Raw genomic sequence first — 50,532 nt, 5'->3', positions numbered from 1 at the left:
GGAGAAGGCGGAGGCCAAGGCGGAGCAGGAGCGCGAGAAGGCCGAGGCCAAGGCCGAGCAGGCCGCCGCCAAGGAAGAGGCGGAGAAGGAGAAGGCGGAGGCCAAGGCGGAGCAGGAGCGCGAGAAGGCCGAGGCCAAGGCCGAGCAGGCCGCCGCCAAGGAAGAGGCGGAGAAGGAGAAGGCCGACGCCAAGGCCGAACAGGCCGCCGCCAAGGAAGAAGCCGAGAAGGAGAAGGCCGGCGCCAAGCAGGCGGCCGCCGAGCAGCAGGCGTTGGTCCTCGCGCAGAACCAGAAGGCGCAGGACGAGGCGAAGAAGGAACGGGAACGGGCCGCGGCCCAGAACGAGGCCGACCGCGCCGAGGCGAAGGCCGAGCAGGAGGCCGCGAAGGCGGAGGCCGCCGCCGAGAAGGAAGCCGCGAAGCAGGAGCAGGCTCAGGAGAGGGCTGCGGCGGAGCGCGAGCAGGAGGCGGCCAAGGCGGAGGCCGAGAAGGAGAAGGCCGCGGCGAAGGCCGAGCAGGAGGCCGCGAAGGCGGAGGCCACCGCCGAGAAAGAGGCCGCGAAGCAGGAGCAGGCTCAGGAGAGGGCTGCGGCGGAGCGCGAGCAGGAGGCGGCCAAGGCGGAGGCCGAGAAGGAGAAGGCCGCGGCGAAGGCCGAGCAGGAGGCCGCGAAGGCGGAGGCCACCGCCGAGAAAGAGGCCGCGAAGCAGGAGCAGGCTCAGGAGAAGGCCGAGGCGAAGCAGGCGCAGGAGGCCGCGAGGGCGGAGGCCGCCGCCGAGAAGGAAGCCGCGAAGCAGGAGCAGACCGACGCGCGGTCCAGGGCGGAGGCCCAGCAGGAGGAGGCCCGCCGCGAGGCCCTGCAGGAGCAGCAGCAGGCCCGGCTGGACGCCCAGAACGCCAAGGCCGACGCGCAGGCCGACTACGAGCAGCAGAAGGCCGAGGCGCGCGCCGAGCGCGACGCGGCTCTCCAGGACGCCGACCGCCGGGAGACGGCGGCGAGACAGGAGTACGACCGGGAGAAGGCCGAGGTTCAGGAGCAGCGGGACCAGGCACGGCAGGACGCCGAGGAGGAACGGGCCGAGGCGCGCCAGGAGTACGAGCGGGAGATCGCCTCCGGGACCGACAAGGACGACGCCCGCGAGGAGTACGACCGGCGCATCGCGGAGATCGACGCCGCCGAGCGGGAGGCCGTCGAACGGGCCGACGCCGCCGAGGCCGAGGCCAGGAACGAGTACGACGAGGCGAAGGCCGACGCCCGGGCGGAACGGGAGGAGGCACGCACCGAGGCCGAGCAGGCGCGCAAGGACGCCAAGTCCGAGTACGACCGGCGCATGCGCGACATCCAGGCCGAGTACGACAGGATCGGCGCCGATCAGAAGGACGTCGACGAACTGATCCGGCAGCGCATCGCCGACCTTCCCGAGCCCCCCGACCTCTCCGCCCACAACCCGGGCGGCTCCGCGGGGCCGGCGACCTCCGCCTACTCCTCCGTGTTCCACGACAACCTCTACAACCAGGACGACCTCGCCTCGGCGCTCGGCCGTCCGCAGGGCGGCGGCGCCCTGGCGGGCGCCTCCGCCGACGGCTCCGGCACGGGATCCGGATCGCCGGGGATGTACCCGCCGATGGCGCGTGGCGCGGGCGGCGAGGCCGGCGGCAACTCCGGCGAACGCACCCGAACCGTCATCGAGCCCACGGTCGGCCGCTCCGGCCGGACGGCCGCCGCGCGGACGGTCGACGACGAGGAGCACCGTGTCGTCCCCCGGTCCACGCAGACCACCGGCAGCAGCCCCTTCATGCCCCCGATGGGTCCCATGGGCGGGGCGGGGGAGGGCAGGCCGCAGACGGAGAGCGGGGACAGGGAACGGACCACGTGGCTGGCGGAGGACGAGGACGTCTGGGGCACCGACGAGGGCGGCGCGCCGCAGGCCCTGGGACGTTGAGAGGAAGGGAACCGGGATGAGTCGGCCCATGGAGGACCGTGTGGCCCAGGCGATGGCCCACCTGAAGGCGGCGGAGCAGGCCGCGGCCTCGGCACGCGCCGAGCTGGACGCGGCGTCGGTCACCGCGCGTTCGGCGGACCGGTCGGTGCGGGTGTCCGTCGGAGCGAAGGGGGAACTGACCGCTCTGGAGTTCCTCGACGGCAAGTACCGGACCATGGCCGCCGCCCAGCTCTCCGCGGCGGTGCTGGAGGCCGCGAACGAGGCGCGGGCCGAGATGGCCCGCCGGGTCGTCGCCACGCTCGACCCGCTCACCCGGATGACCGCGCGCGGGGCCGCCCCGGAACGGATGGGTGTCGACTGGGAGTCGCTCTTCGGATCGCTGCTCAGCGAGACCTCCGTGACCCGGGGGCCCACCGCGATGAGCAGGCTCCGCGACGAGATCGTCGAGGACGACGAGGAACCCGCGACCCCGCGCAGGACGGGCCGCGGCACGGACGGCGGACGACGCGGACGACAGGAGGGCGCGTAGCCGTGGCCGGCAACTACTCCGCCGACATCCAGGCGATCCTCCAGGGCTCCCGGCACCTCGCCGACGCGGTGCGGTACGGCGACGAGATGCTGCCCCGGTTCGAGACCGGGAACGCCGCGTACGCGGGCTGGTGGGGCGAGGAGGGCGGCGACGACGAGTTCGCCGACGCGGTCGGCGAACAGGTCCGCAAGGAGCAGCAGCAGGTGGCGGACACGGTCCTGGCCATCACCAGCGGTTTCATGGCGCTGGTCGACGCGGTCGCCGCGGAGGCCGACCACGTGCAGCGGCCGCAGACCCAGGCCGTCGACGACATCGAGGCGCAGGGCTCGGAGAGCGAGAACAGGCGCTGAATGGCCATCATGTTCCCGCCCGGTCTGCGGGAGTTCATCGAGGTCTGGGTGGGCGCGAACGTCGCCACCGGCAACGAGGACCTGGGCTTCGACAGCCGTAACCCCTACAAGCGGCTGGCCGACGACGTCAGGGACCTGTCCGACGCGATGAAGGGGGCGATCTCCACCGCCGGGAACTCGCTCCCGCCGCGGATCGCCGGCGAGTTCGTCGCCGCGATGAAGCTCTTCGTCGACGACAACGGCCACAACCACCTGCAGAAGTTCTCCGACGAACTCCGTGACCTGGGCGCCCGGCAGGTGGACCGCTCCATCAAGCTGTCCGAGGCGAAGTACCAGATCCTCCTCGAGTTCATCCTGATGAACATCGAACTGGCCCTGATCGCCGCGCTGGCCGTCTTCACCGGCGGTACGTCGCTCACCGAGATCGCCATCCAGAAGGCGCGCACCGCGCTCACCATCCTGTTGCTCCTCCAGCGACTGGGGCACGCCGTCCCCACACCGTTGTCGGTGCTGCTGGAGGCGATCCAGGAGGCGTTCGTCTCCTTCGCCTCGCAGCTGATCTCCATGACCGCGCCGGACGACCCGGAGCGCAGGCGCGACAGGTTCGACTGGAAGGACATCGGCCAGTCGGCGGTCGCCGGTGCGTTCGCGGGGCTCTTCGGGGGCATCTTCGGCGAGGTCGGCGGAAAGTTCATCAACAAGTACTTCAAGAACAACAACTTCTGGAAGGAAACGTCCGAGCTTCCGTTCGCCTTCGTCAACGAGGGCCAGGCGGAAACCTTCGCGGAAGCCTTCACCGGCCTCGTCTTCCTGGGCACGTTCACGCTCAACCCCGGCACGTTCCTGAGCGCCGGCCTCAGCGGCCTCGTCTTCGAAGCGGCCTCGACCGGGGCGGAGTTCGGCGGGAAGTTCGCTTACGAGAAGTTCTTCCGGAACCTCGACTTCGGTCCCGACGGCGTCAACGACCCGCCGGGCAGCGGAAACCGGTACGGAAACGGACACCGGAACGGGAACGGAAGCACCGGCCGGTACGAGTACGAGAACCGGTACGACACCACGTACGACGGCGGAAAGACGTACCGGGACATCCGCGACGGCACGTACGACGGCACCTACGACGGCCCGTACGCGGACAGCGGCACGTACCGGAACCCCTACGACGACACGTACGACGACTCCGCCTCCTCCAGCGGTGACGCCGCGTCGGTCTTCAGCGACACCAGCGACGTCTCGTCCGTCTCCTCCCTCCCGGACCACGACACGGTGTACGGCGCGGGCGCCGGCGTGCGGGGGCTCCCGGGGCCGACGGGCGCGGCCGGGCCGTCGTACTCCGACTCCACCTCCTCCCCGAACGCGTACACGAACACGAACACGTCCAGGAACGCCTACCGGGACTCCTTCGTGGACGCCCCGGACACCGACAGCGTCTTCTCCGCCCTCAACCCGTCGCCGGCCGTCGCCCCCGGGACCGGCCGGTCCGCCGACACGGGCGACGGCCTGCCGGTGAACAGGCCCGCCACCGTCGGCTCCTCCGTCCCGGGGCTGCCGTCGACCCGGACGGGCGGCGGCGACCTCGCGCCGGACGGGACCGAACGGCAGCGGTCGACGGACGACGACACGACCCGGTCCACCCCCGACGAGCGGCAGCAGGGACGGCAGGATCCACCGGCGCCCCTCGCGACGAACACCGCACCCGTTCCGTCGACCACCACGTCCCCGGGCCACGCCTCGCCGAACGCCACCCCGCAGGCACGGCCCCAGGGCAACCCGTCCGGCGACCCGGCGGTCATCGCCGAGCCGTCGGGCCCGTCGGGCCCGTCGGACCCGGAGACGGTCGCCCCGGACGGCGTCCGTGACCCCGCGTCCGAGGAGTCCGAGCAGTCCCGCCCGTCCTCCGCGGTGCCGAAGGCCGAGACGGCCCGGACCCCGTCCGACACCCCGTCCCCCTACCGGCCCGTCCGCACCGAGTCCGAGGAACTGCCGGCCGCCAACGGCTCCACGGCGGAGCCGGCCCCGGCGGCCGTCTCCCACGAGGTACCGCACACACAGCCCCTCCCCGTCGACGAGACACCGCTCAGCTCCCGGGCACCGGCCGAGATCCCGGCCGGGCAGTCCTTCGATCCCGGTTCCCCCGACTCGATCGACATGATCATGGACTGGGAGAACGACCGGGACGACTCCGGGCTCGAACCCGATTCCGAGCCGGACCTCCAACCTGACCCGGCCACCGAGGCGCTGTACGACCGGCTGCTGACGGACGTGTTCGGCCCCACGATCGGGACGCACCCCCTTCACCCCGCCCTCCGCGACGCCCTGACGCACCTCGACCAGCTCCGGCAGGCCGATCCCGCGCTGCGCGACGGCCCGCTCGACCTGGACGGCCTGACCCGCCGGGTGCTGCTCCTGGACACCGCCGACCCGGTGACCGACGCGCAGCGCAGCGAGCTGTTCCGGGTGGCGCTGGACCCGGCGGTGGAGTCCGCGGGCAGCCTGGCCGCCCTGTCCGCCTTCCACCTGGAGCTCCGCGGCGCACTGTCCTCCACCCAGGCGCTGACCACCGCCGACGGCGGCGTCCTGGGCCGCAACTGGACCAGCGCCACGATCCCCGACCTCGACCTCACCGAGGTGGGGAAGGTGGCCCGCGCCCCCGACGGCACCCTGGGCCGCGGCGACGTGGAACCCGCGCCCTGGCACCGGCCCGGAGAGCCGAAGCCGTACGTGGTGATGGCGGAGGGCGACCACGAACGGATCGTCGTGCGCGGCTACGACGGCGCCCCGCGCCAGGTGCCCCTCGACGTGTTCGCCGAACTCCTGGCCCGCGACCCCCGGCTCGCCGGCCTGCCTCCGGGCACCCCCGTGGTGCTGCTCGTCCCCGACGCCGGTGCCCGCGGCCTGGACCTCCCGCGCCGGACGGCGGACCGGGTGGGCAGGGACGTGTGGTCGGCCAACGGCACCGTGAAGGTGTCCCCGCAGCGGGACCCGTCGCAGCCGTACGTCGTCTCCCTGCTGTTCGGGGACGGGCGGCCGCGCGCCGACTGGATCCGCAGCACCCCCGGCCAGGTGCTCGACCCGGCGGAGCAGGAGGGCGCCCCGGACTGGGAGCGCGAGGTGCGGTCGCACAGCGTCGTCACCGACGGGGGCGCCACCATCGGCAGAGGTGTCTTCGAGGACTCCGAGGCCCCGCGCCGGATCACGGCGCTGAAGCTCGCGACGGAGTCGTCGGAGCTGTGGCACTACGACCCGGCCACCGGGGAGTCGGCCAAGGACGACGATCCCGTCCCGTTCGCCGGCAAGCCGGTGTACGTCTTCGGCGCCCACGCCCGGCCCGGCGCGACCCGGGTACCGACCACGACGGACCCGGCCCACCACTCCCGGCAGCGGGAGACCGGCGGGATGCTCAAGCGGCGTCCGAGCCTGGCGCGGCTCCCCGAGGACCACGCCGTGCTGATGGAGGCGTGCTCCAGCGCGAAGCCGCCGGGCGTGGTCCGCACCCGCCGGGGCGTCGACGACACGTTCGTCCCCGACCCGCTGACGGCCGTCAGCGAGAGCCAGCACGTCGCCAACGAGACCGGCCGCACCACGTACGGCGGCACCCACATGGTCAGCTTCGCGACGCTGCCGGACGGGACGTTCGTCCACCGCCTCTACACGGACTCGCGGGGACGGCGCGGCACGTGGGTGGAGCACCGGCCGGAACCCGCCGGCGCCCTGCTGGACGACCGCGCCCGCGCGGCGGGCCTGCACACCGACCCCACGCGGCCGGTCACGGACGCCACCCGCGAGCGGACGCTGCGACTGGTGCGCGCGCTGCGGCTGGCCTTCGGCGCGGCGGTCGAGGACGACAGCCGGTACGGCGATCTCCTCGCCGGGATCGGCGCGCTGGAGACCATGCGGGCGGCCGACCCGGCGCTGGGTGACCTCGGCCCGTTCAGCATGGACCTGTTCGAGCGCGCGGCCCACGCCCGCCCGCCGGGCGGCACCGGCCCCGACGCCTACCGGAACCTGCTCACCGACGCCGCCGACGCCGTACGCCGCGGGCCGGACACCCTGCTGTCCGACTTCGTCACCCTGCCCCACGTCACCGCCGCCGCACAGCGCCTGGGCGGCCTGACGGACCGGGAGCTGGACACCGAGGCCGCCCGCGTCCTGCGACTGGACGACGGTCCGGCGGCCGTCGGGGAGCCCGAGCGGGCCCGGCTGTTCTGGGCGACGGTCAAGGCCCTGGAGTGGGAGAGCCGGACCCCCGACCCGGACGCCCTCACCGGCAGGGTCCTGCACCTGGAACAGCCGGACCCGTCCCGGCGCCCCGACCTGCTCCACCTGGTCGCCCGGGCGGCGGCCGTCGGCGTCGACATCGACAACCTGACCGAACTGGGCGCGTTCCACCTGGAGACGCTCGGCGCCCTCGCGTCCGCCACCCAGCTCCGCGACGCGGGCGGCGCACCGGTCGGCCGCCATTGGGCGCAGGCTCCGCCGAACGCGACCATGGCGACCGACCGTGTCGTCGTCGCCGCTCCGAAGCCGGGCGGCGGCTACCGGCCCGTCGGCCAGGAGCGACCGCCGTGGAACGTGCAGGGCGGCCCCTCGGCCTACACGGTGTGGGCCGGAGGAGGCGGGGACCACCTGCTCATGCACCTTCCCGGAGGCTTCCGCGGCCGGGTGCCGTACGAGGAGGTCGCCGAGCTGCTGGCACGGGATCCGGTACTGAACACCCGCCCGACGGACGGCACGGACATCGTCCTGGCTGTCTCGAAGGCGGCCCCGCCCACCGGACCGGGCACCGCCCCGGACACCGACCCGCGCGCCGTCGTCAGCGCCGGCACCGGCCGCGCCGTATGGGCCTCGCAGGGCAGTGTGGGCCTGGCCGCCACCGGGCCGTCCCGGCCGTACGTTCCCACCTTGCTCCCCGGCGCACCGGGCCGCCCGGCCGCCGCCGACTGGGCGGCCGTCCGGCCCGGCGACCTCACCACGCCGGGCACCGGCGACACCGGAGCGGACGACGTCGTCTTCGCGGACCGCCACGGGACCGATTCCCCGCCCGCCGCCCTCGCCGGCCTTCTCGATCCCGGACCGGTCGGGGGTCTCGACACGCCGTTGCCGAGCCTGGACGGCCTGCTGGACGGCTTCGACACCTCGCTGTCGGACCACCAGGAAGACGGCGTGGACGGGGACCGGGCGGCGGAACCGACCCCGGAGGAGATCCGGCACCGGGAACTGCTGGCGGACATCTACGGCCCCGACATCATGTCGAGCCCCCTGTACCCGGACATCCGCGACGGCCTCGCACGCCTCGACCGGCTCCGCCGGACCGACCCCCTGCTGGACTTCGGCCCGCTCGACCTGGACGCCGTGGCCCGCCGGGTGCTGCTCCTGGACCCCGCCGGTCCGGTGAGCGACGTGCAGCGCGCCCGGCTGCTGGAGCTGGCCTCGGCACAGGAGGCACGGACGGCGGGCGGTCTGGCAGCCCTCGCCGCGCTCCACCTCCGGCGCCAGGGCGTGCTGTCGCCCACCCACGCCCTGACCACCGGCCCCGACGGACGCCCCCGCGGCCGCGACTGGACCCGGGGCAAGGACGGGCTCGACGACCTGGACCTCACCCGTACGGGAAGGACCGGGCCCCGGGCCGACGGCAGCCTGTCACGCGACGAGGTGGGACCCGCGCCCTGGCACCGGCCCGGCGGCCCGGACCCCTACGTCGTGCGGGCGGACGGCGACCGTGACCAGGTCGTCGTACGCGGCCACGACGGCGTCCCGCGCGAGGTGCCCCTCGACGTGTTCGCCGAACTCCTCGCTCTGGACGCCGAGCTGAGCGGACTCCCGGCGGACGTGCCGGTGCTGCTGCTCGTCTCCGACGCCGGCGGGGGCGGCCTGGAGCTGCCGCGACGGGCGGCGGACCGGACCGGCAGGGACGTCTGGGCGGCCAACGGGGTCGTGGACGTCGCCGAAGGCCCGGACGGAAGCGCCTCCCACCCGTACGTCGTGCCCCTGCGAAGTGCCCGGGGCAGCGACCGCACCGACTGGATCCGCAACTCTCCCGGCCTGCTGCCCGACCCCGCGGAGTCCGCCCGCGCCCCCTTCTGGGAACAGGACCTGCAGTCCCACACCATCGTCACCGATCAGGGGCCGATCGGCAGGGCCGTGTTCGAGGACGGCGACCGCGCACGGCTGCTGCCGGGGATCCGGCACTCGGCGACGGCGACCGAGCTCTACCACGTCAACCGGCAGGACGGGACCTGGGTCAAGGACGACGAGCCGGTCCCGTTCGCCGGCGAGCCGGTGTACGTCTTCGCCGGGCACGGCTCGCCCGGCGAGACGGCGCTGCCGACCCGGTCGAACCCCCGCCACCGGAAGCGGGAGCGGGCGACGGGCGGCATGCTCAGGCGCCGTCCGAGCGTGGCGCGGCTCCCCAAGGACCACGCCATCGTGATGCAGGAGTGCTTCGCCGCGACACCGCCGGGCATCACCCGCAGGCGCAAGCTGGTCACGGACACGTTCGTCTCCGACCCGCTGGCCGACGTCAGCCAGAGCCAGCACGTGGCCAACGAGACCGGCCGCACCGTCTACGGCGCCACCCAGGAAGTCGGCTTCAAGTTCGAGGCCGACGGCGGGGTCTCCCACTACATGATCACGGATTCGCGGGGACGGCGCGGGAAGTGGGTGGAGCACCGGCCGGAACCCGACGACGCCGCGCTCGACGACCGCGCCCGCGCCGCGGGCCTGCACACCGACCCGGTGGGGCCGGCGTCGGAGGAGGTCCGCGAGCGGACGCTGCGGCTGGTGCGCGCACTGCGGCAGACGTTCGGGGTGGCGATCGAGGACGACAGCCGCTACGGCGAACTCCTCGCGGGCATCGGCGCGCTGGAGTCCCTGCGCGCCGCCGATCCGGTGCTGCGCGACGCCGTGCCGTTCGGCCTGGACCTGTTCGAGCGCGCGGCCCGCGAGATCCGCACGACGGAACACGGCGACCCGGACGGCGACCTGGGGCCCGACGCCTACGAGGATCTGCTGGCCAGGGCCGCCGACGCCGTGCGCCGGGACCCCGGCGCCGTGCTCACCGACCTGGTGACCCTGCCGCACGTGATCACCGTGGCCGAAGGGCTGGACGGCCTCACGGACGAGGAAGTGAACGAAGAGGCGGCCCGATTCCTGGGGTCGGACCCGGACCAGGTGGTCATCGGGGCGCCCGAGCGGGCCCGGTTCTTCTGGGCGACCGTGAGGACCCTGGAGTGGGAGAGCAGGACCCCCGACCCGGCCGCCCTCACCGGCAGGGTGCTGCACCTGGGCCGGCCCGACCCGGACCGGCTGCCCGACCTCCTGGACCTGGTGGCGCGCGCGGCGGCCGTCGGCATCGACGTGGACGACCCGGTCGCACTGGGCGCGTTCCACCTGGAGACCCTGGGCGCCCTCGCGCCGGACACCCTGCTGCTCGACGGCTCGGGCGCCCCGGCCGGCCGGAGCTGGGTGCCGGGCCCACCGGGTGCGGCGGTGGACGTCAGGTCCGCCCTCGTCATGGCGGCGACACCGGACGGCGGCCACCGCCCGCTGCGCCGGGCCAGGATGCCGTGGACCACCGACCCCGCCAAACCCGCCCCGTTCCTGGTGCGGGGCGAGGCCGGGCCGGACCACCTCACCATGGAGCTGCCCGGCGGATTCCGGGCCGCGGTCCCCTACGAGGAGATCGCCGAACTGCTCGCGGTGGACCCGGTGCTGAACGACTTCCCGCGCACGGCCGACATCGTCCTCGCCTCCATGACCCCGACGGACCCGCGGCCCAACGACCGGCGAGCCCTCGTCGGCGCCGGGACCGCCCGCGCCGTGTGGACCTCACCGGGACCCGTGGGCCTGCTCGCCCAGAGCGACCCGTCGCTGCCGCACGTCCTCTCCCTGCTGCCCACGGCGGACGGCCGGCGTCAGCAGGCCGGCGACTGGTCGGCCGTGCGGCCGGCCCCCGCGTCCCCTGCGGACACCCGCCTGTCGCCCACCACGGCCACGACCGGGAAGGAAACCGTCACTCCTCCCGGCCCGCCTCCGCCCCGGGAACCGGACCCGGCGACGGCCCTCGTCACGCCGGCCACCGAGCCGGACCCGCCGTCTCCCCACGCCCCGCGCCTCGACCCCGCCATGGCGCCCCCGCCGAGGCGCCGCACCCCGGCCCGGTTCCAGGACGGCCGGCGGATGCCCGCGTACGTCGACGACCTCCAGTCGCTGCTGCCGTCCACCCTGACCGCCGCCGAGGTCGAACAACTCCTCGCCAATCCGGGCACGTTCGGTCAGAGCACGGTCGTCCTGCGCGGCTCCGAGCAGGCCCTGGACGCGATCGACCGCGAACTGGGGCGCAGGCCGGACGCCCGGCCCGCGGACGGCGCACAGCTGCTGGACGACGTCCGGCGGACACTCCGGGACAAGCCGAAGACGCTGGCGGACGGCGAGGGACGCCCCTTCCCGTACGTCAACGCGGACGGGAAGGGGCGCGTCCTGTGGGTCAGAGCGCGTCACCACGGCAACTGGGCCCCGTTCGACGACGGCATCGGCGACTCGACGAAGATCGACAGCATGCACCGGGCCGCCGCGACCTTCGGGCTGACCAAGAACATGCAGGCCAACTCCCAGTACGGCCTCGGCGGGCCGATCGGCCCGGCGGGCACCGCGGCGTTCGGCGGCTTCGGCCGTCTCGCCCTGCGGTTCGGCTTCATCAACAAGGTCGCCTACACGCTGACCGACCAGCGCATGAACCAGATGGAGACCCGGACGCTGGACAAGTCGCGGGCGTTCCTGGACGACATCCACTACGAGTTCCGCGTCACCGACCCCGCCGGACGGGTCGTCACGGGCATCGCCCCCGAGCCCGGCACCGCCCCCGACCCCGGGACCGACCCGGCCGTGCCCGCCCGGTTCTCCTTCGGCGTCCGCAAGGGCCTCCTGGTCCGCCTGCCCGACAGCGTGACGAAGATCCCGAAGCCGGGCCGGATCCCCCGGTCGATCACCCTGGACCGCAACTCCCAGTACCGCTTCGTCCGTATCGAGGGGTTCGGCCCCGTCGCGGCGATCCGCGACTGGGCGGCCCGGCAGATCGGAGTCCTCCCCGGCAGCTCCGCCTACACCGAGCTGGACGTCTTCTTCTCCGGCGACAGCTTCCAGCGGCACGGCGGCACGATGGCGCGCGGCCGCATCACCACCCCGCCGCTGTTCGCCGACGACAGGAAGAAGTCACCGCTGGGCGTCTTCGTCGTGGAGGAGATGATCCCGCAGACGGCGATCCTCGTCGGCGAGACCGACCAGGCCGAGATGCGGGACATCAACACCTCGACGGTCCGCAGCGAACGGAGCCGGGCCGACGGCAGGAGCCTGCTGCTGCAGGCCGTCGCCGGACCCGCCTTCAACTTCCTCGACCCCGGCACGGCCCCCTTCGACCTGCGGCTCCAGTTCGGGCCGACCGCCCAGTACTCGTACGCGAAGACCTGGTCGGTCGGACTCGGCGCGGCCGGCACCCTCAAGTCGGCCGGACAGGTGAAGGGCCCAAGGACCGCGCTCTACCTGGTCGTGAAGTCGGTGCGGGTGCGGCGGGCCGGTGACAACGCGCCGCCGACGCGCTTCCTCACCTGGAGCCTGGACCGGATGACCAGCTCCGAGGCGCGGCGGCTGGCCGGATGGGACGACGGGACCACACTCGCCCTGCGCAACGGCGCCGCACCACCGTTCGTGCCGCCCTACCTGACCGTGGACCGCCCGCGCACCCTGGGCATGCACCGGGTGAAGGAGTTCACCTTCGACGACGGCCTGCGCACCCGGGTCACCCCGGACGCGGCGGACGGCGTCGGCCGCACCCTGCTGGACGCGTTCGCCGACGGCGTGGTCGACGCCGTCTCGAACCTGAACCAGGACCTGGTGGTGCCCCTCGACCAGCTGCTGCCGCCGAACCTGCCGAAGGGCTGGCGCACCCGCTTCAACGACCTGCTGGGGCGCAGACCCGACCAGGTGCTCAGGGCGGCCGGGAGCCTGCCCATGCCGCCCCGGTGGACCGATCCCGTCAAGTACCGGATCGCGCTCCAGAACACCCTGCAGATCCTCGGTGTGCTGTCCCAGCAGAGCGTCACCGCGAACCTGGAGGCGCTCACCACGGTCGGCCTGCCGGTCAGGCTCAGGGACCCCGACTCCGTCGGGACGACCTACTACACCCTCCTCGTGCAGGGGACGCTGACCGGGCGCCGCTACGAGGGCAAGGACGTCGACGAGGGAATGCGCTTCAGCGCCCAGGGCGTCGACCGGATCGACGGCCAGACGAGCGCGAAACGAGGCGTGGACCTGGGCTTCGAGGGCACGCTCTCGGGCCGCGACAACGACCGCGACGAGGCGGGCCTGCCCCGGAACACGCTCGGGCTGACCCTGGGCGCACGCCAGGGCCGGCAGTGGGAGTCGGAGACCGGCTTCGGCTCGACGGTCACCAACGAGCCGATGTCGGTGACCAACCAGCCCACCCACCTGTACCGCTACGACCTCGCCCTCACCGCGAACCTGAGCGGCCACTGGCGGCCACGCGGCCTGATCCGCGGTCTCGGCCTCGGACTGCCGGGACTGCTGGTGCTGGACGAACCGGTCAACGTGCTCCTCGGCCGGACACCGCGGGGCCACCTGCGGGGCGGCGGCCCGATGACCGGACAGGTGCTCATCGGCGTCCCCGTACAGCACACGCCCGACGCGGACCCGCACGCGGACGGGGCGCTCAACCCGTACCTGTCCGATGAGCCCGCGCCCACGTCCATGACCACCGGGCGGGCCCTCGCCCTGGCGAAGGGCGACCTCGTCCTGCCCGCCGGCACCGGTGCGCAGCAGCTCGCCGGACGGCTCGCCGACCGCGGGACACCGCAGTTCAAGGAGTTCCGGCAGCACCCGTTCGTCATCGTGAACGTGGTGCTGTCGCCCACGCTGGCCGCGGAGGTGGACCGGGTCCTGCGGACGGCGTCGGGCAGCGCCTGGCAGCTGGTGAAGGAGGGCGCCCCCACCCGGGACGCCATCGTCCGCACCTTCACCCCCCAGCAGCTGACGTCGAGTTTCGACCAGAGTTCGGGGCCGCTGGGCCTGGTGGGCAGTGGCCTGCTGGGCAAGGGGCCGTACGGCGAGCTGTGGGGAACCTTCCGGTACACCACGACGGTCGGGAACCTGCGCGCCCTCACCCCGTCGATGTCCATGGACACCGAGATGACGCTCGGCGGCACCCGCCAGGCGGCCGGCAAGACCAGCAACAGCACCGGCTTCGTCTTCGGCGGCCAGCTGGTCTACTCCGTCGCCCGGAATCCGGGGAACGGCCTCATGGGCGCGTACGGAATCGTCGCCAACCCCGTGTCGAGGACCGGCACGTACAGTCTCAGCGTCGTACGCACCGTCGTCGCGGACATGAACCGCAAGGGCTTCACCCACCAGGTGCTCGTGGCCGGCGACGTGCAGCACTGGTTCGCGCTGTTCACCAGCCGGCTGGGCACCGGCCGCATCGGAACGGCCGCGGCGGGCAGCGCCCTCGTGCCGCGTTCCCTCGCCGGAGCCGCGGGGACCGCACTGACCAGCCCGGGCGGTCTGCTGGGGCATCTGCCGGAGAAGAGCGCCCACCGGATGGGGCTGATCGACGACGGGCTGGGCGACGTCCCCCGCTACACGAGTCAGGTCTGGACGCCGCAGCCCTGGATGCGCGGCGCCGCCTTCGGCACGTACGCGGTGAACGCGCTGGACCCCACGGACGTGCTGCTCGCGTTCGACAAGCGGATCGGGAAGCTGGGACTCGACGACGAGAGCCGGGAGCGGATCCGGCAGCTGGTGACGGGCCGCGCCACCCGGGCGCTCAAGGGGGAGATGACGACCACCGGTCCGTCGACCCTGGTCAAGGCCGGCGGCTGGGGCTGGGACAGCATCCGGATCGGCAGCCGGCGGGTGCGGGCACGCGTCGAACTGATCCCCGGGACGCCCGTGTTCGACGGACTCGACCACAGCGCCGAACTGGAGGAGAACCGGCGGGCGATCGAGACCGCCCAGCAGAACTCCGAGTTCTCGGCCGGCGCGGACCTGGGCTTCCTGACCAGCCAGATGGTGTACACCGGCAACTCCCAGGTCCCGGCCGCCGGACCCACGTACACCGAGGGCGGCTCCAGCCGGAAGACGGTCGCGTCGAGCCACACGGTCACCACCGTCACCATCTACCGGGCGGCGTCCACCGAACCGCACGCGGAGGTCGTCACCCCGTACCGGATGCGCATCACCCTGGAGGCCGACGACACCCCCAACACCGGCGCGCCGGCCGACCCGGACCTGGAGGAGGCGGAGTTCACGGCCCTCGACCGCTTCCGGGGCCGGCTGAGCATCGTCGAGGAGGGCGACGTCGGCGAGCTGCGCGAACACGTGCCGCTCAGCCTGATGGAGCCGGCGCCGTCATCGACGGGGACGGACGGGACCGGCACCGCAGGGGCCGGCCGGCGGCTGCCCGCGCCCGACCCGGCGGCCGACCCCGCCCTCGCCGGTCCGCCCCGCCCGGTGCCGCTCTCCGAGGTGGGGGAGAAACTGACGGTCCGGGACGGGGACGGTGTCACGCGCCGGTTCACCTTCCCCGAGAACGGCATGCACCCGCGCGGGATCATCGGCATCGAGAACATCCGCATGGCCGGCGACCTCCTCCTCACGAAGGCGTACGACGTAGGCTTCTCCCTCCGGGCCCTGGAGGCCGAGGACGGTCCCGACGACGACGCCCTCACCGACCTCCTGCGCAGAACCAGGGAGACCGGGCTGACCCGTCTGGGCACCGGCTCGGCGCAGGCACTGGAGGACGGCACCAGCTCCACGGCGGTCACGGCGTTCTTCCCGCGCACCACCGAACCGGACGGCTACCAGGTGGCGGGGCTGACCGAGAAGTCCCTCGTGGGCACCGACACCGGACAGCTGTCACTGCGCTCGGCCCCCGACTTCAGCCGCGCGCTGCTGCTGACGGTCGCCGACGGCAAGAAACTGGAGGTGCTCAGACGGTACGGGGACAACGCCGGCACGTCGTCGTCCGTCGAGCACAGCCAGTCCTCGAGCCTCGGCGGCGGCTTCCTGTACGACTCTCCCGACGACGCGGGCCTCAACCAGATCGGCGCCTTCGGCCCCGGCCCCAACGACCTCGACGGCGACGGCATGCCGGTCGGGGACGACCACCTCACCTCGCGCAACCTCAAGCCCAAGACGGGCCGCTCCTTCCTGTTCGCCGTCCCGGCCACCTGGATCGGCGTCGGCGACGTGCACCGCGGCATCGTGGACTCCAGGCTCGCGAACCGCATCCGGGGCGGCACCTTCGCCAAGGCCAGATCGGGCCCGCAGGCGATGGAGTCCGAGGCGTACGTCGTCACCTGGATCCGGGAGGACGTCGCCCGCGAACTGCGGATCGTCACCGACACGAACTTCCCCGAGCGCGTCTCGAAGGCGTGGGACGCGGTCGAGAAGGCGAGCAAGGCGTGGGTCGACGCGGACAAGGCCTACTGGAAGAAGCGGCGCGCCTCCGGCGGACTGCACGCGGACCTCGACGCCGCACAGGCCTCCCTCGACAAGGCCGCCGGGATCGCCCGCGCGGCGTCCCGCCCGGTCGACCTCGCCCGGACGGGCGTCGAGGACGCGGACAGGGCCCTGACACAGGCCGAGGCCGACGCACGCCGGGACCACGGCGTCGCGGACGCGAACGTGGCCGCCGCGCGGGCCGAGGCCGACGCGTTCGCCGCCGACGAGTACGCCCAGCCCGAGCACGACGGCTGGGCGGAGTTCCTGCGGGACGAGCAGGACGCCGCTCTGGCCCGCCTGGCCGACGCGCAGGAGGCCGCCCGGAAACTGCGGAAGGCGGCCGACCTGCGGCTGGAGACCGCGCGCACCGAGAAGGCGTCGGCCGACGGGCGGCTCGACGCGGCCCTGCTGTCCGCGAAAGCGCCCGGCCGGGCTCTCGACGAGGCCACCGCCCGCCGGGACACGGCACGCGACGCCTTCGACACCCGGCGCGCCGAACTGGACGCGCTCAAGGACACGGCGGAGAAGGCCGCCGCGGAGTACCACCGGGTGCGGGCCGGGACGGACCAGCTCACCCGCTGGCACCGGCTCGCGGCCACCGAGGAGGGCCGGAAGGAACTGGACGGCCTCGCCGAGCCGCCCGCGGTGACCTACCAGGCCCCGCCCAGGAAACCCGTGGCCAAGCCCCCGGCCCCGCCCCGCTACACCAGGACCGGCGAGGCACCGGACACCGTCCTCACATCACCCACGGGCGAGACGTACACGCTCCACGACGTGCCGGAGGACGGCGACGCCTTCTTCCGCGCGCTCGCCGAGGGCCTCGAACGCGCCGCTCCGGGGCTGCTGGCCGCGCAGGGCATCGACCTCACCGACCTGCGGGCGATGTCCGAGATGCGTCGCAGGACGGCCTCCTGGCTCACCGACCACGCCGACGAGGACCTGCTGGCCGTTGTCGCCCCCGACCACACCGACACCTTCAGCGCGCAGGAGATCGCCGCGGCGGGCCTGGACCTCGGAACGGACACCCCCGCACGCCGTGAGTTCGACGGCCTCGGCGGTCTGATCCCGCACGTCGCCGAGCTGTCCCCCGAGGTACGGGCCGAACTGGCGATCACCCAGCTCCTCCGCCGGGGCGACGCCCCGTCCGAGGCCGGCTGGAACCACGCGGCGGCGGACCTGCTCCCCCTGCTCGCCGCACGCACCTTCGGCGTGCGCGTCACGGTGGTCGGGAGCGACGGCGGCTTCCAGGACTTCGCTCCCGAGGACCCGAGGGGCACCGGCAGCCTTCGGGCACTCGTCGGCGCCTCCCCCCACTCCGGCGCACACGTGGTCCTGAGCCTCGACAACCGCCACTACCAACTGGCCCTGCCGACCAAGCCGGACCCGAAGCCGGACCCGAAGCCGGACCCGAAGCTCCCGGCTCCGGAGCCGGAGCCGGACCCGAAGCCGAAATCAGAGCCGAAGCCGGACCCGGAGCCGAAACCGGACCCGTCTCAGAAGGACGGCAAGAAGGGCTCCGAGTCGGAGAGCGACAGCGGTCGGGCGAGAGGCCGTCGGGTGCCGGTGCCCGGTACGGGGGAGTGCCTCCTGTACTCCTTCATGGCCGGCGACCCCGTGCACATCCGCAGCCGTACGGGCGGCCTCGCCGCCACCGACCGCGCCGCGTACGACCTGCTCGGGGACCCCGACGCCGTACGCGCCGAACTGCGTCACCAGACCGAGGTCCGCGCCAGGACCGGCAAGGCCCCGACCGGTCCCTCACAGGCCGCGCTCCGGGCCATGCGGTCCTACCTGGAGGACTACGTGGTCCGCAGCGCGGGGCGGCTGCACCCGCAGATCGTCGGCCAGTTCCGGCAGACGGTCGCCGACGCGTTCACCGCACGCGTCCAGGGGATGGACCGGGCCGGGATGCTCGCCCTCCTCGCCCACCACGGCGTACGGCACGCCCCCGCCCCCGAGGCCCTCGACCCCGCCGAACTGCTGAGCCGGTACGTCGACGCCCGCCTGGCGTCCCGGCCCGCCGGCCCGGGCGTCTCCCCGCGGGACGCCCGGGCCGTCGTGGAGGCGGAGGCCGAGGACCTGAGCCCGCGTCGGATGTTCGAGCACCTCGAGCGGCACGGCCTGCTGCCGACGCCCGACGACCTCGACGACCACGCACTGCGCCGTCTGCTCGGCACCGCCTACACCCAGAGCACCGCGCCGCTGGACGACACGGAACTGCCCACGCTGCTGGACGCCGTCGTCAACTGGGAGCGGCGCTGGGGGACTCCGGCGGGAGAAGTCTTCCTTCCTCTTCTCGCGCACGCGTTCGGCCTGCGGGTCGACGTGGTGCGGTCGCTCCCGTCGGGTGCCCGGAGGGTCGGCAGCGCCGGGCCCGACGACGCCACGCGGCAGACGGAGGTCTACTACAACGGCAGCGACCACTACGACGGCAGCGACGCCGGAGCCCGCGACCGGTTCGGCGCCCCGGTCCTCCCGAAGCGGATCAAGGACGAGGAGCGCGACCGGGACGGCGACGTGCGGCTCAACCCCCTGTGGGTGCCGCTGGACGAGGTCGACCCGGACCTGCTGATCACCGGCAACCGGGACGCCGTATGGCTGTACACGGTCACCGATGACGGGCGGGTGATCCTGGGCACGGAGGACCTGAGCGGGATCGTCACGCCGGAGCAGTTCGACGCGCTGCTGGCGGGGATGCGGGAGAAGGACCCCGACCTGACGGCGGAGTCGCTGCGCGCGACGCTGGACGGCCTGGGGCACACCGGCATCGCCGCCGGTTTCGACGACGGCGGCGGCCGGACGGCGGATCCGACGGCGGTCCGGGCGGCCGGCCGGACGCTGCCGGGCCGCAGCCGGGTGTCCGGCGAGTTCCGCTGGAACGAGAAGCTGCGGTCCTGGGTGGTCAACGACAAGTCGGGCCGCTACATGAGCGAGACGGTCCGCCCGGGTCTGGACGCCGCGGAAGCCGCCGACTGGCTGACCAACGTGGCGGCCCTGTTCAGCGACCGGCTGGGCGTCGTCGTCCGCACCGACCAGGTGAAGACCGCCGCGGCCGTGCCCGCGCCTCCGCCCGCGCCGGAGTCCGCCCCCGGGCCGCCGAGGACGCGGACGGCGGCACTGGGCCCCGACGAGCACGACCCGGCCCGCCCGACATCCCGGCCGGCACCCGACACCGAAGACGACGCGTTCGACGCGTTCGACGCGTTCGACGCGATCGACGCGATCGACGTGGACGAGGTGATCGACGACGACGTCGAGAACAGCGACGACGACGTCGAGAACGACGGCGTCGAGCACGCGGCGGTGTCGGACGACGCCGGGTCAGCCCCGGTGCCTCCGCCGTCCCGGTCCCGGGTCGCCTTCGAGCACCGCCACCGGGAGGTCACCGACCCGGTCCAGCGCCGCCGACTGGCCGATCTGGCCGAGCAGGTCGTGCTGTCCGGCCTGCGGGACCTCAGGGCCGGTCTCCGGCTTCCCGGGATCACCGTCACCGGTTACAGCAACGGCCCGCGCTTCGCGCTGTCCGGCGGCGCGGTCGAGCACGCCGAGACGGTCGGCCGGCAGCGGGCGCAAGCCGTGCGGGACCTCCTCCTCGACGAGATCCGGCGTCAACTGGAGCGCAACGAGCGGGCCGTGCGCGACGTCGCGGAGGTGCGCGGCCGCGCGGTCCGGGCCGAGGACTTCCCGATCACCACGCAGAGCGGCGGCCGGGACATCGGCGCCGTCGGCCCGATCGACGGCGCCACCGGGCGGACGGCACGGCGGCAGGCGGTCATCACGGTCGATCGTTCCCCCCTGTCGGGAGCCGTGGCCCGGCTGGCGGAACTGAGCCCGGAGGATTTCGGCCGGGTGGACTACTTCACCGGCCCGGACCGGCTCGCCAGGAAACTCCTGCACCTCGACGACAACCCCGGGGACGACCCCGATTCGGACGACGACAGCGACTCGGACGACGACAGCGACAGCGGCTCGGACGTGAGCTCGAACGGCGAGTCCGCGCACCCCGCCCCCGCACCGGTGCGCTTCGACGTCGACGACCTGTCGAACCGCGTACGCCGCCTGTACGAACTGGTGGACGACGCGATGGCGGCCGGCCGGGCGACCAGCCCGGCGTCGCTGACCGCGTACCACCTCGGCAAGCAGGGCCTGCTGTCCGACGCCACCCGCCTGACCGCCCCGGACGGCACCCCGCTCGGCCGCAACTGGACGGGCCGGCCCGCCCGGGAGGTGGACGTCTCCTCGTACGACGTGGTGGACGGCGACGACCGCGCCCCCCGCCCGTCGCCGTGGGCGCGCCGGCCCGGCGCCCCTCTCCCGTACGTGATCGGGACGAGGAACGGCGACCACACCAAGGTCGGGCTGAGTCTGCCGGACGGCGGCAAGCGGTGGCGGCTGTCGTCGGAGGAGCTCGCCGAACTGCTGGCGCAGGACGCGGAACTGGCGGGCCGTGAGGACGCAGCCGAGGTGGTGCTCGTCTCGCCGAACGCCGGCGCCATGGGGCTGGACCTGCCGCGCAGGGCCGCGGCCCGGGCCCGCAGGACGCTGTGGTCGCACAGCGGCGAGATCGCCCTGAAGCCGCACCCCGACACCGGCCGGCACCGCGTCGAGGTGACCGACGACCGGGTCGTCGGCGACGGGTCGCCGGACGAGCTGCCGGGTGAGCCGATGGGCGAGTGGATCGTCAGCGACCCCGACGACCTGGGACCGGACGGGGGAGTGCCGGAACCCGCGGAAGGCGTCCTGCGCACGATCGACGGCAGGACCCTCCGGGACGCGGACGTCAGGTCGGTCACCCTCACCGACGAGGGCCGGCCCGTCGGCCGTGCGGTGGTCGACGGCTCGGACCTGTCCCGGCGCGAGCCGTGGCTCCAGGAACTGACCCGGTCGACGCAGTGGTCCGTCTACGACCCGGTCACCGGTGAACCGGTCGGGAGCCCCCGGCCGGTGCCGTGGAAGGGACGCAAGCCCTACTTCTTCCTGGTCCACGGCCTGCCGGGGCAGACCCTCATGGTCGAGAACATGCTCCAGAACAATGTTCCGGTCCGGGGCGCGGAAACCGGCGGCTACCTCCGGCGGCGCCGCAGCGTGACCCGGCTGGACCGGGCCACCCCTCTCGTGTTCCTGTCGTGCTGGGGGAGCGGACCGGAGGGACACACCGCCGCCGCCCTCAGGCGCAGCCGCCCCTTCGTCCCCGATCCGCTCGCCGTCTCGTCGGCGGCCCAGGACGTCTCCAACGTGACGCGACGCGACGTCTACGCCCCGGACCGGGAGCACTGGAGCCGCTACGCGAACGGGAAGCTGTACGACCACGGCATCCCCACGACCCCGGCGAACGACCCCGTGGACATGGTGAAGCTGCGCCCCGAACCGACCCCGGACGAACTCGACGCCCTCGCCGCGCGGGCCGGTCTGGAGACCTCCCCGGACTTCACCCCGGCCATGGCCCGGGACACGACGCTGCGCCTGGTCCGTGCCCTCCGGGCGACGTTCGGCGTCGACGTGGAGGACGACAAGGACGTCCCGCCCGGCACGTACCACCGGCTGCTGCGCGGCATCGGCGCCCTGGAGGTCATGCGCCGCCGGGACGAGGACCTGCGGGAGCACGGCGAGCTGACGCTCGGCCTGCTCGACCGGGTCACCCGCGCGCACCACGGCCTGACGACCGCCCCCGGCACCCGGCCCGCACCGCCGGACCCCGCCGACGTACGGACGATGCTCGAAGCCGCGTCGGCGCGGCTGTCCACCGACCCCCGTTCCGCACTGCCCGATTTCGCCACCCTGCCCTCGGTCGACCGGGCCCGCGAACTGATCGGCCGGCACGACCCGGACCGGTGGACCCGCCAGGTGCTGGGACTGCGCGCGTCGGCGCACGTCACCGCGGCCGACCGGCAGAACGCGCTGTGGGCCACGGTCGAGGCCGTGGAGAGCGTGGAGAACCGTCCCGACCCCGACGCCCTGGCGGTGAAGGTGCTCCACCTGGGCGCCGGCACGGATCCGCGGGACGAGGCCGTGCGGGTGGACCTCCTGCGGACGGCGGCCACGGCGGCGGCCCTCGGCCGCGACGCCCACGACCCCACCGCGCTCGCCGCGTACGACCTCGAACGCAACGGCGCGCTGGACGACCGCACCCTCATCACCTCCGTGAACGGCGTCGGCGTCGGCCGCAGTTGGACGGGTAAGCCCACCCCGAGCCGCATGTGGGCGGACCGCTACGTGATCTCGCCCGACGGTGGCCTGGGCAACAGCCGCGGGGCCCTGGCGCCCTGGCACAGGAAGGGTGCCGGGAAGAGCGCCCATCCCGGCGCGTACGTACTGGACATGAGCGGCACCACGCCGGGACGGGCCGACATGCCCTGGCCGGACGGCACCACCCGCCCGGTGCCCTACGACGAGATCGCCGAACTGCTCTCCCACGACCCCGTTCTGGCGCAGCTGGACCGCGACGTCACGGTCGTCCCCGTCGGGACGGGCGAAGGGGACACCGGCCTGGCCGAGGCGATCGCCGCCCGGACGGGAGCCGCCCGGACCGTGTGGCTGCCGACGCGGCCCCTGCGGCTCCTCGACCGGCGGCCGGCGGTGCACGAGAGCCTTCTCGTGCTGACCTCGGCCCAGGACGACACCGCAGCGCACTGGTCGCGGACCGAACCGCCCGCGTTGACGGACCGACCCTCTGAGGCCGCCCCCGATGTCATCACGGCCGACGACGGCACCCCGCCCCAGGCGCCGCCCTCGGAGGAGGCCCGACGCCGGTGGATCGCCGGCCGGGTGAGCACGGACGATCTGCCCGGCGACCCGCCGGGGTTCACCGGCGCCGAGACCGTCACCCTGGCCGAACTGAGGGACGCGGGCGTCGGGATCACCCCTGGAATGGACGTCGAGGCACAACTCGGCGGTGGCGTGCGGGGCAGCGCACTGGCACCGCTCGACCAGGTGCGGCTGCTGCTGGCCCGCCCCGGCCCGTGGCCCGACGGCCTCGACGCCGTCGCGGCCACCGTGTCGCGCCGCCTCTGGCGCTCGGCCTTCACGGACTTCGAGAACACGACCCCGGGGCCGGACGCCGCCCGCGCCTGGGACACGGCCCTCGGGCTGCTCCTGCCGGGCGAACGGGACTCCGTGCTCGCGGACCGGCGGTACGCGGGGGAGGCCTTCCGCGCCGCGGTGCACCGGCTCGCCGTCCTCCTGGCGACGGAGGGAACGGACCCCCGGACGGCCGAGCTCCTCGCCGCACGGCTCCGGACGGGTCTCGGACCGCCGCCCCTCACGACGGACGGTCCGGACGCACGGCAGGCGGAACAGGAGGACGTATGACAGTCGACGAGCCGAACGACCGGAGCGGGACGACGGTGACGCCCACACCCCCCGAGGACGTCGTCGAGGCCGCACGGCTCGCGCCGGAGCACTGGATCAGCATGGTCGACCCCGGCTGGGACGGCGAGGGCGCGCCGCCCGACCGGGTCGTGGTCGGCCGCTGGCGCACGGGAGCGACCGGCGAGATCGAGGAGTGGGAGGACAACGAGGCGTACCGGCCCTCCCCGGAAGCGCTCGGCTGGCCCGAGGCCACCGACGACGTCGACGAAGCCCTCCGGCTCGCGGTCACCGGCTACGGACCGGCCGAGGCCGTCCCCCGTGCCCTGGCCGCCGCGGAGGTGGCGGTGCTGACCCTGCCGGACGGGACACCGGTGACCGCAGCCGTGGCGGACGGCGGGCTCGTCGTCCCGGTCTTCACCGCCCCGCCCCACCTCGACGCCGTGGGCGGCTTCGCCTTCGAACACGTCACCGTCGCGGACCTCCTGGACCGGCTGCCGCCCGGCCACGCGCTCTACGTCAACCCGGCCGGCCCGGCGGGCACCGTGCTGGAGGCCGACCTCCTCAGGGCCCACCTCCCCGGCACCCGCCGATGACACCGGCCGGAGCCCGGCACGGGCCGTCACCGGTACCGGACCGGTGGCGGCCAGGTACCGGCCCGGCACCGGTCCGGTACCGGTGACGGCCAGGGCGCCGAAGCGGGATCGCCCGCACCGTCCGGCCGCCTTCCCCGCCTCCGCCCGAAACACCTCCCGGGCCCGGTTCGCGCAGGTGGTCGTGGCTGCGCTCACCGGGCCCGGGAGCCGTGAGTGTCCGGGACGCGCGGCCGGCGCCCCGGCGGGGTCAGCGGTTGTTGTGCAGGACGAGGTTGAGCTTCGCCCAGTCCTTGCCGCCGTTCTCCCCGTTGCGGAGCGTGATCTCGCCGACCGTCGAGGTCTGTCCCGCGGGGACGTAGCGGTTGAAGTTGTACTCCGCGTCGAGGTCGGTGTTGGTGTCGTTCGTGCCCTCGTAGAACCGCAGGGTCACGTAGATCATCACTCCGCCGGTGGCGTCGGTCTCCGCGGACACGTGCTTCTCCACACGGATCTCGCCCCCGCACGTGGTCTCCCACCAGGCCGACGGCGTGCGGACCTCGTTCACCCAGCCCTCGGAGGCGACGTTGCCGCTGCAGTACGTGCCGGCGGAGAAAATGCCCTCGTCGTCACGGATCGTGTAGGTGCCGGTCAGCGCGATGTTCCGCCACACCGAGGCCGTGACCGCGCCGCCCGCCGCAGGCGGGGCCGCGACGGCGGCCGGAGCTCCCGCCACCGTCAGGCCGGCCACAGCCGTGGCCGCGGCCAGCATTCCGGCGGCCTTCTTTCGTACGGACATCTCTTCCCCCTCGTTGTCGTCACCGAATGCGCCGAAGGCGGCTCACCGCCGTCGGCCAGGTAAAGAGTGGCGCAGCCGGCCGGCACATCCCATCCCAGACAAGTGGGGGGTCCCCCGTCGCGGGCACCCCGCCTCGACGGCCCCGACCACACCTGGGGGAGGAGACGCCCGGCCGTGCCGGGGGGCGGCCCCTCGTTCGCCGGACCCCACGCATCCGCGGGCGACGCGTGCTCCGGTCCGCTTCCCGCGCAGCCGTCCGCGCGGGCCGACGCGGACGGCTGCCTTCCCCGAGTGCCGCGCATGCCGCGGGTGTTCCGCGTGCGGGCGCCGGGGCACGCGGCGCGGGGCCCTCGGTGTCACCCGTGCCGGTGATCGTCCGCGAGGCTGCCCCGGCACGGCGCGGTGCACGGCCACTCTGGGGACCATGCGCCACCCACTCGCTTCCGCCGCCGTCCTGACCGCCGCCCTGTGCGTCGGAGGCTGCGTCCCCGTCCCCGCCGCCGGCCCGCCTCCGTCCGCTCCCTCGCCGGTGGCGGCCGCCACCAGGACGCCTTCGCCCTCGCCGTACCCCCGCCGGTCCCTCACCGCCGCACCGTCGCCCGTGCCGACCGCGAGCCAGCCGCCGGCCCGCACCGCGCTCGTCACCACCGCCTCGACACGCGAGCCCCGGGACGGCGACCGCGACGTCGTGGTGCGGAAAGAACGGCGCTCCGCGGAGAACCCCGGCCCGGAGCGACGGCCGCGGCCCCGTCCACCGCAGCCACCGCGGACGCCTGCCGCCGCCGCTCCCGCGCCCGTCCGTCCCCGGGCGCGGCCGACGACCCTCGCGGCACCGCGTCCGCGGACCGCCCCACGCCTGCCACGCACCGCGCAGCCGCCGGCCGGCCACGACGACCTGGCCGCCCTGTGCGCGCTGTCGCACCACTCGCCCGTGTCACCGTCCGTGAGGGAGCTGTGCGACACCTACTTCCGCTGAGGGGAAGGTGAAGCCCCGAAGACGTCGACGGCACCCTCTGCTCGGTGGTGGGCGACGAGATCGCCATGGGCCGGCGCTTCGAGGGCACCGGTCCGGGAGCCCGCCCACTCCACGGATGACCGCCGGCACCTGAACCGTGCGAGGGCCCTGTCGTTGTGCCGGCGGTTCGGCGCGGGGCGGGCCCGGCGGCGGGAGGTGCCCCCGCCTCGTGCGCTCAGTCGATGCAGAACTCGTTGCCCTCGATGTCCAGCATCGGGATGCACGCGTCATTGCCGTCGTACAGCGTCTGCACGTGTACCGCGCCGAGCGGGACCAGTCGTGCGCGTTCGGCCTCGAGTGCGGCGAGGCGTTCTTCCCCCACGAGTCCGGTGCCGACCCGTACGTCGAGATGCAGCCGGTTCTTGACGGCCTTCCCCTCGGGGACGCGCTGGAAGTACAGCCGCGGGCCCACACCTGAGGGATCGACGCAGGCGAACCACGAATCCCGCTGCTCGGGCGGCTGCGAACGCGTGAAGTCGTCCCACGTGGCGAACCCCTCCGGGGGCGGAGGCACGACGTACCCCAACACCTCGCACCAGAAACGAGCGAGACGTTCGGGTTCCGCGCAGTCGAAGGTGACCTGGAATTCCTTGATCGCCGGCATCGGGGCACCGTAGCAGGGAGACCTCCCGCTCGTCCCCGGTGGAGGAGCCGCGTCAGCACGGCGCGACACCTCCCGCGACGACCGTCGTGCCCCCGACGGGCGTGCGGGCCGGGCACCACGACGTGTCCGGACACGGGTCGGCCGGTGCGAGGGCCGCGCCTCCGTTCCGGCGGGGTCCGCGCACGGACGCCGGCGTGACGCCGGCCCGATGCCCCGCGGACGGCGCGGTCCGGATGCCCGGTGGGGCGCCCGGACCGCGCACGTGGCGTCAGGAGCCGGACGCGCCGGTCATCTCCGCCAGAACGGTGCGCCAGTCCTCGCCCGGCCGCTCGCGCAGGGACGGAGCCAGCCGGTCGGCCCGGTACCTCCAGTGGTGGTCGAGGTCGGGATGCACGTCGTCCGTCTCCCCGACCGACGGGGCGGCACCGCCCCCGGCTCCGGCACCGCCGGGGTGCAGCAGCTCGGTCAGCCGTGCCGTGAGGTCGCGCCAGGACACATGACCGCCGACGGCGTTCGCCGTCCCGGCCACGGGCGCGTCGAGGCACGACGTTACGGCCCGCGCCAGGGCGGCCGCGTGCACCCAGGGCGCTCCGTACCAGGCGTGGCCGTGGGCACCCGGCCTCGGCAGACCGACCGGCCGCCCCTCCTTCACCGCCTGGTAGAGCACCCCGGTGGCGCCCCAGCGCAACTGGTCGCGCAGCCGCTCGTGCGGGCCCCACACCAGGGGGGAGCGCACGGCGCTCGCACCGCCCCGGCCCCCGGCGCCGGCCGCGTCCAGCAGGATCCGTTCGCAGTCCAGCTTGGCCCGGCCGTACGGGCTCAGCGGCTGCCGTGACGGTGACTCCTCCGCCACCAGGTCCTCGGCGGGACGCCCGTAGGCGTCGACACTGCTGACGAAGACGAACGGACCGCGCCGCCAGGCCTCCACCATCGCCCGCACGGCCGCCACGTCCACCTCGGGGCGGACGAAGGTGCACGCCGCGTGGATCACCGCGTCGGCGCTCGCGACCGCCGCGCGCAGACCGTCCAGGTCGGTGAGGTCGCCCTCGACGACGTCCACGCCCTCCCCGTCGACCAGGTGCGCCGATTCGGGCCGGGCCAGGGCGAGCACGGGCCGTCCCCGCGCCGCCAGTTCCCGCAGGACGAAGGCGCCGACGCCCCCGGTCGCGCCGGTGACCAGGACCGTTCCCTCGCGCGCGCCCCGGGGACGCGCCCGGCGGGCGGGCGCGGCCACGACGGCGGTCCGTTCCGCGGCCCGCTCCTCCAGCAGGGCGGTCAGCGCCCGGGGCGTGCGGGCCTGAAGGACGTCCAAGCCCGTCAAGGGGAGTCTCAGCGAGCCCCGCAGCCGCTCGGCGAGCCGGACCGCGACCAGCGAGTGGCCGCCGAGGTCGAAGAAGTCGTCGTCGGGACCCGGCTCCGGGCGGTCCAGCAGTGCCGCGAACGCCTCCGTCACGGTCCGTCCGAACGGCCCCGCCGGGGCGGGCGCGGACGGCAGTCCCGGCAGCCGCGACGTGTCGGCCGCGCCCCCGGCCGTACGCGGCACGGAGTCCAGCAACGTCACGGCGACGGGCACCGACTCCGGGGCGAGCGACGCCCGCAGGACCGACCGCAGGTCGGCGCGCGAGGGACCCCGGACACCGCGCAGCACGGCGTACGCCAGCAGCGGCCCGCCCTCGGGTTCGAGGACGACGGCCTCCGCCACCTGCGGGTGCGCGAGCAGCAGCGTCTCCGCCGGATGCCGGCGCCCGGCGGACGCGTGGCCGTTCCCGGCCGGCCGGCCCGCGCCGTGCGCCGGCACCGGGGCCGCCGGCCGGGACCGGTCACCGGCGTGGGCCTGGACGGGCAGCCGGGACAACCGCAGCCCGGGGTCGGCGGCGACCGCGGTGAGCAGCGCGGCGAAACCGTCGGCCAGCGCGGCGGCCGCCGCCTCGTCCAGCGCGGCGCGGCCGTACTGGACGACGGCGGCGGGAGCGTCCGTGTCGACCAGGGCGAACGACAGGTCGAACTTGGCCTCGCCGACGCCGACCTCCACGTACGCGCCCTCGGTGCCGGGCAGCCGCAGCGCCGCGGGCTCCGCCGTGACGTCGGTGGTCACCCGCACCAACGCGGTCCCGTCGGCGGCACGGGCGGCGGCGCCGAGGCGCTCGACGACGAGGTCGAACGGCACGTCGTGGTGGCGCTGGGCCTCCAGCAGCGCGTCCCGCACCCGCTCCACCAAGGCGGTGAAGGACGGGTCACCTGATGTGTCGACGCGCACCGCGAGGGTGTTGACGCACAGGCCCACCAGATCGCGCATGTCCGCGCCCCTGCGGTGCGTGCTCGCGACACCGATGACCAGGTCGTCCTCGCCGGTGAAGCGGCGCAGGGTCGCGAAGGCGGCGGCGAGGGCCGCGGTGAACAGGGTGGTCCGGTGCGACGCGCCGAGCGCCCGCAGGTCCTGCGGCACCCGGCGTCCGAGCGGCACGGTACGGACGTCGGCGGGCCGGGTGCCGACGTCGGCGGGGAGGCGCGCGGGGCGGGGCAGTGCGGGCGGCGCGGCTCCGTCGAGGAGGCGGGCCCAGTGCCGCAGACCTTCCTCGAACCGGTCCGCCGCCGCGTGTTCACGACGCGCGAAGTCCGCGTACCGGAGCGGCCGCGCGGCCGGCCGCGCACGCGCGGCGTCCGTGGGACGACCGGTGGCGGCCGCGTAGAGCTCGGCCACCTCCCGGACGACGACGTCCAGGGAGGCGCCGTCGACCGAGATGTGGTGGAACGTCAGCAGGACCGTGTGGTCCTGCGTGCCGTGCCGCAGCACCAGGACCCGCGGCAGGGGCCCGGCGGACAGGTCGAACGGCCGACGGGCCTCCTCGACCAGCAGGCCGTGGGCGTGTTCCGGGGCCGCCCCCACGACACGCACGTCGAGCGCCCGCGGCGCCGGGAGCACCTCCTGGAAGGGTTCGCCGTCCCGCTGCCCGTACCGCGTGCGCAGGATCGCGTGGCGTTCCACGAGGGCGGTCAGCGCGGTCCGCAGCGCGTCGAGGTCCAGCGGGCCGTGCAGCCGGGTGGCGAAGGGCACGCTGTAGGAGGCCCCGCCGTGGCCGAGCCGGTCCATGAGCCACATCCGGCGCTGGGCGTGGGACAGCGGCGCGGGCCCCGGGTCGGTGTCCTCGGCGACGCCGGCGGCCACCGGGGTCCCGCCGGGGCGGCCCGCGGCACGTTCGCGCGCCCGGCGCAGCAGTTCCTCCTGGAGGGCAGCGGCCGTGGCCCTCGGGACGTCAGTGGTCATCGCGGTGCTCCTCGGTGCCGGGGCGCAGATCGTCGTGGGCGGCGAGCAGGGCCTGCTCGACCAGGGCGGCCTGGGCGGCCACCGTGGGGGCGGCGAAGAAGTCGGCGAGCGCCATGTCGACACCGAGTTCCTCACGCAGGTCGTCGGTGACGGCCAGGGCGAGCAGCGAGTGACCGCCCTGGCCGAGGAAGTCGGCGTCGGGCCGGGTGATCTCGCGGCCCAGGGCACGGCCCCACACCTCGGCGACCGCCTGCTCCAGCGGTGTCAGCGGCGCGGCCGGGACGACCGCTCCCGCATCCGTACCGAGGTCGGCGAGGGCGCGGCGGTCGACCTTCCCGGAGGTGGTCAGCGGAAGGCTGCCGACGACCGTCACCTCGTCGGGGACGAGGTGGGCGGGCAGGACCGCGGCGAGGCGGTCGCGCAGCGCGCCGGGCCGGGGCACGGGACCCGGCGCCGCCACGACGAACGCGACGAGACGGGCGTCGTCCGGACCGGGCCGGCGCACGGCGACGGCCGCGTCGTCCACGTCGGGCTGCAGACGCAGGGCGTGTTCGACCTCCCCCGGTTCGATGCGGAAGCCGCGCACCTTCACCTGGTCGTCGGTGCGCCCGTGGAAGTCCAGGACGCCGTCCGGGCGGACGGAGACGAGGTCGCCGGTGCGGTACAGGCGCCCCAGCTCCGGGTGGTCGACGAAGCGTTCGGCGGTCAGGTCGGGACGCCCGGCGTAACCGTGCGCCAGCCGGCTGCCGCCGATCCACAGCTCCCCCCGCGCGCCGTCCGCGACGGGCCCGCCGCCGTCGTCCAGGACGTGCACGGTCGCGCCCGCGACGGGCCGGCCGATCGGCACCGGGCCGTCGCAGTCCGCGCCGGTGACCCGGTGCGCCGTGGCGAACGTGGTGGTCTCCGTGGGCCCGTACCCGTTGACCAGCTCCAGCCACGGGAACGCCCCCAGCACCTGTCCGGCGTGCTGCGCGGACAGCGCCTCCCCGCCCACCACCACCGTGCGCAGCACCGAGAACAGCCGGGAACGCCGGGCCGCGAGCTGGTGGAAGAGCGCCGTCGTGAAGAACGCGACGGTCACGCCGTGACGCTCCACGTGCCGGGCCAGATCCTCGAACGAGGGCCGGTCGACGGCGCACACCACGACGGCGGCGCCGTTGGCGAGGGCCCCCCACACCTCGAACGTCGACGCGTCGAAGGTCATGGGGGAGTGGAAGAGCACCCGGTCCCGGGGGGTGAGGGTGAGGTAGGCGGGCTCGGACAGCAGCTCGGCCACGGCCCGGTGCGGAACCGAGACGCCCTTGGGACGCCCGGTCGAGCCGGAGGTGAACATGATGAACGCGTCGGCGTCGGCCGGGAGTTCGGCCGCCGGCGGGAAGGAGGCGGACAGCGGCGCCTCCTCCGGCAGCGTCAGGACCGGCCCGGTGGGGGCCGCCGCTTCGAGGAGCTTGCCGTCGCCGACGGTCAGGGTGACTCCCGCGTCGGCGGCCATCGCCTCGGAGCGGGGGCGCGGGTGGGCCGGGTCGAGCGGCACGCAGGTGGCGCCGGCCCACCACAGGGCGAGCTGCGCGACGACGGTGCGCGCCGAGCGCGGCGTCAGCAGCGCCACGCGGTCGCCCGGCCGGACGCCGTGCGCCCGCAGGTGGCCGGCGAGGGACCGGGCCGAGGAGACGAGCCCGGCGTAGGTGAGGGTGGTGTCGCCGTCGGTCACCGCGAGGGCGTCCGGCATCCGCTCGGCGTGCCGGGCCACCAGGGCGGGCAGCCCGCGGGAGAGGGCGGGCCGGGAGCCGCCGGAGACGGTCCGCGCGTGTCGGGCGGGCATGGGTCCTTCCTCGGCGGTGGTGTCGGTGCGTTCGGTGGAGGCGGTCATCTCAGGCTCCCGCCCCTCGCGCTGCCGTGCGGCGGTCGACGAGATCGGCGACGGCGCGCAGGTCCGGCTGGCGCAGGAACTCCGGCGCGCGCAGGCGCACGCCGCTCTCCCGCTCGATGACGGTGAGCAGCCGGGCGGCGACGATCGACGTGCCGCCGATCATCGTGAAGTTGTCGGTCAGCGCCGTCGCGGGCCTGGCGAGGAGATCGCGTACGGCGTCCAGGACGATCCGCTCGCCCGGCGTGGCGCCGTCCGGCATGTCGCTGCTGCCGCCGGAGTCCGGTGCGGCCGCCCCGCGCGTGAGCCCGGCCCGGTCGACCTTGCCGTTGGCGTCCAGCGGGAAAGCGTCGACGATCCGCACCGCCGAGGGCACGGCCTGTTCGGGGAGCCACGCCCGTACCGCCGCCAGCAGCGCCTGCTCGGAGGCGGAGGCGCCGGGCGCGAGGCGGACGTACGCCACCAGACGGGCGGAGCCGTCGGGGCCGCGGGGCGCGGTGACCACGGCGCCGAGCACGGCCGGGTCCTTCTCCAGCGCCGCCTCGACCTCGGCCGGTTCGATCCGCACGCCGCTGACCTTCACCTGGTCGTCGAGACGGCCGAGGAACTCCAGCATCCCGTCCCGCCGCATCCGCACCCGGTCGCCGGTGCGGTAGAGCCGGTCCACTCCCGGGAGATCCACACCGGGTGCCGGGGCGGCGAAGCGACGCGCGGTCAGCTCGGAGTCCACGTACCCGAGCGCCAGACCGCTGCCGCCGACGCGGAGTTCGCCCTCCTCGCCCCGGACCACGGGGCGGCCGTCGGGGCCGGTGACGACGACCGTCACGCCCGGCACGGGGGCACCGATCGGAGGCGCCCCGGGGCCCTCCGCCTCGGCGTCCGCGGCACGCATGGCGTACGTGGTGGTGACGACGGTGGCTTCCGCGGGACCGTAGGCGTTGTGGACGGTCGCGGTCACGTCGGCGCCCGGACGGCGACGCATGCGGTCGCCGCCGACGACGAGATGACGCAGGACCAGGTCCTGCGGCCAGGGCCGCTCCAGCAGCGGCTCCACCAGGGGCGTGGCGGCCACCGCCACGGACACGGCGGCCTCGCGCCACCAGGAGGTGAGCGCCCCGGTGTCCCAGCGGACGTCGTCGGGCGCGGGAACGAGCGCCGCGCCCGACGTCAGTCCCGCCCACAGTTCCAGCAGGTGCGGGTCGAACGCGACGCCGATGAGCAGGGACTGCCGGTCCCCGGGGGCGAGACCGGTCTCGGCGCGGTACCAGTCGAGCAGTGCGCCGAGGGCCGGCTCGGCGACGGCGACCGCCTTGGGGCGGCCGGTGGAACCGGACGTCAGCACCGCGTAGAACGCCCCGCGGGGTGCGCGGAGCGTGCCCGGGCGGGGCGGGACGAACGCCGCCACCACCGTGCCGGCCGCGTTGACCCCGTCGTCCGGCAGGGCCAGAGCGATGTGCTCGGCCGCCCGGTGCCGGGCGGGCAGCACGGCGGGGTCACCGATCAGGCAGGCGACGTCCAGGTCGTCGGTGACGGCCTCGACGCGCCGCTCGCCGGGGCGCGGCCCCAGCGGCAGGTACACCGCGCCGAGCCGGGCCACCGCCACGGCCGTCACGACGAGTGCGGCGGAGCGGTCCAGGCAGACACCGACGAGGTCACCCGCCCCGACCCGGTCGCGCAGCACGGCCACCGCCTCGTCGGCGGCTTCGCCGACCTGCCGGTACGTCCAGGTGCGGTCGCCGTCGACCACGGCGGGGGAGTCCGGGGTGCGGCGCACCCAGTGCTCGAACCGGGCCGGCACCCCGGTCGGGGTGTCCTCGCGGGGTGCGGCGCCGCGCGCGACGCTGAGCGTGCCGTCGTCCGGGACGCTCGGGGCGGGGATGTCGGAGGGCGCGTTCGGAGGGACCGCCGCGGGGATCGCGGGCCGGGTTCCGGGGGAGGTGGTCGGGTGGGTCATCACGACTCCGTCGGGGTGGCGGTGACAGCCGAAGGGGTGGCTGTGACGGCGGAAGGGGTGGCGGTGAGCGCGCCGGCCTGGTCGGCCAGCACCGGATGGCGGAAGAACAGCCGCATCGGCGGACGGTGCCCGAGGCGGGGCTCCAGCCAGGCCGCCAGTTGCGCGGCGCGCAGTGAGTGGCCTCCGGCCCGGAAGAAGTCGGTGCGCCCGTCGAAGTTCCCGTGGCCCAGGACCGTGCGCCAGCCGTCGGCGAGCAGCGCGGTCATCGGGTCGGCCGAAACCGCCTCGCGGCGGCTCCCGCCGTCCCGCGCGGCCTCGTCCGCGGGACGCGTGGCACCGTCCGGACGGGGCGCGCCCGCCGTCCGTGCCGCCCCGTCCGGACCCGCGTCGCCGGCCGTGCCGAGCTCCGCGGCCCGCCGGGCGAGCGCCGTACGGTCCGGCTTGCCGCCCGCCAGGGTGGGCAACGTGTCCAGGCGCACCCACCGCCCCGGTACCAGGGCGGCCGGCAGCCGCTGCCCGAGCCGCGCGCGCAGCGCCCCCTCGTCCCACGCGCCGCCCTCGCCGGGGCACTCGGCGAAGCCGACCAGCCGGGGTCCGTCGGCGGTCCCGCCGTCCAGCACGACGGCGCAGGAGCGGCCGCCCAGCGCGGCCGAGGCGGCCGCCTCGATCTCCTCCAGTTCGATCCGGTACCCGCGCAGCTTGATCTGGTTGTCCCGGCGGCCGAGGAAGTACAGCTCCCCGTCCAGGCCCCGGTAGCCCAGGTCACCGGTCAGGTAGACCCGTTCACCGCCGAGCGCGCCGGGACGCGCGAACCGGGCGGCCGTGGCCTCCGGATTGCCCACGTACCCCTCGGCGAGCCCGGCTCCGGCGATCGCCAGCTCGCCCACCGCGCCCTCCGGCAGGGGGCGGAGGCACTCGTCCAGGACGTGGACGCGTTCGCCGGGCAGCTCGGTCCCGAGCGGGATCTCCGCCCCGTCGGCCAGGGCCTTCGGCGCGATGCGGTGGACGGTGGTGGTGACGGCCGCCTCGGTGACGCCGTAGGCGTTGAGCACCGTCGCGTCGGTGTCCGTCAGGAAAGCGCGCAGCGCGTCGGACGGAAGGCGTTCGCCGCCGAGCACGAGCAGGCGCGGGGTCCAGCGGCTGTCGCGCAGTGCGGGGCGCAACTCCTCCCGTACGGCGAGGAAGTAGCTGGTGGGCAGGTTGGCCACGGTGACGCGCGCGTCGGCCAGCAGCCCGGCCAGCTCGGCGCCGGTCGGGACCTCCTGCTCGGGGACGACGAGGCACGCCCCCGCGTACAGGGAGGGCAGTATCTCCTCCAGGGCCACGTCGAACGTCGGCTGGGCGAACAGCAGGACGCGGTCGTCGTCCCGCAGCCCGAACCGTTCGGCCGCCCCGGTCAGGTGGTTCTCGAGCGCCGCGCGCCCGACGGCGACGGCCTTGGGGACGCCGGTCGATCCGGAGGTGTGGATGATGTACGCGGCACCCGGCACCACCGGCGCCGCGTGCGCCTTCGGCATCTCCGGCGCGTCCACCGCGGCGGTCGGCAGACCGCCGGGCACCGCGACGGACCGGCCGACCGGGGTGAGCACGAGGGCCGGGGCCAGACGGCTCAGCAGCAGCTCCAGCCGAGCGGGCGGGTCCGACGGCGACAGCGGGCAGTGGACGGCCCCCGTACGCAGGCAGGCGAGCAGCACCACGACCGCGTCGGCGCCGCGCGGCAGGACGGACGCCACCGGCTGACCGGCCCGCACCCCGGCGGCCCGCAGGCGCTCCGCGAGGGCGGTGACCCGGGCGTCGAGGTCGCCGTAGGTCAGGTGGTGGGCGCCGATGCGCAGCGCGGGAGCGGCCGCGTCGCGGGCGGCGCCGGGACCGAGCGGGTCCGCACCGGGGGCCGGGACTGCGGCACCCGTGGCCGCCGCCGGCCCGGCGGGGGCCACGGCGGGGGCCCGTTCGCCGGTGGCTCCGGGCGGTGCCAGGTCCGCCAGGACCGTGCCCGGGGCGTCGAGGTAGGCCCGCAGCAGGTCCAGGAAGCGGCCGGCGAGCAGTTCGACCACGTCCTCGCCGAACATGTCGGCGTCGTGGTCCCAGACCAGGGTCATGCCGGCGGCGCCGTGCCGGGGACCGACCCCGCGCCGGTCGTCCGGCAGCAGCACCACGTCCAGGTCGAACCTGGTGGTGCCCGTGTTGAAGCCCTCGAACAGCGTGATGTCCAGACCGGGCACGTCGATCTCGGGCAGCTCGGCGTCGTGGGCGCTGAACATCACGTCGAACAGCGGGTTGTCCGCGCCCGAGGTGCGCAGGCCGAGCGCACGGGTCAGCTCCTGGACCGGCACGTCCTGGTGCGGCAGCGCGCGGATGACGACGTCGGTCACCTCGTCCATCGTCTCCTCGGCCGGGGCGGCCGGTTCCAGCCGCAGCGGCAGGGGGATGGTGTTGACGAACATGCCGACGGTCTCCTCGTGCCCGCGGGGCCGGTTGCCCACCGCGGTGCCGACGACCAGGTGCGAGCGGCCGCTGTGGCGCCGCAGCAGTTCGGCGAAGAGACCGAGCAGGGTGGAGAACGGGGTCAGGCCGCGCCGCCGCGCGTGGTCGCGGAGGCGTTCCGCCAGGTCCGCGCCGATCGACTGCCGCAGCTGACCGCCGTGGTGGCGACGCCGGGCGCCGGGACGGGAGAGGCCCGGCAGCGGCAGGTCGTAGGAGAGACCGCGCAGTTCGGCGGTCCAGAAGTCCAGCCCGGCGCGGAGCGCCCCGCTCTCCCGGCCGCGCGTCTGTGCCTCGACGTGGTCGGCGTAGGAGGGCGCGGGCGGCAGGACGACCGGCTCACCGAGGACGTGACCCCGGTAGACGGTGAACACGTCGCCGAGCAGGATCGCGAACGAGTGGCCGTCGTGGATCAGGTGGTGCTCGACGTGGACGAGCCGGTGGTGCTCGTCGCCGAGCCGTACCAGCGTCCAGCGCAGCAGCGGTGCCTCGTACGTGTCGAGCGGGGTCTCCGCCTCGGTCCGCAGCAGCTCCCGGAACGCGGCCTCCGGGTCGGCGGCCGTGCTCAGGTCGACCGTCCGCAGCCGGGGCGCGCACGCCTCGGCGACCCGCTGGCCGGGTAGCGAGCCGGTGACGGCGACCAGTTCCAGGCGCAGGCCCGCGTGCCGGTCGAGCGCGGCGGCGAGGCCGCGGCGGAGGGCGTCGGTGTGGAGCGGACCCCACAGGTCGAGCGCCGCGGTGAAGTTGTAGGCGCGACTGCCCGGCTGCACCTGTTCGTGCAGCCAGACGATCTCCTGCGAGGAGGAGAGCGGAAGCATGGGCGATCCCTGGGGTCGTCGGGTCGGAGGAGGGGCGGCCGGGCACGGTCGTGTCCGGCCCGGGGTGCGGGAACCGGCCGCGGATCGCGCGGACGGGCCCGTGGCGGGCGGTGCGGAACGGGTACGGAAGGGCGGCGCACGGGGTGGGGGAGCGGTGGTCAGCCGAGGGCCGGCGCCGGACCCCCCGCACGGAGCGCTTCGCCGAGCGCGTCGGTGAGTGCCGCGGTGAGTGCCTCGAAGGCACCGTGGGCGGCGCGGTCGGCGGTCGCGGCACGGTCCCACACCATGCGCAGGTGCAGTTCGCGCCCCTGGGTGACGGAGACGGCGAACGGTGCGCGTACGGGTCTGCCGTCGACGTGGACCTCCCGGCCCTCCACTCCGGCCAGGCGCAGGGAGGGCCGTCGTGCGGTGTCGTCGACGGTCAGCAGCCCGTCGAGACGGCCGTACCAGGCGGAACCGGCCTCCCGGGCCGCGTGCACGACCGCGTCGAAGGGCACGTCGGCCCGGTCCAGGTCCTCCCACCAGGCGTCCGCCACGCCCTCGGCACCGGACGGGTCGCTCCCCGTCCCCGCCGGGAAGACGACCGTGTTGAGGAAGCAGCCGAGCACGTCCTGCGCGCCGGGCGGACGGCCGCCCCACGGATAGCCGAGCGGCACCGTGCGACCGGGGCCGTACAGGACGCGCACGGCGGAACGGCAGGCGTTCAGCAACTCGGGGAAGGACACCCCCGTGGCGGGCGAGGGCAGCAGCGCCGAAGCCGAACCGCTCGGCGACGCCCCGGTCGCCGGGAGGCCGGGCGGTGCGGCGGGGGCCCGGTCGCGGACAGCCCGCAGCCGCTCGCCCCAGTACGCCAGGGCCTCGGGCGACTCCGCGCGCTCCTCGGCGTCCAGCTGGAGCAGCACGGCCTCGCGGTAGGCGGCCAGTTCGGTGGCCACCTCCCCGGGCGCCGGCATCCGCGCCTGCCGCCCCTCGGCGTAGGCGGCGCCGAGTTCCCCGACGATCCGGGCCAGTGTCCTGCCGTCGCACGCCGTGTGGTCGAGGACGACCGCGAGCACCTCCGACGGCTCGTCGCCGTACGGGGAGGACGCGTGGTCCCGGTCACCGCCGGTCGTGTCGTCGGTGAGGAACATGCGCAGGGGCGGACCGTCGGGCGTCCACGAGCCCAGCGCCCGGCGCAGAGCCGTGCCGGCGTCCTCACCGGACGCCCGGGGCACGCGTACGACCGGAACCTCCGGCTCCGTCATGCGCAGCACGGGGGTGCCGCGCACCACGGCGGAGCGGCCGCGGAGCACGGGGTGCAGGGAGGCGAGGCGTTTCGCCGCGCCGGCCAGGCGTACCGGGTCCACCGTGCCGCGCGGGAAGGCGAAGAACATCGGGACGAGGTCCGGCCGCCCGGTGGGATCCAGCGCACGCACCAGTGCGAAGCGACGCTGGGCTCCGGTGACGGGTAACAGGTCAGGGGCTCCGACTTCTGTGGTGAGCCCTCGATGGCGGGCCAGGTACTGGCCCGTGATGCTGAGCACGTGATCCTCTCCGTCGTCTCTGTCGTCGTCCACGGCGGGCCGGGTCAGCCGAGTGGTGCCGCCCTGTCCTGCGCATCGGTCCCGGTCCCGGTGTCCGGGGCGTCGGTCGGGCCGGTGTCCGGGGCGGCGGGACGCGTGGCCTCGGCCCCGGTGGGCAGGTCCCGCATCCGGCGCAGCGGGGAGAGCAGCAGCGGCAGCGGGACGGTGAGGAAACCGACCGCGCAGCACAGCAGGGCGGTACGGGCACCGAAGCCGTCGGCGAGCGCCCCGCCGGCCAGCGCCCCGAGCGGCAGCGTGCCCCACATCAGGAAGCGCAGGGTGGCGTTCATCCGGCCCAGCAGGTGCGGTGGGCACAGGACCTGACGGAAGCTCACCTGGGCGACGTTGTAGACCACGGCGCCGAAGAAGACGACGCCCGAACCGAGCGCGAACAGCGCGGCGCCCCCCACCCGCTCCGACAGCGGCCACAGCAGTGCGAACGGCCCGGTGACCAGTGAGGAGAGCCAGATGATCCGGGCTTGCCCCAGCCGGGCCGCCAGCGCGCCCGCGGCCAGCGCGCCCGCCAGTCCGCCGACGGCCGCGACGGACAGGACGAGACCGACCGTCCCGGGTCCGAGGCCCAGGACGCGGACCAGGAACACCGTCTGGGTGGCCATCAGCAGTGCGGTGAAGAAGTTCCCGAGCCCGGTGGAGGCGCCGATCACCCGCAGCAACGGCCGGCCCAGCACGAAGCGCAGCCCTTCGGCGACGTCCGCGCGCAGCGACGCGCCGGGAGCCGCTTCGGGACGGGGTTCCGGCCTTTTGATCCGCCACAGGCAGAGTGCGGAGAGGGCGTAGCCGACGGCGTTGACGGCGACGGCCAGGTGGGCGCCGAGGAGCTGGGTCAGGCCGCCGCCGAGGCCTGGTCCCGTCACCTGCGCGGACGACCGTACGGTCTCCAGGGCCCCGTTGCCCTTGACCAGCTGGTCCCGTGGCAGGAGGTGGGGCAGGAAACTCTGGTGGGCGACGTCGAAGAAGACGGTGGCGACGCCGGTGATCAGGGCGACGGCGTACAGCTGGGCCATCGTCAGGACGCCGGCCGCGCCCGCTGCCGGGACGCTCGCCATGGCCGCGGCCCGGACGACGTCCGCCCGGATCATCAACGGGACCTTGCGCATGCGGTCGACCCAGGCTCCGGCCGGTAACCCGATCAGCAGGAACGCGGCGGTCTCGGCGGCCGTGAGCAGCCCGACCTGGAAGGCGGACGCGTCGAGTTCGAGCACGGCCACGAGCGGCAGGGCCACCAGGGTGACCTGGGCGCCCAACTGCGCGGCCGCCGCCCCGGCGAGCAACAGCCTGAAGTCGCGCATGCGCAGAGGGGCGCCGACCGCGGCGCGGGATGTGACGGACATGTGAACGACCTTCACTGAACGGTCGATCAGGAGTCAAAGGCGGACAGGCGCTTTTGGTCATTTCCTTTGGTGTTCCGGCGCCATATCGGCAAAATTTTCAGCAGATCGCGGTGTCCGTCGGATGAACCACCGACAGTGCCTCCGGTTCGCAAGCGATGGGCGGTCCGGTCCGGCGGGCGGCGGCACCGGTCGGCGCGCACCGGGAGGGCCCGAGCGGCCCCTCTGTCCAAAAAGGATCACCTGCCTGGATCCGGCGATCGGAACTGATCATTCCGACTGCTATGGCGTCGAAGCGGCACGCGCTGCGCGTCGTCGGCCGCGCACGACAGGCTGCCGTTCCCGGGCGGCGGGTCGGCGGCGCCCGTCCCGCGGCACGGGTGCTCCGGCCCCCGCGGCGGTCCGGGCGGGCGGTCCGTCCGCCGGAGCCGGTCGGCGGGAGACGGTTCGAGAGCGGGACACCGTCCCCCGCCGGAGCGGCACGGTGCGAACGCCGGCCGGGCCCCGAACCCCGGATGGGCACCGGACCCGTGCACGACGTCGGCCAGGACGGCCGCGCCGGCCTCACCTTCGCCGGCACGACGGCCGCACCGGGCCCGAAACGACGAAAGAGGCCGCTCCGAGCAGGCTTCACGGGCGACCGGGCAGGCGTCGGGCGCTCAGACCGCCCGGCTGTCACGGATCGGTCGGCGCAGGCGGATCACCCGACGCGCTGGGTCGTCTCCTCGGCCCGGGCGGGCACCTCGGGCAGCGGGACGGTGCAGGAGGCGCAGCGTCGGGCCTGGGCGGGGACGGGGCTGAGGCATTCGGGGCAGTCCCGCTTGGGGGCCTGGACGTCGTGGTGCGGGGCGAGGCGCTCGTGCAGTTTGTTGATCGGGAGCACGACCAGGAAGTACAGGGCGCCGGCAAGGAGGAGGAAGCTGATCGCCGCGTTGATGAAGGTGCCGTAGGGGAACTCGGTGGCGCCGAGGGTGAAGGTCTTGCGGCTCATGTTCCCGGTGACGCCGGTGGCCAGCCCGACGAGCGGTGTCAGGAAGGCGCCGACGAAGCCGTTGACCACGGCGGTGAACGCCGCCCCGATGACGATGCCCACGGCCAGGTCGACCACGTTGCCTCGCAGGATGAAGCTGCGGAAGCCCTTCACCTTCTCACCTCTCAAAAGCTTTTGACATCGATGGGCTGCACCGAGGCGCGGCCGGGCGGCACCGAGGCGCGGCCGGCCCGCACCTTGCCCGGATGCCCTGTCCGACTTCACCCATGCCTGGTGCCCGGGGAACCCGCGGGCGGGCGTGGAGCGGCACGGATACGGCGGGCGTCGCACTGCGCCGGCAGCCGTTCCGCGGGGCGTCCGACACGGGCCGGGCAAGGTCCGCGGGCGCACCACCGCGGCGATTCCGGCTCACCGTTCCCTACAACAACGGCACACCGCCCGGCGACGGCACGCAGATGTCCTGGTGGCCGTGCGAAACCCGGTGGTCCTCCGGAAGCCGGCTGTGGAACGTCGTCCCGGTGGACCAGTCGGGCGGGGTGCGCGCCTACTACTTCGTCAACCAGTGGACCGGGAAGTGCCTCACCCTGGACCCCGCGACGACCGGCGCCAAGGCCGGCAAGGTCACCCAGGCCGCCTGCCCGACCCGCTGACGGCCCCTGGGCCCGCTCCGCGGACGGTGCGGTCGGACCGTCGCGCACCGCGGGACACGGCTCCGCCGGTACGGGCCGCCCGGCCCGTACCGGCGGAGCCGGTGAAAGCACCGGGGACGGGCGGCGCGATGCCGGCGCGCTCGGTGGCGGGGCCGGTGGGGCAGGCCGACGCGGCTGACGATGTCCGACGCGACCCGGACGACTGGCCGGTGCCGGCGGCCGGCATCGTGCGGGAAGCGGTGGTCCGTGCCGGGAGCGGGGCTGTCCGCCCGCTCAGCGCAGCAATGCGTCGAGGAAGGGGCTGGACAGGACGTGGTGGGGGTCGAGCCGGTCGAGGATCGCGACCGCGTCGTCCCAGCCCGGGCCGCCCCCGGCGCGCTGGCTGGCGGGGACGGCGCGGGTGAGGACGTCCGGGTCGGACCACGCGGCGGTGTCGCTGTAGGCCCAGCCCTTGGACCACTCCACCCGGACCGTCGCCCGGTCCCCGTCCAGGCTCAGGAGGAACTGCTCGATGTCGCGGTAGAAGCGGTGCAGAGCGGGTGTGGTGGGCAGGGAGAGGACGTCGATCCACACGGCGGTGTCGACCTCCGGCCGGTCGGGACGCGGACGCAGGGCCGAGAGCAGCGGGGGGCGTGCGCCGGGGACGCCGCACACGGACGGGTCCTCCAGCCCGGTCACCCGGATCTCCACCTGACCGTTAACAGGGTAGTCGCCGCGTGCCGCGTACTGTGCGAGCAGGGTGCGGTAGAAGTCGGCGAACCGGCTGACCACCCACTGCAGGTCGGTGCGGCGGGTGAGGACGGCGTAGCCGTTGGCGGTCTCGCGCAGCGTGGTGGGCCGCACGTACTGCAGCAGGTTGCGGGAGGCGCCCCACAGGTCCGAGCGCAGACCGCCTGCCAGCAGATGGGTGAGCACGTCGCCGGTCAGGACGTCCCGCACGAGAGTTCCCGAGAGCAGCACGTCGGTGATGTCGCCCGTCAGCGCGACCTTGGCCAGCAGGTACTGGACCTGCCCGAAGAGCGGCGCGCTGGCCCACGCGCCGGAGACCAGGTCCCCGGCCAGCCGGGCCACCGGCTCGGGGAGGGAGTCGGAGAAGGGGTAGTTGTACGGCCCGTCGACCTCGCGGGCGGTGAGCGGCCGGTTCGGGGCGATGCTCCAGGTCTTCAGCCAGGGGCGGTCGGTGAAGGCGAACCAGATCGCCTCCACCCGGCCGGTGCGGTCCACGAAGTCGGACAGGGTCCGCGTGCCCGCCGGTGCGCCGGGGGCGGCGAACAGTTCGGTGGCGGGGATGTCCAGAAAGGACCGGCAACGCAGGTTGTGGTCGCTGCCCACCCGTAGAACGGCCTCGGTGACCAGCGAGCGGCCGAGGTGGGTGAGGAGCGCGTCGCAGTCCGGCTCCGCCCGGCCGAAGGTCCGCAGGACGTAGCGGCCGGCGCCGTCGTCCCAGACGACCGCGGTCAGCTCGGTGACCAGGTTGCTCAGCGAGCCGTAGCCGTGACCGGACGACGGGCTCTCGCCGACCGCGGGGATGGCCGTGCCGTGCGCGCCGATGGCGAGCGCGCCGCCGACCGAGAGGTCGCCGGGTGCCGGCGCGGAGGTGACCCCGTATCCACCGGCGCCGGCGAACGCGAGCAGTGTCTCCAACAGGGCACCGGTCTGGACCCGGATCCGGGCCGACCCGTCGGCGGCCCGTCGCTCCAGCGACATCGCGGTGAGGTGTGCGCCGGTGTCCAGCAGGACGACCCGGGCCGCGGCGGGTGTGCCGTCGGCCACCGTGAGGGGGGCCCAGCCGTGCCGCTGTCCCTGCGCGCGAGCCGTCCAGCCGGCGGCACGGGCCCAGTTGACGACGTCGAGGACCTCCTGGGGACTGCGCGGTGCGCACGTCCACAGCTGGTCGGTACGAATCTCACCGGCCCAGTTCTCGTAGACGCGCTGGGAGACGTCGAGCCCGGCGGGGAAGTCCGGTGGCGGCGAGGCCGCGTAGGCGCTGTTCGGCCGGACCAGTCCGCGCAACAGCCAGACCCCGCCGCCCGCGGCGGCCGACGACGCGAGCAGCCTGCGCCGCGACAGCCCGCCGCCCTGTTCCGAAGGATCATCCGTCATCTCCGCAGCCCTCCCTCTGACCCGCCCCGCTCCGGTCCTGCCGGGCCGATGGAGAACGCACGTTACCCAGCAACGAGCGCGCCGCGGTCATATGTTCGGTTGATTCACGTGAACGAGTGAATGTCCCGCGAACAGGCCCCTTCGAGGACTCCCCTCACCGAGAAGTGCTCCAGGGATGCTCCGTGTCCTGAGCCGGCGATCGTCGCCCTCCGCCGGTGCGGAGGGCATGGCTGAAGCCGGCCGCCGGGCCGCACCGTCCGCCCACCGGTTCCCGTGGGCGTGGACGCGGAACGGCGTTCGCGCAGCGGCTACCGCTGCGCCCACCGCTCCTTGGTGATTTCGTACCGGACGCCCCCGTGCTCGGAACCCTCCACCCTCTCCATGTCGGGGGGAGTGGGGAGGGTGTCCACGAACGTCATCCCGAGCTTCTCCATGATGTTGCGCGAACCGTGGTTCACGACCATCGTCTCGGCCCAGACCACGCGTATGCCGAGCCCGGTGAACGCCTTGTCCAGCAAGGCCCGCGAGCCTTCGGTGGCGTAGCCCTTCCCCCAGGCCGCCTGCCGTAGCCGGTAGCCGAGTTCGACCTCGTCCAGCGGGCCCTGCAGCTCGGGACGCAGGCAGAACCAGCCGATGAACGCGCCGCCGTCCTTCTCGTGCGCGGCGAACAGACCCAGATCACCGCGCCACCTGTCGTAGCCGGCGATGATGTTCGGCAGCTGGCGCTCGCGGACGATCTCCGGGGCGGTCGGATCGCCCCCGGTCAGATAGCGCATCACCGCCGGGTCGCTGTCCAGCTCGATCAACAGGTCCGCGTCGTCGGCGGTGAAGCGGCGCAGGGTCAGCCGCTCGGTCTCCAGGTAGGTGTCCACGGGGCGGATCATGTCCACAGCGGGCCGGGCGGTTCAACTGCTTTACGCGGACACCGTTTTGCGCGGGTGCCGTCGGCGAACCCCGAGACGCCGCCGGGGCGTCCGCGCGGAGGCCGGCACCGCGGCGAGGCCACGCCGCCTCGACCACTCGATCGCCCTGCCGGTCGCCGCGGTGCACGCCGACGGCTCCCACCCTGCGGAACAGGGGGGAGCCGTTCGAGCGTCATGCAGGCCCGTGGGTCCTCAACGGGGCGCCGTGTGTCCTCAGCGGGTCACGCGTGTCGGTGCGCGTGCCGGTTACCGGTGACGAGACGGTAGAGGGCGAGCAGGATGACGGAACCGATGATCGCGGCGATCCAGGTGGAGAGGTCGAAGAACCCGTCGATGGAGTCGACTCCGAAGATCACCTTGCCGAGCCAGCCGCCGAGCAGACCGCCGACGATGCCGATGAGCATGGTGACGATGATGCCGCCGGGGTCCTTGCCCGGCATCAGGGCCTTGGCGATGGCGCCGGCGAGCAGGCCGATGATGATCCACGCGATGATGCCCATGGTGCGTCTCCGCTTCCTCATGTAAAGGCTGTGTCAGTACATCGACTGCACCGATCGCGCCCGAACAAACGTCCCTTTCGAAAACACGGGGAGTCGGACGCTGTTCGTGCGGGTCGTGCCGGCGGACACCGAGGCGCTCGGGCAGCGCGTGCTCCTCGTGGCGTCGTACGGACGTGATGCGGATGTCGTACGGACGCGGGGCGGATGTCGTACGGACCTGATGCGGGCATGGACCTCCGATGCCGGGGCAGGCGCGATGGCATGCAGGCGAACCAGGCGTATGCCACGGCCCATGGCCGGACCGGACGGACGACCGGGGCCCCGCGGCGCCGGGCCGGGGCGAGGCACCGGCGCTCCGGCCGGCGATGGGGCAGGTGGCACCGCAGGCTGCTGGCCTACCGCAGCGTCGAGCTGCTGGTGTCACCCGCCCCCGAGACGGTGGATGAGCAGTGCCTGCTGCTGGTGCACATCCGCAAGGTGATCGGGCGGGTGACCTACCGGTCGTGCGACGAGTGCGCCCAGGGCGTCATCACCCACATGACCCTCGACGAATCCTTCCGTGACAGCGGACTGGACACCAGGGCACTGTTGCACCTGAAATCCCAGTACCCGGACGTCACCTGGGGCACCACGCTCGACAAGCGGGTCACGCGCGGTCTGCTGCGCCGGATGCGCATCCCCGAAACGGCTGCCGCGGGCACCTGCCCCCACGTCCGGCCTGCCCCCGCCCTCCGGGCCGGAAGGGGGCCCGCGACCTCCCCGCACCCCGGCCCGAACCCGTCACCGCAGGCCGGGCGGGACGCTGCCGGGGAAGTTCCGCCTCCCCCGTGATCTCCCGCAGCCCTCACCCCGCCGGAGCGGCCGAGGCCTGCCTCGACCTTGCCGGCGACGGACGGCGGCCGCGCCGCACATCCACCGCACCGTCCTCCACCAGCGGTTCGCCCGGGCCGAGGAGCTCACCGGCCCGGACGTCGAAAACAGCGCCGGCCGGCTCACCCTGCGTCCCGGGACCGAGCGGGCCCGCCCCGCCGGCCCTCGGGGCATCGCCTCCGCGCCTTGACGGACGCGGCGGCCCCGTCCGCCCGACTCCGTTCCCCGCCGATGCCACCGGTGGCCCTCGGTCCCCGCATACTTCGACACACGTGCCCGCGGCGGGTGCGCGGTTCGAGACGTGAGGACGACGATCACCATGGCAGGGAGCATCAGCGACGCGGTCGTCGTCGGAGCCGGCGTGATCGGCTGCTCGATCGCGCACGCGCTGGCCGGCACGGGCCTGCGGGTACAGGTCGTCGACCGCGGTCCGGCGCCCGGCCACGGCTCCACCAGCGCCTCGTCGGCGATCGTGCGCTTCAACTACTCCACCTGGGCCGGCGTGGCCACCGCGTGGGAGGCACGCCACCTCTGGCAGGCGTGGGAACAGCATCTCGGCGGCACCGACGACGCGGGGCTCGCCCGGCTCGTCGTCACGGGCGGCCTCGTCCTGGACACTCCCGACCAGGACCAGCAGAAGGTTTCCGCCCTCTTCGACCGGGCGGGCGTCCCCTACGAGATGTGGGACGCGCCCACCGTCCGCTCCCGTCTCCCGCAGCTCGACCCGGGCCGTCACCACCCTCCGAAGCCGATTCGCGACGAGGCCTTCTGGGCGGACGCCGAGGGCGAACTGGCGGGGTGCTGGACCCCCGACGCGGGATTCGTCGACGATCCGCAACTGGCGGCGCGGAATCTGATGACGGCCGCGGTCCGCGAGGGCGCCGTCTTCCACTTCCGCTCCCAGGTCGTGGCGTTCCCCCGCACCGGTGACCGGGTGAGCGGTGTGGAGCTGGCCGACGGCCGCCGTATCGCCGCCCCCGTCGTGGTCAACGCGGCAGGCCCGCACTCGGGCGTCGTGAACGAACTGGCGGGCGTGGGCCACGACTTCGGCGTGCGCACCCGGCCTCTGCGTCAGGAGGTGCACGAAGTGCGGGCTCCCGAGGGCTACCACGTGCCGGACGCGGCGGGCCCGCTCGTCGCGGACATGGACCTGGGCACGTACTTCCGGGGCACGCCCAGTGGTGGTCTGATCGTCGGCGGCACCGAACCGGCCTGCGACCCCCTGCACTGGCTCGCGGAACCCGACGACTTCTCCGCCCGGCCGACCAAGGCCGTCTACGAGGCGCAGGTCTACCGGGCGGCCCGCCGCCTTCCCACGCTCACGGTGCCTCCGGCACCCAGGGGCGTCGTCGGCGTGTACGACGTCAGCGACGACTGGATCCCCCTCTACGACCGCACGGCTCTCGCCGGCTTCTACGTGGCCATCGGCACCAGCGGCAACCAGTTCAAGAACGCGCCCCTGGTCGGACGGTACCTGGCCGCCATCATCGAAGCATGCGAGAACGGCAAGGACCACGACACCGACCCGGTACGCCTGACACTGCCCCACACCGGGCACGAGGTCGACCTCTCCCACTACAGCCGCCGGCGCCGCGTCAACCCCGACAGCACCAACACGGTCATGGGATAGCCGGGGAACCGGGCGGCACCCCTCTACGGCATGCGCCCTGCCTCGCCCATACCGGTGAGCGGGCGACGGCACACCGGTTCGCGCTCGTCCACCTCGGCCCGTCCGCGGGACCGGTCGCCCTCGGTGAGCGGCCGTTCAGCAGTACGGAGTGCGGGGCGCCCTCACGCATCCCGTCACCGTCACTCGATCAGCGGCCACGTGGAAGAGGTTCAGCGGAGGGCTGATCACCGACCGGTCCGTCGACGTGGTGGGTGTGCCTCAGCATGGGCAGCAGGCGTAGGGCGTTGTCACGGCGGATGCCGCGGCGCTGGTGCTCGGTGAACGCGTGGTCGGTCTCGACGGCCGGCACCGTGAAGCCGGTGATGATGTCGGCGGAGGCGGCCGGCCAGTCGGTGCCGAAGAGGATCCGGTCGGCGCCGGCCGTGCTCACCAGGGTGCACGCGGGGGCGAGCGGTCCCGCCGTGTCGTAGTAGAAGCGGTGGAGGTAGTCCCGCACACGGGCGGCTTCGACGGGTGGGGTGCAGAAGTCGCCGAACGCCTCGAGACGGGTGGCGATCTGAGGGAGGAACCCACCGGCGTGCGGAAGGACGACCGACAGGCGCGGGTACCGGTCCAGAATTCTGGCGCGGATCATGTTCACGGCGGCACGCGTGGTGTCCAGCGGGAAATCACACATGAAGTTCGGGACGCCCGGCACGGTGGGCACTCCCGGCGCCCTGCCCGGGAGGTCGAGCGGGTGGGTGAAGAGAACCGCGGAGCGTTCGTCGAGTTCGGCGAAGAAGCGCTCGTACGCGGGGTCCCCCAGATAAACCCCGTTGTAGTTGGCTTTCACACTCACTCCGACGGCGCCGAGTTCGTCGAAAGCGCGTCGGAGGGCCCAGGTGGTGACGTCGGGGTGGTCCAGGAGGGCGGGGCAGAGGAAGGCGAAGCGGCCCGGATGGGTGTGTGCCAGGGCGGTCACCGCGTCGAAGACGACGGTGAGCCCCCGCTTGGCCTGCGCCGCGGAGCGGTACCGGTCCTGCATGGTCGGGTTGAGGACGGCGGTCGCGATGCCGACCCGGTCCATCAGCGCGAGCGCGGAGTCCACGTCCCAACGCGCCCACCACAGCAGTTCCTGCCGCCGTACCAGGCCCTCGCGTTCCGCCCAGTCCACCCACGCCGGGGCGGTGAAGTGGTGGTGGACGTCGATGGCGGTCGGCCGGGTGCCACCGTCACCCCCGGTGACGGTCAGCGGCACCGCGTCCCGGGGCAGAGCACGTGACTTGCCCACGGCGGTCAGCGCGGAAGCCATGGCCCCGCCCGCTATGAGCAGGCCGCGTCGGCTCATGGACTGACTCGAGTTCGCCATTCGTTCACCCATCCGTCCGTGATGTGGCCCCCTGCGCATCACGGTGGTCCGGTGACGGCGTCGCGGCCTTCCGGCGTGCGCCGTCGGGGGAGGGATTCCGCCGGACGGAGCAAGAACAGGGGCTCGACGGCCGGTCGTACGTCCTCGATCGAGCACGAGCTGTAGCGCCGTGCTCCTCGGCCCGCGAGGGTACGGGCGAGTGCGCCCGCCTGCGGGGTGAGTCGGGTCCGGCCGCCGGTGATCGTGCCGATGCCGCCCGCCCGATGTCCTCGCGGACCACGGCACCGCCTCAGCGGACGCATGGATCGCTAGCGGACGCATGGATCGCTACTCGATACGGGCCGGGACCGACGAGCTAGGCCCAGATGTACTCCTCGGCGGTGGCGCCCTCGCGCCACTTCGCGACGGTGACCATGCGCCCGCCGCCTTCGGACTCGTCGATGACGCAGGTTCACTCGCCCGACCCGAAGGTGATGGGGTGGGAGGTGATCTGCGGGGGCGTGCCGCCCGCGGATTCGACATAGGCCCTCATGGCGTCGATGTGTTCCTGGACCCCATGGGCCGGCGGCCGGCCCTTCCAGCCCACCAGGACGTCGGTGTGGTGGTGGGCGAACACGCCGTTCCAGTCGGCCCTGTTCCATCCGTCGAAGTCGGGATCGTCCATGCCCTTGAGATTGCGGCCGACCTGGTCGTCCGCCATCGGTCTCGCCCCGTTCCCTGCCGAAGTCCACACGGTCCCCGCACTGATCGCCGTGTTCGACGTACCGGTACCGCGAGCCTACGAGCGGCTCGTGGGTCACGCATCCGCAGCGGCTCGTGGGGCCCATGGCCCGTGGGCGTCAGTGGGTGTGGGGTGGCTGATTGCGGGTGCGTTTGAGTTCGTAGAAGCCGGGGATGGCGGTGAGTCGGTGGATGGCGTCGAAGAGGGTGAGGGCGGTTTCGCCGCGGGGGGTGGGGGTGAGGACGGGGCCGAAGAAGGCGTGGCCGTTGATGGCGATGATGGGGGTGCCGAGGTCTTCTCCGACGTGGTTGATGGCGTTCTGGTGGGAGGCGCGCAGAGCGGTGTCGTGGTCGGTGGTGGTGGCGGTGGTGGCGAGGTGGGGGTCGAGGCCGGTGGTGTGGAGGGCTTTCTCGAGGACGCCGTGGTCGTCGGGGGTGGCGTTTTGGTGGTGGTAGTGGTGGCCGAGGGCGGTGTAGAGGGGGCCCAGGACGTGGCCTCCGTATTGCCGTTCGGCGGCGATGCAGACGCGTGCCGGTCCGTAGCTCATTTTTTCGCGGTACTTGGCGGGGATGTCGCGGTTCTCGTTGAGGATGGCCAGGCTCATCACGTGCCAGCGCAGGGTGAGGGGTCGTTGACGGTTCACTTCGTGGATCCAGCGGGAGGTGATCCAGGCCCAGGGGCACAGGGGGTCGAACCAGAAGTCGACGGTGATCGTGTCGGGTGGGGACACGTCTGAGGGCACGTCAGTCTCCTTGGGCGGGGCGGGGCGGGGTGTTGGTGAGTGCCGGTGGTCGAGTGGTTGTGGGTGTACGGTTTGGGTGTTTATTGAGGGGTGTGGGTGGGGGGGAGTTGGTTGAGGATGTGTTGGGTGGCTTTGA

General features: G+C 74.2%; 24 protein-coding genes and 1 pseudogene. 10 read left to right on the top strand and 15 right to left on the bottom strand.

Going from position 1 to position 50,532, the window contains the following annotated elements:
* The 5 genes and pseudogenes from ACZ5FU_RS34035 to ACZ5FU_RS34015 all read left to right on the top strand — a co-directional run.
* Window positions 1-1,939, top strand: a pseudogene (locus tag ACZ5FU_RS34035) (hypothetical protein); the annotation flags it as partial.
* A gap of 28 nt (window positions 1,940-1,967) precedes the next feature.
* Window positions 1,968-2,468, top strand: coding sequence for a YbaB/EbfC family nucleoid-associated protein (locus ACZ5FU_RS34030; protein ID WP_468645889.1), 501 nt, complete (start codon window positions 1,968-1,970; stop codon window positions 2,466-2,468).
* 2 nt (window positions 2,469-2,470) lie between these two features.
* Window positions 2,471-2,818, top strand: a complete 348-nt coding sequence (locus tag ACZ5FU_RS34025; RefSeq protein ID WP_451530913.1) for a hypothetical protein — start codon at window positions 2,471-2,473, stop codon at window positions 2,816-2,818.
* Complete coding sequence (locus ACZ5FU_RS34020) at window positions 2,819-23,635, top strand: lonely Cys domain-containing protein (RefSeq protein WP_469047759.1); 20,817 nt, start codon at window positions 2,819-2,821, stop codon at window positions 23,633-23,635. It begins immediately after the preceding gene.
* Window positions 23,632-24,228, top strand: a complete 597-nt coding sequence (locus tag ACZ5FU_RS34015; RefSeq protein ID WP_451530915.1) for a type VII secretion system-associated protein — start codon at window positions 23,632-23,634, stop codon at window positions 24,226-24,228. Before ACZ5FU_RS34020 ends, ACZ5FU_RS34015 begins: the two co-directional genes overlap by 4 nt.
* 247 nt (window positions 24,229-24,475) lie before the next feature.
* Here the strand turns inward: ACZ5FU_RS34015 and ACZ5FU_RS34010 are convergent, their stop codons facing one another.
* Window positions 24,476-25,003, bottom strand: a complete 528-nt coding sequence (locus tag ACZ5FU_RS34010) for a hypothetical protein (protein ID WP_451531138.1) — start codon at window positions 25,001-25,003, stop codon at window positions 24,476-24,478.
* A 424-nt stretch (window positions 25,004-25,427) separates the two neighbouring features.
* Here ACZ5FU_RS34010 and ACZ5FU_RS34005 point away from each other — a divergent pair, with 424 nt between their 5' ends.
* Window positions 25,428-25,979 carry a hypothetical protein gene (locus tag ACZ5FU_RS34005; protein WP_469047757.1) on the top strand — a complete coding sequence of 184 codons (552 nt, stop codon included), beginning with the start codon at window positions 25,428-25,430 and terminating at the stop codon, window positions 25,977-25,979.
* Window positions 25,980-26,193: 214 nt separating this feature from the next.
* Here the strand turns inward: ACZ5FU_RS34005 and ACZ5FU_RS34000 are convergent, their stop codons facing one another.
* The 8 genes from ACZ5FU_RS34000 to mscL all read right to left on the bottom strand — a co-directional run bounded on the left by ACZ5FU_RS34000 (window position 26,194) and on the right by mscL (window position 41,062).
* Entirely contained in the window at window positions 26,194-26,622 is a 429-nt protein-coding gene (locus ACZ5FU_RS34000; RefSeq protein WP_469047755.1) for a VOC family protein, read from the bottom strand.
* Between the two features lie 268 nt (window positions 26,623-26,890).
* Complete coding sequence (locus ACZ5FU_RS33995) at window positions 26,891-29,887, bottom strand: condensation domain-containing protein (protein ID WP_469047753.1); 2,997 nt, start codon at window positions 29,885-29,887, stop codon at window positions 26,891-26,893.
* The gene (locus tag ACZ5FU_RS33990; RefSeq protein WP_469047752.1) at window positions 29,877-31,757 is read right to left on the bottom strand and encodes a non-ribosomal peptide synthetase; all 1,881 of its coding nucleotides are present in this window, start codon (window positions 31,755-31,757) and stop codon (window positions 29,877-29,879) included. The genes ACZ5FU_RS33995 and ACZ5FU_RS33990 overlap by 11 nt, the downstream gene beginning before the upstream one ends.
* 1 nt (window position 31,758) lies before the next feature.
* Window positions 31,759-33,708 carry a non-ribosomal peptide synthetase gene (locus tag ACZ5FU_RS33985; protein ID WP_451531143.1) on the bottom strand — a complete coding sequence of 650 codons (1,950 nt, stop codon included), beginning with the start codon at window positions 33,706-33,708 and terminating at the stop codon, window positions 31,759-31,761.
* Window positions 33,708-37,007: a non-ribosomal peptide synthetase gene (locus tag ACZ5FU_RS33980; protein ID WP_451531144.1), complete on the bottom strand. Its 3,300-nt coding sequence runs from the start codon at window positions 37,005-37,007 to the stop codon at window positions 33,708-33,710. The genes ACZ5FU_RS33985 and ACZ5FU_RS33980 overlap by 1 nt, the downstream gene beginning before the upstream one ends.
* 158 nt (window positions 37,008-37,165) lie before the next feature.
* The gene (locus ACZ5FU_RS33975) at window positions 37,166-38,530 is read right to left on the bottom strand and encodes a non-ribosomal peptide synthetase (RefSeq protein ID WP_451531145.1); all 1,365 of its coding nucleotides are present in this window, start codon (window positions 38,528-38,530) and stop codon (window positions 37,166-37,168) included.
* A gap of 44 nt (window positions 38,531-38,574) precedes the next feature.
* Window positions 38,575-39,921, bottom strand: a complete 1,347-nt coding sequence (locus tag ACZ5FU_RS33970; RefSeq protein WP_469047750.1) for an MFS transporter — start codon at window positions 39,919-39,921, stop codon at window positions 38,575-38,577.
* Between the two features lie 697 nt (window positions 39,922-40,618).
* Window positions 40,619-41,062 carry a large conductance mechanosensitive channel protein MscL gene (gene mscL, locus ACZ5FU_RS33965; RefSeq protein WP_451531147.1) on the bottom strand — a complete coding sequence of 148 codons (444 nt, stop codon included), beginning with the start codon at window positions 41,060-41,062 and terminating at the stop codon, window positions 40,619-40,621.
* Between the two features lie 365 nt (window positions 41,063-41,427).
* On the opposite strand from mscL, the gene ACZ5FU_RS33960 reads away from it, so the two are divergent.
* Entirely contained in the window at window positions 41,428-41,559 is a 132-nt protein-coding gene (locus ACZ5FU_RS33960) for a hypothetical protein (RefSeq protein ID WP_451531148.1), read from the top strand.
* Between the two features lie 273 nt (window positions 41,560-41,832).
* Here the strand turns inward: ACZ5FU_RS33960 and ACZ5FU_RS33955 are convergent, their stop codons facing one another.
* The 3 genes from ACZ5FU_RS33955 to ACZ5FU_RS33945 all read right to left on the bottom strand — a co-directional run bounded on the left by ACZ5FU_RS33955 (window position 41,833) and on the right by ACZ5FU_RS33945 (window position 45,085).
* Complete coding sequence (locus ACZ5FU_RS33955) at window positions 41,833-43,662, bottom strand: cholesterol oxidase substrate-binding domain-containing protein (protein WP_469047748.1); 1,830 nt, start codon at window positions 43,660-43,662, stop codon at window positions 41,833-41,835.
* 308 nt (window positions 43,663-43,970) lie between these two features.
* Entirely contained in the window at window positions 43,971-44,546 is a 576-nt protein-coding gene (locus tag ACZ5FU_RS33950) for a GNAT family N-acetyltransferase (protein ID WP_451531150.1), read from the bottom strand.
* 260 nt (window positions 44,547-44,806) lie between these two features.
* The gene (locus tag ACZ5FU_RS33945) at window positions 44,807-45,085 is read right to left on the bottom strand and encodes a GlsB/YeaQ/YmgE family stress response membrane protein (RefSeq protein ID WP_451531156.1); all 279 of its coding nucleotides are present in this window, start codon (window positions 45,083-45,085) and stop codon (window positions 44,807-44,809) included.
* A gap of 261 nt (window positions 45,086-45,346) precedes the next feature.
* On the opposite strand from ACZ5FU_RS33945, the gene ACZ5FU_RS33940 reads away from it, so the two are divergent.
* The 3 genes from ACZ5FU_RS33940 (at window position 45,347) to ACZ5FU_RS33930 (ending at window position 47,585) form a co-directional block, all read left to right on the top strand.
* Window positions 45,347-45,916: a hypothetical protein gene (locus ACZ5FU_RS33940; protein ID WP_451780153.1), complete on the top strand. Its 570-nt coding sequence runs from the start codon at window positions 45,347-45,349 to the stop codon at window positions 45,914-45,916.
* Window positions 45,804-46,145 (top strand): helix-turn-helix domain-containing protein, encoded by a 342-nt coding sequence (locus tag ACZ5FU_RS33935; RefSeq protein WP_469047845.1) that lies wholly within the window; start codon window positions 45,804-45,806, stop codon window positions 46,143-46,145. Before ACZ5FU_RS33940 ends, ACZ5FU_RS33935 begins: the two co-directional genes overlap by 113 nt.
* Window positions 46,146-46,274: 129 nt before the next feature.
* On the top strand, window positions 46,275-47,585 hold the full coding sequence (locus ACZ5FU_RS33930; RefSeq protein ID WP_469047746.1) for an NAD(P)/FAD-dependent oxidoreductase: 1,311 nt from the start codon (window positions 46,275-46,277) through the stop codon (window positions 47,583-47,585).
* Between the two features lie 187 nt (window positions 47,586-47,772).
* Here ACZ5FU_RS33930 and ACZ5FU_RS33925 read toward each other — a convergent pair whose 3' ends face one another.
* From ACZ5FU_RS33925 to ACZ5FU_RS33915, 3 genes are all read right to left on the bottom strand, one after another.
* Window positions 47,773-48,912: an amidohydrolase family protein gene (locus tag ACZ5FU_RS33925; RefSeq protein ID WP_469047745.1), complete on the bottom strand. Its 1,140-nt coding sequence runs from the start codon at window positions 48,910-48,912 to the stop codon at window positions 47,773-47,775.
* A gap of 472 nt (window positions 48,913-49,384) precedes the next feature.
* Window positions 49,385-49,633, bottom strand: a complete 249-nt coding sequence (locus ACZ5FU_RS33920; RefSeq protein WP_469047743.1) for a hypothetical protein — start codon at window positions 49,631-49,633, stop codon at window positions 49,385-49,387.
* Between the two features lie 139 nt (window positions 49,634-49,772).
* Window positions 49,773-50,396: a mycothiol-dependent nitroreductase Rv2466c family protein gene (locus tag ACZ5FU_RS33915; protein WP_451531155.1), complete on the bottom strand. Its 624-nt coding sequence runs from the start codon at window positions 50,394-50,396 to the stop codon at window positions 49,773-49,775.
* Window positions 50,397-50,532 lie beyond the last annotated feature (136 nt).

The sequence above is a fragment of the Streptomyces sp. NPDC031554 genome, assembly GCF_055580685.1.
This window is presented reverse-complemented; position numbering and strand designations above follow the sequence as displayed.

Bases quoted from the DNA above. Each gene is read 5' to 3' on its own strand.
- ACZ5FU_RS34030 (WP_468645889.1), top strand. From the start codon at position 1,968: ATGGAGGACCGTGTGGCCCAGGCGATGGCCCACCTGAAGGCGGCGGAG.
- ACZ5FU_RS34020 (WP_469047759.1), top strand. From the start codon at position 2,819: ATGGCCATCATGTTCCCGCCCGGTCTGCGGGAGTTCATCGAGGTCTGG.
- ACZ5FU_RS34015 (WP_451530915.1), top strand. From the start codon at position 23,632: ATGACAGTCGACGAGCCGAACGACCGGAGCGGGACGACGGTGACGCCC.
- ACZ5FU_RS34010 (WP_451531138.1), bottom strand. From the start codon at position 25,003: ATGTCCGTACGAAAGAAGGCCGCCGGAATGCTGGCCGCGGCCACGGCT.
- ACZ5FU_RS34005 (WP_469047757.1), top strand. From the start codon at position 25,428: ATGCGCCACCCACTCGCTTCCGCCGCCGTCCTGACCGCCGCCCTGTGC.
- ACZ5FU_RS34000 (WP_469047755.1), bottom strand. From the start codon at position 26,622: ATGCCGGCGATCAAGGAATTCCAGGTCACCTTCGACTGCGCGGAACCC.
- ACZ5FU_RS33995 (WP_469047753.1), bottom strand. From the start codon at position 29,887: ATGACCACTGACGTCCCGAGGGCCACGGCCGCTGCCCTCCAGGAGGAA.
- ACZ5FU_RS33990 (WP_469047752.1), bottom strand. From the start codon at position 31,757: ATGACCGCCTCCACCGAACGCACCGACACCACCGCCGAGGAAGGACCC.
- ACZ5FU_RS33985 (WP_451531143.1), bottom strand. From the start codon at position 33,708: ATGACCCACCCGACCACCTCCCCCGGAACCCGGCCCGCGATCCCCGCG.
- ACZ5FU_RS33980 (WP_451531144.1), bottom strand. From the start codon at position 37,007: ATGCTTCCGCTCTCCTCCTCGCAGGAGATCGTCTGGCTGCACGAACAG.
- ACZ5FU_RS33970 (WP_469047750.1), bottom strand. From the start codon at position 39,921: ATGTCCGTCACATCCCGCGCCGCGGTCGGCGCCCCTCTGCGCATGCGC.
- ACZ5FU_RS33955 (WP_469047748.1), bottom strand. From the start codon at position 43,662: ATGACGGATGATCCTTCGGAACAGGGCGGCGGGCTGTCGCGGCGCAGG.
- ACZ5FU_RS33950 (WP_451531150.1), bottom strand. From the start codon at position 44,546: ATGATCCGCCCCGTGGACACCTACCTGGAGACCGAGCGGCTGACCCTG.
- ACZ5FU_RS33945 (WP_451531156.1), bottom strand. From the start codon at position 45,085: ATGGGCATCATCGCGTGGATCATCATCGGCCTGCTCGCCGGCGCCATC.
- ACZ5FU_RS33940 (WP_451780153.1), top strand. From the start codon at position 45,347: ATGCAGGCGAACCAGGCGTATGCCACGGCCCATGGCCGGACCGGACGG.
- ACZ5FU_RS33930 (WP_469047746.1), top strand. From the start codon at position 46,275: ATGGCAGGGAGCATCAGCGACGCGGTCGTCGTCGGAGCCGGCGTGATC.
- ACZ5FU_RS33925 (WP_469047745.1), bottom strand. From the start codon at position 48,912: ATGAGCCGACGCGGCCTGCTCATAGCGGGCGGGGCCATGGCTTCCGCG.
- ACZ5FU_RS33920 (WP_469047743.1), bottom strand. From the start codon at position 49,633: ATGGCGGACGACCAGGTCGGCCGCAATCTCAAGGGCATGGACGATCCC.